This is a genomic window from bacterium (assembly GCA_030019025.1).
Classification (GTDB): domain Bacteria; phylum Hydrothermota; class Hydrothermia; order UBA1063; family UBA1063; genus UBA1063.
Genome location: JASEFR010000012.1, coordinates 1 through 51536 on the forward strand (window position 1 = coordinate 1; position 51536 = coordinate 51536).

Annotated in this window: 52 protein-coding genes and 2 tRNA genes; 19 read left to right on the top strand and 35 right to left on the bottom strand. The window is 40.2% G+C overall.

What is annotated here, in order from left to right; all coding sequences use genetic code 11:
- On the top strand, positions 1 to 1148 hold a 1148-nt coding region (locus tag QMD82_04255; protein ID MDI6851132.1), incomplete at its 5' end, for a glycosyltransferase.
- 65 nt (positions 1149 to 1213) lie between these two features.
- Here QMD82_04255 and QMD82_04260 read toward each other — a convergent pair.
- The 7 genes from QMD82_04260 to QMD82_04290 all read right to left on the bottom strand — a co-directional run bounded on the left by QMD82_04260 (position 1214) and on the right by QMD82_04290 (position 7884).
- Positions 1214 to 1987: a WecB/TagA/CpsF family glycosyltransferase gene (locus tag QMD82_04260; protein MDI6851133.1), complete on the bottom strand. Its 774-nt coding sequence runs from the start codon at positions 1985 to 1987 to the stop codon at positions 1214 to 1216.
- On the bottom strand, positions 1932 to 3209 hold the full coding sequence (locus tag QMD82_04265; GenBank protein MDI6851134.1) for an O-antigen ligase family protein: 1278 nt from the start codon (positions 3207 to 3209) through the stop codon (positions 1932 to 1934). Before QMD82_04265 ends, QMD82_04260 begins: the two co-directional genes overlap by 56 nt.
- A complete protein-coding gene (locus tag QMD82_04270; protein MDI6851135.1) occupies positions 3206 to 4444 on the bottom strand; it encodes a glycosyltransferase family 4 protein in 1239 nt (412 codons plus the stop codon). The genes QMD82_04265 and QMD82_04270 overlap by 4 nt, the downstream gene beginning before the upstream one ends.
- A gap of 3 nt (positions 4445 to 4447) precedes the next feature.
- A complete protein-coding gene (locus QMD82_04275) occupies positions 4448 to 5341 on the bottom strand; it encodes a glycosyltransferase family 2 protein (protein ID MDI6851136.1) in 894 nt (297 codons plus the stop codon).
- A complete protein-coding gene (locus QMD82_04280) occupies positions 5329 to 5625 on the bottom strand; it encodes a hypothetical protein (GenBank protein ID MDI6851137.1) in 297 nt (98 codons plus the stop codon). Before QMD82_04280 ends, QMD82_04275 begins: the two co-directional genes overlap by 13 nt.
- An 11-nt stretch (positions 5626 to 5636) precedes the next feature.
- Complete coding sequence (locus tag QMD82_04285) at positions 5637 to 6593, bottom strand: NAD-dependent epimerase/dehydratase family protein (protein ID MDI6851138.1); 957 nt, start codon at positions 6591 to 6593, stop codon at positions 5637 to 5639.
- A 247-nt stretch (positions 6594 to 6840) separates the two neighbouring features.
- Positions 6841 to 7884, bottom strand: a complete 1044-nt coding sequence (locus tag QMD82_04290) for a glycosyltransferase (protein ID MDI6851139.1) — start codon at positions 7882 to 7884, stop codon at positions 6841 to 6843.
- A gap of 273 nt (positions 7885 to 8157) precedes the next feature.
- On the opposite strand from QMD82_04290, the gene QMD82_04295 reads away from it, so the two are divergent.
- The 15 genes from QMD82_04295 to QMD82_04365 all read left to right on the top strand — a co-directional run bounded on the left by QMD82_04295 (position 8158) and on the right by QMD82_04365 (position 21515).
- Positions 8158 to 8877, top strand: a complete 720-nt coding sequence (locus tag QMD82_04295) for an ABC transporter ATP-binding protein (protein MDI6851140.1) — start codon at positions 8158 to 8160, stop codon at positions 8875 to 8877.
- Positions 8874 to 10139, top strand: a complete 1266-nt coding sequence (locus tag QMD82_04300) for an ABC transporter permease (GenBank protein ID MDI6851141.1) — start codon at positions 8874 to 8876, stop codon at positions 10137 to 10139. Before QMD82_04295 ends, QMD82_04300 begins: the two co-directional genes overlap by 4 nt.
- Before the next feature lie 121 nt (positions 10140 to 10260).
- Positions 10261 to 11397 carry a hypothetical protein gene (locus tag QMD82_04305; GenBank protein ID MDI6851142.1) on the top strand — a complete coding sequence of 379 codons (1137 nt, stop codon included), beginning with the start codon at positions 10261 to 10263 and terminating at the stop codon, positions 11395 to 11397.
- A gap of 8 nt (positions 11398 to 11405) precedes the next feature.
- On the top strand, positions 11406 to 12677 hold the full coding sequence (locus QMD82_04310) for a TIGR04013 family B12-binding domain/radical SAM domain-containing protein (protein MDI6851143.1): 1272 nt from the start codon (positions 11406 to 11408) through the stop codon (positions 12675 to 12677).
- Positions 12664 to 13386, top strand: a complete 723-nt coding sequence (locus QMD82_04315) for a radical SAM protein (GenBank protein MDI6851144.1) — start codon at positions 12664 to 12666, stop codon at positions 13384 to 13386. Before QMD82_04310 ends, QMD82_04315 begins: the two co-directional genes overlap by 14 nt.
- Before the next feature lie 162 nt (positions 13387 to 13548).
- Positions 13549 to 15021, top strand: coding sequence for a lysine--tRNA ligase (lysS, locus tag QMD82_04320; protein MDI6851145.1), 1473 nt, complete (start codon positions 13549 to 13551; stop codon positions 15019 to 15021).
- Positions 15021 to 16217 carry an ABC transporter permease gene (locus QMD82_04325; GenBank protein ID MDI6851146.1) on the top strand — a complete coding sequence of 399 codons (1197 nt, stop codon included), beginning with the start codon at positions 15021 to 15023 and terminating at the stop codon, positions 16215 to 16217. Before lysS ends, QMD82_04325 begins: the two co-directional genes overlap by 1 nt.
- On the top strand, positions 16210 to 16890 hold the full coding sequence (locus tag QMD82_04330; GenBank protein ID MDI6851147.1) for an ABC transporter ATP-binding protein: 681 nt from the start codon (positions 16210 to 16212) through the stop codon (positions 16888 to 16890). Before QMD82_04325 ends, QMD82_04330 begins: the two co-directional genes overlap by 8 nt.
- Positions 16887 to 17735, top strand: a complete 849-nt coding sequence (locus QMD82_04335) for a GNAT family N-acetyltransferase (protein ID MDI6851148.1) — start codon at positions 16887 to 16889, stop codon at positions 17733 to 17735. The genes QMD82_04330 and QMD82_04335 overlap by 4 nt, the downstream gene beginning before the upstream one ends.
- Entirely contained in the window at positions 17732 to 18892 is a 1161-nt protein-coding gene (locus QMD82_04340; GenBank protein ID MDI6851149.1) for a glycosyltransferase family 4 protein, read from the top strand. Before QMD82_04335 ends, QMD82_04340 begins: the two co-directional genes overlap by 4 nt.
- On the top strand, positions 18879 to 20255 hold the full coding sequence (locus QMD82_04345; GenBank protein ID MDI6851150.1) for a hypothetical protein: 1377 nt from the start codon (positions 18879 to 18881) through the stop codon (positions 20253 to 20255). Before QMD82_04340 ends, QMD82_04345 begins: the two co-directional genes overlap by 14 nt.
- A gap of 88 nt (positions 20256 to 20343) precedes the next feature.
- Positions 20344 to 20514, top strand: a complete 171-nt coding sequence (locus QMD82_04350) for a hypothetical protein (GenBank protein ID MDI6851151.1) — start codon at positions 20344 to 20346, stop codon at positions 20512 to 20514.
- Positions 20515 to 20530: 16 nt separating this feature from the next.
- A tRNA-Ala gene (locus QMD82_04355) sits at positions 20531 to 20603 on the top strand.
- A gap of 42 nt (positions 20604 to 20645) precedes the next feature.
- A tRNA-Leu gene (locus QMD82_04360) sits at positions 20646 to 20727 on the top strand.
- Between the two features lie 11 nt (positions 20728 to 20738).
- Positions 20739 to 21515, top strand: a complete 777-nt coding sequence (locus QMD82_04365) for an ABC transporter substrate-binding protein (GenBank protein ID MDI6851152.1) — start codon at positions 20739 to 20741, stop codon at positions 21513 to 21515.
- Here QMD82_04365 and QMD82_04370 read toward each other — a convergent pair.
- The 8 genes from QMD82_04370 to lepB are packed head-to-tail and all read right to left on the bottom strand — an operon-like array spanning position 21495 to position 28810.
- Positions 21495 to 22130: a DUF3108 domain-containing protein gene (locus QMD82_04370; protein MDI6851153.1), complete on the bottom strand. Its 636-nt coding sequence runs from the start codon at positions 22128 to 22130 to the stop codon at positions 21495 to 21497. The genes QMD82_04365 and QMD82_04370 overlap by 21 nt on opposite strands.
- Positions 22127 to 23440 (bottom strand): acetate kinase, encoded by a 1314-nt coding sequence (locus QMD82_04375; GenBank protein ID MDI6851154.1) that lies wholly within the window; start codon positions 23438 to 23440, stop codon positions 22127 to 22129. The genes QMD82_04370 and QMD82_04375 overlap by 4 nt, the downstream gene beginning before the upstream one ends.
- The gene (locus QMD82_04380) at positions 23437 to 24357 is read right to left on the bottom strand and encodes a bifunctional enoyl-CoA hydratase/phosphate acetyltransferase (protein ID MDI6851155.1); all 921 of its coding nucleotides are present in this window, start codon (positions 24355 to 24357) and stop codon (positions 23437 to 23439) included. Before QMD82_04380 ends, QMD82_04375 begins: the two co-directional genes overlap by 4 nt.
- A gap of 12 nt (positions 24358 to 24369) precedes the next feature.
- Positions 24370 to 25470: a butyrate kinase gene (gene buk / locus QMD82_04385; protein MDI6851156.1), complete on the bottom strand. Its 1101-nt coding sequence runs from the start codon at positions 25468 to 25470 to the stop codon at positions 24370 to 24372.
- 9 nt (positions 25471 to 25479) lie between these two features.
- Positions 25480 to 26535, bottom strand: coding sequence for an L-threonylcarbamoyladenylate synthase (locus QMD82_04390; GenBank protein ID MDI6851157.1), 1056 nt, complete (start codon positions 26533 to 26535; stop codon positions 25480 to 25482).
- 5 nt (positions 26536 to 26540) lie between these two features.
- Entirely contained in the window at positions 26541 to 27173 is a 633-nt protein-coding gene (locus tag QMD82_04395) for a hypothetical protein (GenBank protein ID MDI6851158.1), read from the bottom strand.
- Entirely contained in the window at positions 27174 to 28121 is a 948-nt protein-coding gene (locus tag QMD82_04400; GenBank protein ID MDI6851159.1) for a hypothetical protein, read from the bottom strand. It abuts the gene before it with no gap.
- Positions 28118 to 28810, bottom strand: a complete 693-nt coding sequence (gene lepB, locus QMD82_04405; protein ID MDI6851160.1) for a signal peptidase I — start codon at positions 28808 to 28810, stop codon at positions 28118 to 28120. Before lepB ends, QMD82_04400 begins: the two co-directional genes overlap by 4 nt.
- A 76-nt stretch (positions 28811 to 28886) precedes the next feature.
- On the opposite strand from lepB, the gene QMD82_04410 reads away from it, so the two are divergent.
- A complete protein-coding gene (locus QMD82_04410) occupies positions 28887 to 29702 on the top strand; it encodes an EFR1 family ferrodoxin (GenBank protein MDI6851161.1) in 816 nt (271 codons plus the stop codon).
- 56 nt (positions 29703 to 29758) lie between these two features.
- On the opposite strand, the gene QMD82_04415 is transcribed toward QMD82_04410, so the two are convergent.
- From QMD82_04415 to QMD82_04505, 19 genes are all read right to left on the bottom strand, one after another.
- A complete protein-coding gene (locus tag QMD82_04415; GenBank protein MDI6851162.1) occupies positions 29759 to 30541 on the bottom strand; it encodes a hypothetical protein in 783 nt (260 codons plus the stop codon).
- 11 nt (positions 30542 to 30552) lie between these two features.
- A complete protein-coding gene (locus QMD82_04420; GenBank protein MDI6851163.1) occupies positions 30553 to 30864 on the bottom strand; it encodes a hypothetical protein in 312 nt (103 codons plus the stop codon).
- 197 nt (positions 30865 to 31061) lie between these two features.
- Positions 31062 to 32264 carry a glycosyltransferase family 4 protein gene (locus QMD82_04425; protein ID MDI6851164.1) on the bottom strand — a complete coding sequence of 401 codons (1203 nt, stop codon included), beginning with the start codon at positions 32262 to 32264 and terminating at the stop codon, positions 31062 to 31064.
- 16 nt (positions 32265 to 32280) lie between these two features.
- Positions 32281 to 33462, bottom strand: a complete 1182-nt coding sequence (locus tag QMD82_04430) for a glycosyltransferase (protein ID MDI6851165.1) — start codon at positions 33460 to 33462, stop codon at positions 32281 to 32283.
- On the bottom strand, positions 33443 to 34816 hold the full coding sequence (locus QMD82_04435; protein MDI6851166.1) for an O-antigen ligase family protein: 1374 nt from the start codon (positions 34814 to 34816) through the stop codon (positions 33443 to 33445). The genes QMD82_04430 and QMD82_04435 overlap by 20 nt, the downstream gene beginning before the upstream one ends.
- 43 nt (positions 34817 to 34859) lie before the next feature.
- Positions 34860 to 35813 (bottom strand): glycosyltransferase family 2 protein, encoded by a 954-nt coding sequence (locus tag QMD82_04440; protein MDI6851167.1) that lies wholly within the window; start codon positions 35811 to 35813, stop codon positions 34860 to 34862.
- A 5-nt stretch (positions 35814 to 35818) separates the two neighbouring features.
- Positions 35819 to 36946 carry a Wzz/FepE/Etk N-terminal domain-containing protein gene (locus QMD82_04445; GenBank protein ID MDI6851168.1) on the bottom strand — a complete coding sequence of 376 codons (1128 nt, stop codon included), beginning with the start codon at positions 36944 to 36946 and terminating at the stop codon, positions 35819 to 35821.
- A gap of 67 nt (positions 36947 to 37013) precedes the next feature.
- Entirely contained in the window at positions 37014 to 38357 is a 1344-nt protein-coding gene (locus tag QMD82_04450) for an exopolysaccharide biosynthesis polyprenyl glycosylphosphotransferase (protein ID MDI6851169.1), read from the bottom strand.
- 18 nt (positions 38358 to 38375) lie between these two features.
- The gene (gene hutU / locus QMD82_04455) at positions 38376 to 40031 is read right to left on the bottom strand and encodes a urocanate hydratase (GenBank protein MDI6851170.1); all 1656 of its coding nucleotides are present in this window, start codon (positions 40029 to 40031) and stop codon (positions 38376 to 38378) included.
- A 21-nt stretch (positions 40032 to 40052) separates the two neighbouring features.
- Entirely contained in the window at positions 40053 to 41015 is a 963-nt protein-coding gene (locus QMD82_04460) for a hypothetical protein (GenBank protein ID MDI6851171.1), read from the bottom strand.
- Entirely contained in the window at positions 41012 to 41485 is a 474-nt protein-coding gene (gene lspA, locus QMD82_04465; GenBank protein MDI6851172.1) for a signal peptidase II, read from the bottom strand. Before lspA ends, QMD82_04460 begins: the two co-directional genes overlap by 4 nt.
- Entirely contained in the window at positions 41485 to 42129 is a 645-nt protein-coding gene (locus QMD82_04470) for a hypothetical protein (GenBank protein MDI6851173.1), read from the bottom strand. The genes lspA and QMD82_04470 overlap by 1 nt, the downstream gene beginning before the upstream one ends.
- Complete coding sequence (locus QMD82_04475; GenBank protein ID MDI6851174.1) at positions 42126 to 42950, bottom strand: hypothetical protein; 825 nt, start codon at positions 42948 to 42950, stop codon at positions 42126 to 42128. Before QMD82_04475 ends, QMD82_04470 begins: the two co-directional genes overlap by 4 nt.
- 11 nt (positions 42951 to 42961) lie before the next feature.
- Positions 42962 to 43756, bottom strand: a complete 795-nt coding sequence (locus QMD82_04480; GenBank protein MDI6851175.1) for a hypothetical protein — start codon at positions 43754 to 43756, stop codon at positions 42962 to 42964.
- A 9-nt stretch (positions 43757 to 43765) separates the two neighbouring features.
- On the bottom strand, positions 43766 to 44866 hold the full coding sequence (locus QMD82_04485; GenBank protein ID MDI6851176.1) for a hypothetical protein: 1101 nt from the start codon (positions 44864 to 44866) through the stop codon (positions 43766 to 43768).
- A gap of 9 nt (positions 44867 to 44875) precedes the next feature.
- Entirely contained in the window at positions 44876 to 46129 is a 1254-nt protein-coding gene (gene ahcY / locus QMD82_04490) for an adenosylhomocysteinase (GenBank protein MDI6851177.1), read from the bottom strand.
- The gene (gene metK / locus QMD82_04495; GenBank protein ID MDI6851178.1) at positions 46122 to 47264 is read right to left on the bottom strand and encodes a methionine adenosyltransferase; all 1143 of its coding nucleotides are present in this window, start codon (positions 47262 to 47264) and stop codon (positions 46122 to 46124) included. The genes ahcY and metK overlap by 8 nt, the downstream gene beginning before the upstream one ends.
- A 10-nt stretch (positions 47265 to 47274) precedes the next feature.
- Positions 47275 to 48018 (bottom strand): hypothetical protein, encoded by a 744-nt coding sequence (locus tag QMD82_04500; GenBank protein MDI6851179.1) that lies wholly within the window; start codon positions 48016 to 48018, stop codon positions 47275 to 47277.
- Complete coding sequence (locus QMD82_04505) at positions 48015 to 49013, bottom strand: AIR synthase-related protein (GenBank protein MDI6851180.1); 999 nt, start codon at positions 49011 to 49013, stop codon at positions 48015 to 48017. Before QMD82_04505 ends, QMD82_04500 begins: the two co-directional genes overlap by 4 nt.
- 59 nt (positions 49014 to 49072) lie before the next feature.
- Between QMD82_04505 and QMD82_04510 the strand changes: the two genes are divergently transcribed.
- Positions 49073 to 50845, top strand: coding sequence for a DHHA1 domain-containing protein (locus tag QMD82_04510; protein ID MDI6851181.1), 1773 nt, complete (start codon positions 49073 to 49075; stop codon positions 50843 to 50845).
- A gap of 11 nt (positions 50846 to 50856) precedes the next feature.
- Here QMD82_04510 and rpmA read toward each other — a convergent pair whose 3' ends face one another.
- Positions 50857 to 51114 (bottom strand): 50S ribosomal protein L27, encoded by a 258-nt coding sequence (gene rpmA, locus QMD82_04515; GenBank protein ID MDI6851182.1) that lies wholly within the window; start codon positions 51112 to 51114, stop codon positions 50857 to 50859.
- Positions 51115 to 51281: 167 nt separating this feature from the next.
- Between rpmA and rpmF the strand changes: the two genes are divergently transcribed.
- Complete coding sequence (gene rpmF, locus QMD82_04520) at positions 51282 to 51470, top strand: 50S ribosomal protein L32 (GenBank protein ID MDI6851183.1); 189 nt, start codon at positions 51282 to 51284, stop codon at positions 51468 to 51470.
- Positions 51471 to 51536 lie beyond the last annotated feature (66 nt).

Here is a 51536-nt window from a genome sequence, read left to right on the forward strand (position 1 = left end):
TACAAACTCCTTACCCTGGAGATGTTACAACCTGCTTTAAACGAAAACTCGGCGCACAGCCAGAAGCACCAGTTGAAGAACAAGTTCACTTTCTCAAGAAAATATATTACAATGAAAAATTTATTCTTCTTGCGAAATTCATTGAAATAACTAAAAGAGCCTTAGCAGAAGTTTTAGAATATCCCGATGCTCAGCGAAGATGGTATCCTTATGCTGTGGAAGCTGGAAGCAGGCTTTTAAGTACTGAGCCCTTTGATGCAATAATTAGCACTGCAGATCCATTTACATGCCACTTAATCGCTAAAACACTTAAAAGGAATTTCAAAATTCCCTGGATTGCCGACTTTCGAGACCTCTGGACTCAAAATCATTATTATCGCTTCAGTCCAATAAGACGCTTAATCGAAAGAAGTCTCGAGTTAAAGACATTAAGGTTAGCTGACGCACTGGTAACAGTGTCAGAACCATTAGCGCAACAACTCAGAACACTTCATAAGGAAAAGCCTGTATATACAATAACGAACGGATACGACCCTGATGATGTTAAGAAAAAACCATTAACGAAGGAATTCACCATTACTTACACCGGATATCTTTACAAAGGTAAAAGGGATCCTGAATCTCTTTTTAAAGCAATATCTGAACTTTTAAATGAAGGAAAGCTCGATAAGCATCTTGTAAAAATTCGTTTCTATGGAGTTACAGAATATTACTGGATTGAAAACAAAATTAAGAAGTACCATCTTGAAGACGTGGTTTTACTGAACCCGAAAGTTCCAAGAGACACCGCCTTAGATAAGCAAAGGGAATCACAAATCTTACTTCTTTTAATGTGGAACCATCCTGAAGAGGTAGGAGTATACACGGGCAAATTATTTGAATACCTTGCAGCGAGACGGCCCATTTTGGCTGTGGGGGGACCACGAGGCGTTGTTACCGAACTGCTTGAGGAAACTGGAGCTGGTGTACATCCGCCAAACCATGAAGAGTTGAAAAAAGCATTGTTAGAATTTTATAATGATTACAAGACTTACGGATATGTACCATACAAAGGTAATGAAGAGAAAATATCAAAATACTCCCATCTCGAAATGGCAAGACAATTCGCAGAGCTACTAAACGCCGTTACGGAAAAATTAAAAAGTTGAAATGCACCATAATTCCATTTTGCTTAAAAATATCTTTCCCGCATTCTATTTTAATTTTGAGATGCTTATTTTTCCCTAAAATACAGATAAAAGAACTTCGGTCCGGACACAAACACCCTTTTCCACAATCTCCTGGGCTCCAGAACAAGCCTCGGGAGCCACTCAAGGCCAATTGCTCTGAAAATCTTTGGACTCCTCTTTTTAACACCAGCAAACCAGTCAAAGGCAGCACCAATAGCACCTGCAAACTTCACGCTTAATTTTTTAAGATGGTCAAGATTCTGGTAAATCCAGAGCTCCTGCTTAGGTGCGGTAAGTCCAACCCACACTATATCGGGCCTTGCAGATTCAATAGCCTGTAAAATTTTTCTATTTTCCTCTTCTCCAAAATACAGCCCCTTCACAAAGGGAGGTGAATAAGTGCCAGCAATCTTTTGCCGTGGAAATTCTTTACCAAACCTCTCCACAATTTTTTCCAGCGTCTCTTCTGTGCTTCCGAGAAAGAAATGGTTATAAGAAATTCCCGCTCCCTCCAGATATCTGCAAAAATTTTCAAAGAAATCAGGTCCCGGTAATCTTTTTCTAATTTCCCCTCTGCGAAGCCTTGATGCAATTACCACACCAATACCATCGGGCACAATAATTTGAAAACTTCTTAAAGCATTGTAAAATTCAGGTAATTCAGAGGCTGAGACAAGGGCATGAGGATTGGCACAGGCCATAACGATGGGCAAATTTTCAATGCCACTTCCCATAGCATTGACAAGTTCTCTAAAAATCGTATTAAAATCTTCTGTAACCACTTCTATTCCCAGAACTTGCTCCTTTCTGAGACTCATTTTTTTGCTCCTCCATGAAAAGTTTATAGTTCTGAACAATGGCTAAAGCGGGTAAAAAAAGTAGTAAATCAATACCGTAAAAGGCTGAAGTAGACTCCACAAAAGCCCTTGCCATTAAAAAAACAAGAACACCAACAGCCTCAAGGAAGGTATTATCAACCTTTTTAGTACCACGAAACTGCTTTTGATACTTAAGAATAACCCGTCCTATTAAGAGCAAGGTGAGCAGAAAAGAACTTGTAAATAAGAGAAAACCAAAAATACCACTTTGGATAAAGGCATGAAGAAAAGCATTATGCATGTGTTCTCCTTCTAAGAGGAGTCTGTCTGCATGAAAACCGAACCCTGTCAGCGGATTTGACAACGCAACTTCTATAGTCTTACGCCATGTATACTCTCTTCCCGAAAGATCAAAAAGGCCTTCTAACTCACCCCCTGCCCTCCACTTAAAAGCCGAAAGATAGAAAAGATAGAAAACAGGTGGAAGGGTAAAAAGCAGCTTCCACTTTAATCCATAAAAGGCACCGGCAAGAAATCCTACAAAAGCAAGAGCAATTATGCCACCGTAAAGTGCAGAGCGGGATTCAGAATATACCACATTGGTTATGGAAATCAGAAAAATGAAAAGATACAAAATTCCTCTTTTGATCCCTTTTCGCCAGACCCTGGTAAGTGATACGATAGCCGCAACTATTCCAAATCTGCCTACACCATTGGCCGTTTGCGTACCAAGAGAAAAAGGAAGCTCATACAACCTTCTATTGGGAGCTCCCAAAAGGATATCTTTAATTGGTCCAAAGAAAATGACAAGAGAGAAAAATACCATCAGGTAAAAATTTACTTCAAAAATCTTTTTAAGACCGGTGTAAGCATCTTTTGATTCAAATAAAGCGTAAATAACGGAAAATGGTGCTATGTAAACCGAAGCCCAGTAAAGTGCTTCTAATGGTGAGGGCGAGAGGAAGAAAAAAACAAGCCCAAAAAGGCCATACAGAAAAAGAAGCAAAAATGGTCCAGCCCGATTGTACTCGGCTTTGTTATTGCTATAATTGGTATTACTTAGCTTAAAATAATATAAAATACCAAGAAACAAACCAAAAATCGGTAAAAATGCCCGCAAAGCATGTATTCTGTCAAATATTGTATAAATTTCATGCCACTTGTAAAGCCCAGTATATATGCCTCCCCAGATTAACAACCATAAGAAAAGTAAGGTTTTCATACTGATACAATTTCCCGGTAATATCCTTCAATTCTCTCCGCAAGCCTGTCCCAGAGGTAATATTCCTCAACCCTCTTCCTTGCCCTTTCCCCAAGGGAAATCCTCAACTTTTCATCCTTATAAAGTTTTTCCAGAATTTCTGCGGTGTTTTCAATGACTACCGAAGGGGCAGCAGGTTCAATTAAAAAACCCCAATCGGGCTTGATATGAAAACCCGGACCTCCACTTTTCAGGGCCACCACGGGAAGACCCGCACCCATCGCCTCAACTACCACTGCACCACCACCGTCCCTAAAACTCAGAAAAACAAAGACATCCGCCCTTGTATATTCTTCTAAAAGTTTTTCTCTGGGTAACCAGCCCGCAAATTTTACACTCTTTTCTATTCCGAGAGTTTTCGTCAATTTTATGAGATTCTCCTTCTCTTCTCCATCACCAACAATGACGAGTTCACACTGCATTTCGCCAATTTTCTCTAAGAATCGAGCAAAAGCCTTAATAACAATCCCAAATCCTTTGAGTCGGTGCAATCTCCCTGCTGTCATCACCCTAAAGGGTGCACCCGGCTCTTTTCTTCCTTGAGAAAGCACAAGAAACTCCTCCCAGGAAAGTCCATTAACCGGGAAAAAATCTATTTTATGATGTAACTCAGGAGGAAAACATTCCTTCGTCTCCTTATTACAAACAAGGATTTTTCTTGCCCTTTTAGCCGTCAGCTTTCTTGATATTAAAAAGTGGCGTCCAATAAACTGGGCAAAGTCTCTAACAAACTCTTTAAAATTGCCGGCAATAGAATACTCTTTTTTGAGAGGGTGTGGCGTTTTTTGCCCACCCCCGATGGGACCCCACAAAAAGGGTTTTCCAAGGAAAGCACCAATAAAGCTTGGCATCCAGTCGTTGCCAAAGGTTAAGTGGTGTACAACGTCAAAATTATATTTTTTGTTCAACTTTCGCGCAATAAGATAGGCCTTTATTTGCCACAGATAGTAATAGATTCTCCTCATGAAATCAATCCTGTAAAGCACCTCAAAAAGCCCAGGAATTCGCACATATACAACATGCATGTTGGGCGGAATGAATTCGTGCTTTATCCTGTTGTAGGCTTCTGTAAGCACCCAGACTTCATGATTCTTTGCAACCCCTGTAGCGATTTCCCATCCCACCAAATCCTCTCCTGGATGAAGGGATAAATCCCCACCTTTATTGCATGCATAAGCGGATATCAGTACCCTCATGTTTCACCTCGACATCAAAATACCATAGATGTTACCAAGGGTCCTCATAAAATCATATTTTCTTCTATACCTCATAAAATCTAGGAGAGAAATAAAAGTTCTCACAAAAAGACCGAGATACGCACTGTAAACCGACAGCTCTTTGTGTTTTTTTACAAAGTACAACCTGTTAAATATCTCTCTTTTCCCGAACTCAAAACCATTGCCCCTGCCAGATTGACCGGGAAGGTGTTCATACTTGCATTCCGGAAGAACCAGAAGTTTATAACCTTCTTTATATACAGAATAACTAAAATCCAGGTCTTCAAGGTATCCGTACCCCCTGAACCATTCATCAAATTGCACTTTATCAAATATAAAAGATCGCCAGAATGTGCAGCCAGTGGGCAACCACTTTGTGTAAAGAGGCTCCTTTGGTGGTAAAATCATAGTTTGAAAACCCGATGGTGGAACATCACCAGGAAAAGGTGAATAAAGACCAAGCCTGTTAACCACATATCTCCTTTTCCATTTTTCCATAAACATAGAAGGATGATTCACCATTGTAAAAGAAAAGCCTGCGACATCGGGATAGTGTTTTTCAACCATAAAAAAATTTTCAAGGCTGTCATCATACAGGATTATATCGTCATCCATAAATGCAATGAATTCGTATTTTCCCTTTGCTCTCTCAACTCCAAGATTTCTCTGGTAAGTAGAAGAGCTTATTTCTGAATAAATATATTCATAATGAAAATCCGGGGCTTCCTTTTTTAAGATTTCCTCCGCAAATCTCTCACCGCTTTCTACAACGATTAACGTAAAATTTTCATACCTCTGAGCCTTTAAACTTTTCAGAAATCTCTCAAACTCAACGGGCCTGTTCTTAGTTGCCACTACAATTGCTAATCTTTCCATCTTCCAAAATTCTTCTTGATTTTTTTCCTACCCTTGAGATAGGAAAAAGTTGAGGCAAATCTCCGAGGAAATTTCAAACTAATAACTTCCAGATTCTCATAATTTATATCGGTTCTCCAGACTCTATTAAATTCAGATACGGGAAACATTTCGTGAGTTAAAAGAGCAGTTTTAACATTCAGGTCATTTGTGAGGAGTTCAAGCAAAACAGCAAGGCTAAACTCCGAACCACCTACTGCCCCCACCTGGGGGTGAACCACAAGAACAGGTTTATCTTCTCTCATTTAATTACATTTTATTTGCTCTTTACCATCTGTTCAATCCAGCGATAGGTCTTTTCAAGCCCCTCCTCTAAAGAAACCTTTGGTCTCCATCCAAGAACCTTTTCCATAAGAGTGAGGTCCGCATTTCTTCCCCTCACACCCTGCGGTTTTGATGTGTCATATTTTTTGGTGATTTTCTTCCCTGATATTTTGATAATTATGTCCGCAAGCTCGTCTATGGTAACAAGTCTATCAGACCCAATATTTAATGGTTTATCAAAATCTGACTCCATAAGCCTTATTGTTCCTTCCACAGCGTCATCAATATAGCAGAAAGAACGGGTTTGCTTACCGTCACCCCATATCTCTATTTCACCGGGGTCGCTGGCAAGGGCAACCTTCCTGCACAGTGCCGCCGGAGCCTTTTCCCTTCCACCTTCATAGGTACCCTCAGGACCATATATGTTATGATATCTGGAAATTCTCACTTCCAGCCCATAATCCTTGTGATAAGCTTCGCATAACTTCTCAGCATAAAGCTTTTCCCAACCATAGAAGGTATCAGGCTGTGCCGGGATTGCGTCCTCTTCTTTCAGAGGTGTTACCTCTTCATTTAATTGCTTGAATTCGGGGTATACGCAGGCCGAGGATGAGAAGAAGAACCTTTTTACCCCATTCTTAACAGAAGCTTCAAGCATGTTTATATTTATTAGACTGTTATCATGCATAATTTCGGCCCCAACCTGCGTAATAAACCCTATTCCGCCCATGTTGGCAGCAAGATTGAAAACCCAGTCTATGTCCCTGGTCGCTAAAAGACAATTCTCGTAGAATCTGAGGTCTACTGTGAGCTTTTCATCATAGTATTTTTCCTGTATGTAGGGGTCCCATTTAATGTCTGCTACTCTAACGAAATGCCCCCTTCTTTTAAGTTCCCGTGCCAGATGGCTTCCTATGAAGCCCCCTGCTCCTGTAACGAGTATTCTCATGTTCTAAACTCCTTTATTTTGCAAAATTATAAAGCCTTAGCCATTTTTTATAAAGATAAATGCTGAAAAATTGCAAAATTGGCACAGAACCTAAATATAAAATCATCGCTTTCCATACACCTTTAAAATTCTGCATCGCACCAACCGCTCGATTTTTGGGATAAACTTCTATATGCCTCAGGCGAATCGGAAAACGTCTCCCAAATTGTTATAAATAATGCTCTCCCTTTCTCACACAAAACAGTTTTTAAAGAGTTTTTTCACGACTGCCGGAAAAAATAACCCTCTTATTCCTGAACCTCACTATCCTCAGATAACTTATCACATAAACCACAAGGTACACCACGTACAGTCCTATCAGTGCCCTTGTGTTTGACCTTAAGAATAACGCTATGAGGCAGGTGATAAAGGTTCCTGCCCAGAAAAGGGGAGAGGTCTTTGCATTATTTCGTATGTATCTTTTAAATACCAATGAATGCATATGAAGGATGTCCGCATCCATTGCATTTTTTCTCTTTGCAAAGCGCCTTCTATAAATGGAAAAGACCGTCTCCGTAAAGGGGTAAGCAACGGAGAGGAGTGGAAACCAAGGAGAAATGCCATCATTTCTATAAACAAGCAATACTGAAGTGGTTGCAATGAGAAATCCCAGAAAGTATGCCCCGTTGTCCCCAAGCAAAATTTTTCCGGATGGATAGTTTCTGATGAAAAATCCAAGAAGTGCAAAAAGTGTAAGGGCAGAAATCCCAAAAACAAACATATCCCCAACAAGATAAGAGGTTAAAGCATAAAATGCAAAAACCACAATGCCAACACCGCTTGCAAGGCCATGAAGCCCATCAATTATGTTGAAAGAATTGGTAATACCTGCAACAGCAAACATGGTGAACATCAAGCCAAACAGGGGATTGCTTAATATTGCATCAAATAATGGGATATCCACATGTGTTATATAAATGTCGAAAACAATTGAAAAAATTAATGCCGAAAAGAAAGCAATAATCAACCTTATTGAAGGCCTGACTTTCTGGAAAGCATCCTCATATATGGCCACAAAAAAAACAGGTAAAGAAGTCAGAATAAGCAAAATCAAATCCTTGAAGCCTGCAACTAAAGCTGAAAGAATCAATGCCAATATAATGGCCACACCACCCATTCTTGACGCATTCTCGGGGTTGACCTTCTGTGGCCCGCTTCCCGGAAGGTCTTCAACACCTTTAAAAGTCGCAAAATGCTTACTGAACAAGAAGGCAACAATAAAAGAGATTACACAGCCTAAAAAAAACTTCATTCTTAACCTATTTTCTGCCTTTACTGCAAACTAAAACGACTAAAAATGCACCAAACCCAAAACTAAAAAGCACTCTTGAAAAGTACATGGTATAAATTATACATCTTGCTCGTTTTATAGTCAATGAAAAGCTAAACTTATTGAATTTTTAATGTCAGGCTGGCAACAAAAATGAGGATGGCACGCTAATAAAACAAAGACCTTTACACAACGATATTTAGAAATTCCGAAAATGTACCCGATGCTTTAAAATATTTATAAAATGGAGGGGAAATGCCCGTTCTTGAAGTAAATTCACTTCAAAAATTCTATGGGAAGGTGCAGGCTTTAAAAGGGATTTCCTTTTATGCCGAGGAGGGGGAGATTTTTGGGTTAATCGGTCCCAACGGAGCCGGTAAGACTACTACCCTTAGAATTGTTTCTACCCTCCTGACTTTGTCGGGAGGCGAGGTGAAAGTTTTAGGGTATGATGTACAGAAAGACGCCTCCAAGATCAGGAAATTTATAAGTTATTTACCTGAAGAGGCTGGTGCTTACCGAAATCTGAGGGGGATCGATTACCTGAAGCTCATGGCTGAACTTTATGCTGATGAAAGAAAAGAAGCCGACAAAATGGTTCCCCGTGCCTTAGAAATTGCTAATCTTGGCGACAGGATATATTCAAAGGTTTCTACATACAGTAAAGGGATGACAAGGAAACTCCTACTGGCTCGAGCCCTTATGCATGAACCAAAGCTTGCTATCCTCGATGAACCAACATCGGGCTTAGACGTTCTCAATGCTCACGAAATAAGAAAAATTATAAAAGAGTTTGCGAAGGAAGGGAGAACTGTGCTCCTTTCGTCCCACAACATGCTGGAAGTTGAATACCTCTGCGATAGAGTCGCCTTTATTCATGAAGGTAAAATCGTAGAACAAGGAGAACCGGAAGAACTTAAAAAGAAATATGGCGTCAAGAACCTGGAAGAAGTCTTTGTGGAGACGGTGAAATGAGAAAGTTTGCAGTACTCCTTATCAAAGAATTGAGGGAACTGATCAATAAACAACTTATCGTATCCTTTATCACAATCATCGTTCTGTTTCAGCTCATAGGAAAAATTGGAGAATCTGAAAGTAAAAAAATGGAAGAAAAAAGAGAGATTGGCCTTGTAATGCTGGATAACGGCAGATACAGTAAGACCATTGAGACAACCCTGCGGAGTATTTTCAATGTCTTTTCCATTGAAGGCAATTACCCTGAAGAATGGATGAAAAACGCCTATGAATCTGATATCAGAAACATCGTTGTTGTTCCCGAAGGATTTTCAAAGGAAATTGAAGCAGGGAAAAAAGCAAAAATTGAGGTCTATTCAATCACAAAATCCCTCGGAGTGAGGGAAAGAATTCAAAAAACTATACTTTCCAGCATCATTAAAAGTCTTAATGAATCCATATCCCGCGAACTTCTTATTGAAAAAGCAAAGGGACAGGATCCCGAGTTCCTGACAAAACCCGTCTCAACCGAAGAATACGTATATATTAGGGGAAGAATAATAAAGGCTTCAGCGGATGCCATCTTCGCTCACATGATTCAGCAATCCATTTTCATACCAGTCATTCTATTTCTCTTATTGATTCTTACATCCCAGATGATTGCCACGGCCATGGGACAGGAAAAGGAAAACAAAACCCTTGAAACCCTTTTAACAACCCCCGTTTCCCGGGCATCGATCATCTTTGCCAAGATGATCTCTGCCATTATCATCTCCTGCATTTTTGCAGGCGCATACATGTACGGATTGAAGGGTTATATGTTTACGGGAACGGGGGGAGCATTGAGCGAACTTGCAAAAATTGCAAAAAATTACGACCTTACCCTACCTGTTCAGGGCGTAGTTCTCTTTGGTATCTGTATATTTTTATCTCTTCTCACAGGACTTCTGATGACTACCATTATTTCCCTCTTTGTTGAAGATACTCGCTCTGCCCAATTGGCCATTACACCTGTTATGATCTTACTTTTTATTCCTTACTTTCTGAGTTTCACCGTTGACATCATGGAGCTAAGCCCCACAGCAAAAACCCTCTTATATCTCATACCCTTTACCCACCCATTTTACTTTTACCGATTCTACATGCTTGGGTATATGAAGGAGGTCTTTCTTGGAATTGGCTACCTCACTTTGCTAAACATCCTTCTTATTTTCATCATCATTAAACTTTTCTCCACAGACCTTCTCCTTACTGCAACAATTAGCCTAAGGAGAAGGAGATAGAACCGCACGCAAACTTAGGAGAGTATTTTTTTCGTCCCTTCCCAACTTCTAAAACTTAAATCTTTATTGCACAAATTCAAGTGTATAATTAAAGTGTATAATTAAAGCATAAGGAGGAATAATGAATTTCACAAAAATAAGATACGTGATGTTCGTAGCAGTGCCTGCTCTGATTCTCATCCTCAGCTGCGCAAAAGAAAATGACAACAATATAATTCCCGAAAATGCGACCTTGAAATTTACCATTACAGGATATAAGCTACTGGACATGGCAAAGGATGGGTCGTGGTTTGCAGGTTATGACGAAACCAACTACAAAGTAGCCGGCTTCAGTGGAACAAACGGAAGCAAAATCTGGGAATATACTATACCAAAAGTTTGGATAGATACCTATGAGGGTCCTGAGGAGGTGCAGGACTGGATAAGTTGTGGAGCAAAAATCACCGATGATGGAAACTACATCCTTTTGGCATGTGAATATACCACAAAAATACTGAACAAAACGGGGGAAGTGATCTTTAACGGCGAGAGTTTCACCTACAATAATTCAACCTACACATTCGGGGGACCTGCGGATATATCAGGAGACGGCTTTTACTTTGTACTCGGTAACCCTCTTTCCCTGTTCACCCGAGAAGGACAATTGGTATGGTGTAAAGCAGGTGACCAATACGGAAGTTCATCAAATTACGTTACTATCAGCAAAAACGGGAGTTACGTTGCAAGGGATATGGGAGACGTCTATCTTTACGACCTTTCAGGGAATCTTTTACTACAAGTACCTGATAATGATATCGCTGCGGATTTTATTAAATTTTCTCCCACCGACAACCTGCTTTTCTGGGGTGGGCTGGGGGGAGGCAAAGTGATAGATTTAACCGGAAACACACTTCATCTGGAAACGACAAACGATTACTACGGAGTTATGGATATGGCGATACCCGAGAACGATTCTCTTTTGTTTCTTGCCCTTGTGGGAAAGGTCAAACTCTATACGCTTTTGCCAACGTCCGATCTACTTTGGGAAAACGATTCTGTATCAGGCAGGGTTTTTTCTGTTGATGTTAGTGGTGATGGAAGTTTGCTCGGTGCCATGGGCGACTGGGGTAATGTCTACATATTCAGTAGAGATGGCCAAATTCTTTTTACCGCCGATCAGGACGGTAGCGCAAACGGAGTAATAAGACTTTCCGCCAATGGAAAATATTTTTGTGCTCAGGGAGACGGAGGCAAAATTTACTACTACGAGATGAAATAAATCAGTTAATGCAGGATAGTAAAAAGCTTGCTCTTGTCTTTTATTACTCCAGAAAACATAGATACAGTATAAACGCCCTTCTTGGTGCCATAGAACAGGACGAAGAACTCAAAACCATCAATACATTTCTCTTCGATAATACTCGGGATCTTTTGAGCGGCCTAAACGAAATTCAAGACGCTTACAAAAAAGTAATCCTTGGCATTTCCTTTTTTACTACAGAACTCTGGGACATAATAGAACTTGTAAAATCAATAAAAAGAACTGCTAAAAACACCTTCCTAATTGCAGGTGGTCCCCATCCCTCCGGCGACCCGGAGGGTACACTCAAGATAGGGTTTGATGTCGTAGTAAAGGGAGAGGGAGAAGAAACCTTCAAAGAAATCCTCAAAAAGTTTTTAAAAGAAAAAGACTTTAAAGAAGTAAAGGGGATTTACTATCTTGAAAACGGCAAACCACACTTTACAGGGGCAAGAACCACTATCAACCTCGATTTATACTTTCCTTTCTCGCTAAAACATGCCAAATTCGGACCCATTGAAATTACCCGGGGATGTATGTATGGTTGCTACTACTGTCAAACGCCAAGAATATTTGGGGCAAAACTCCGGCACAGAAGTAAAGAACTGGTCTGGGAATATGTTAAACTGATGAAAAGCAGGGGGATGAAGGACGTCCGATTTATCACACCGAGTTTCTTTAACTACGGAGCTTCAAACGGCGATTCACCCAATCTTGAAATAATTGAAGAACTCCTATCGGGCATAAGGGGGATATTGAAAGATGAAGGAAAAATTTTTGCGGGGACTTTCCCTTCAGAAGTGAGGCCCGAGCATGTAACACCAAGAAGTTTATCAATACTTAAAAAATACACGAACAATAACAACATAATAATTGGAATGCAGAGCGGAAGCGACAGGATTCTAAACCTCATTCACCGAAAGCACACGGTGGAGGATGGGATAAGGGCAGTCAGATACACCATAGAAATGGGGCTTACACCAAAGGTTGATTTTCTCTTTGGACTCCCCTTTGAAGAAGAGGAAGACCAGTTTAAGTCAATGGAAGTTATGAAAAAGCTTATAGAGATGGGGGCTGTGATCCATGCCCACACCTTCCTGCCCCTCACCGGAACGCCCTTCAGCAAGTACAAACCCTCAAAACTCTCACCCAAGTTAAAAGATTTTCTGAATTACTATTCTTCAAAAGGGCGGGTCTTTGGTGACTGGCGAGAGCAGGAGAAACTCGGCCTTAAAATTTCAGAATATGGTAATTCGTGAAATAAGGGCAAAGAACATACTAACCAAGTCAAAGGTATACGACTGGGTGCTCAACCCTTACATCGGTTGTGAACACGCTTGCACCTACTGCTATGCCCGATTTATGAAAAAGTTTACCGGGCACAAAGAAAAATGGGGAGAATTTGTGGATGTGAAGATTAATGCCTCCGAACTTTTGGAAAATGAAATAAAAATGAAGAAAAAAGGTGAAATCTGGATAAGTGGTGTCTGCGACCCCTACCAGCCATTGGAGAAAAAATACCAGTTAACACGTAGGTGCCTTGAAATCCTCTCAAAATACGACTGGCCTGTGTTTATACAGACAAAATCGCCGCTGGTTTTAAGAGACATTGATATAATAAAGAAATTCAAACACATAGATGTGGGCTTTTCCATCGGAACTGCCGATGAGGAAATGAGGAAAATCTTTGAGCCTCATGCACCTTCCATCTCTTCAAGGCTTAACGCCTTGAAAACCCTCCACGAGAATGGGGTAAGAACCTACGTGATGATAGCGCCGGTCTTGCCGGGAGCCGAAAAACTCCCGGAATTAATAAGAGACATTGTAGATTATATAATAATTGACAAGCTCAATTATCATTACGCGGATTGGGTATTTAAAAAATACAAGTTGTTAAAGATTAAAAATATAGAATTTTTAGTCCAAAGGTTAAAGAAAATCGGCCTGCCGGTGGAGGTAGTAGGGTAATCACAGTTTCCTCTAACCATTCCCACCACCAGCAGGTATTACAATAACGTGGACGTTCCCTGCACTCTGCTTTTCACCTCACAAATTTTCAAAAATTAAGCAATTTCATTTGTTTAAACACCCAAAATGGCTTTAAATTAAGGATTGTCGTAAGGAGGAGATATGTCCGAGGAATTTGAGGTAAGGAAGGAAAAAATTCAGCAGTTGAGAAATTCAGGAATTGAGCCTTATCAATACAAGTTTTTGAAAACCCATGATTCAAAGACTATTAAAGAAAATTTTGAAGAATTTGAAAACAAAGAGGTTCTGATTGCTGGCAGACTTATGACCAAGAGGGTTTTCGGAAAACTCTCCTTTGCCCACATCCGGGATGAAAGTGGTGACATCCAGATTGCGGTTCAGCAGGGCAGTACGAAGATTCCGAGTTCCGACGAAGATGGTGCAAATTTCTTTAAAAAGTTCGTGGACATTGGAGATATAATTGGAATAAAAGGCAAAGTCTTCAAAACGAAAACAGGGGAAATAACTGTTCTGGCTGAAGAACTTACCCTCCTCTCCAAGTGCCTGAGGCCATTGCCCGAGAAGTGGCATGGTCTCAAGGATAAAGAGATTATCTACCGCGAAAGGTATCTCGACCTTATAATGAATCTTGAATCCAGAGAGGTTTTTAAGAAAAGAACAAAAATCATCAAATTTATCCGGAACTTTTTTGATGAGAAAGGGTTCTTAGAGGTAGAAACCCCCGTTCTTCAGCCTGTTTATGGGGGTGCCTTTGCGAAACCCTTTGAAACTTATTCCAATGCTCTTGACACCAAACTCTACCTCCGCATAGCGGATGAACTTTATCTTAAAAGACTCCTCGTTGGCGGTTTTGAAAAGGTTTACGAGATCTCAAAAGACTTCAGAAACGAGGGGATTGATAGGCTACATTATCCCGAATTCACCATGCTGGAAGCATATGCTTCGTACTGGGATTACAACGATATGATGGCACTTACCGAGGAACTTTTTGAGAAGCTCGCCATTGAAATCTATGGCAACACAGAAATAAACTATTTTGACGAAACGATAAGTTTCAAAAGACCTTTTAAGAGATTGAGCTATCTTGACGAACTGTCTTCAAAACTGGGCAAAGATCCACTCTCCATGAGTGAAGAGGAACTCAAAAAGGTTGGTATGGAAATAGGCCTCAAAAACGCCGCTAAACTGCCCGCCACAAGGTTAATTGACAAGATCTTCGATGCCCTCGTTGCTGACCACATCAAGGAGCCCACCTTTGTAATTGACCACCCTGCTCTTATTTCTCCCCTTGCCAAGAAACACAGGAAATTTGATGGGAGGGTAGAAAGGTTTGAGCTGTTCATTCTCGGCGTTGAATTCGCCAACGCCTTTTCGGAACTCAACGACCCCATTGACCAGAGAAAACGCTTCGAAGACCAGATCAGGTACAGAGACGCAGGTGATGAAGAGATACCAAGGGAACTGGATGAAGACTTCCTGAATGCAATGGAGTATGGTATGCCACCTGCAGGTGGAATTGGAATAGGAATTGACAGAGTCGTGATGCTTTTCACCGGCCAATATTCCATTAGAGACGTTATCCTTTTCCCTCAGCTCAAACCAAAATCTGAATAATGAAAATCCATGTTCTTTTTGTTTTAAAAAATTACCTGAAGGCATCACGAAAAGGCCTTCTATCCTTTCTGTCTATTTTCTCCATCGCCGGAGTATTTATAGGTGTTTCTGCCCTCATTCTCGTAATTGGAATAATGACAGGATTCCAGCAGGAGTTGAGAAACAGAATTATAGGGATGACCCCTCACATAATGGCTCACAAATTCTTCTTTGCGCCATTTCCGGAGAATTCAAACCACATTACTTACATAGAAAGAATAAAAGGAGTGAAATCCTGCGAACCATTTTTAGTGACAAAAACGGTACTCGTAAGGGGAGAAAACGCCGAGGGAGTTGTTCTAAAGGGCGTGAAAAGACTGCCTGACGGCGTCAGAATTGTAAGCGGAGACTCTATTTTTAAACAGGATAAAGTATACCTCGGCCTCAACATCGCCGCATCCCTTGGTGCTAATTCCGAAGACACCCTAAAGATTTATTCACCTACAAAAATTAAAAAAACTCCCTTCGGAATGGTGATGAGTTCGGCAGAACTGCCTGTGGGGGGTGTGTTTGACGCAGGACTTTATGACTACAATACCTCTTTTTCCTTCACACACCTCAAAACTTTGCAGGAATTACTGGAGATGGGGGATAGTATCGCTGGATACGAAGTTTATCTGAAAGACCCTTTCATAGCCCCTTCAGTTCAAAAGGAGATCGAAAAAAAATTCGGGTATCCTTTTACAACCACAAACTGGATGGAACTCAACAGAACGGTCTTTCAGGCGCTGAAACTGGAAAAATTGGGAATGTTTCTTGTGCTTGCACTGACTCTAATTGTAGCATCCTTTGGAATAATTTCGGTCTTAATGCTTTTAATCACACAGAAAACAAGGGAAATAGGTGTCCTGAGGGCGATGGGGTTTACAAAGAGAGACATAAGAAATACCTTTGTTGCTCTCGGTCTTACTTTCTCACTGATCGGTACCGCGGGTGGCCTGATAACGGGGGTTGGGTTATCATACCTCTCAAATAAATTCGGAATCTTCAGATTACCTCCCGATGTCTACTTCATTGACAGAGTTCCAATAGTGGTAAGGCCAATGGATGTTTTCTATATTGTCGGATTAACTCTCGTAATTTCCTTCATCGCGTCATTAATCCCCTCAGTAAGAGCCAGCAAAATGGAACCCGTTGAGGCAATAAGATATGAGTGAATTTACTCTCATATTAGAAAACATCTACAAATCCTATAAGACACCCGTTGAAACTATTCGGGTTTTAAAAGGCACAAATCTTAAGGTTGCGAAAGGAGAAAGAGTCATCATCACAGGTCCATCAGGTTCAGGCAAAAGCACCCTTCTCCACATCGCAGGCCTCCTTGACACGCCAGATGAAGGCTTTGTTTATCTTAACGGCAAGAAGATTGATAAAAAAGGTGATGCCGAACTTTCGGAACTTCGCGCGAAACACATCGGGTTTGTTTTTCAATTTCACCATCTACTTCCCGATTTCTCCATCCTTGATAATGTAGCTCTCCCTCTGATTATAAGAGGGGAAAAGCCCCAAAATGCACGAAAAAGGGCCTTAGAGGTCCTTGAAAAATTGAACATAAAGAATATTCACTATAAGCGGCCATCGGAAGTTTCCGGTGGTGAACAGCAAAGAACAGCCATAGCACGAGCAATTATAGGTAATCCCGATCTACTTCTTCTTGACGAGCCTACGGGAAACCTTGACAGACAAAACACCATGGAACTTATGGAAATTTTGAAACAATTAAACGAAGAATTGGGAATAACTATCGTGATGGTAACCCACAACCTGAATTTGATTTACTATTTTGAAAAACATTATGCATTATACGACGGAACTTTAACCCAGGAATGAAGTTAGAAAAGATAAAAGACGCGGAAAACTGGAATCACTTTACAGGTGAGTTTACGAAATCTCTTTTTTACAAATTTGAGTGGTACGATGTTTTTAAGACTCTATGGAAAACAAACCTGCTCGCAAGACTCGAGAATTGCTTTTTGCCTCTTCAATTAAATACAATAACGAGAACAGCCTACAGTGGACCCTGGGGAAGCTATGGGGGGCCTGTAGGGGATAAAAATCTGGCAGAAGCGGTTTTAAAGCAGGCAAAACGTGCACTTTTTTTGAGAAAAATCTTTATATACAGCGAAAAGGAACTAAATATTAGCAATCTAAACTTTTCTCTCGAGAAAAACTATTCCGTTGTTGTAACCCTTGATGACGTTGAATCTATCAAGAAGAGACTGCATGAGAATCGAAAGAGAAATCTGAAAAAAGCCCTTGAAGGCAACCTTTATTTTGAAATAGCAAGAGGGGAAGAGGGGGCAAGAAGATACATTAAACTACTTGGGAGAGTGCTAAAAGAGAGAAAAGGCTACAAATTCCACGAGATTAGCCTCTTTAAGAAACTTGGCAAACTGAAGGAAGCCTTCTTTTGTTTTGCCGGGAAAGAGAAAGACGAATCCGCTGCATTAATAATTGAATCAGATACTGATACAATCCTTTACTGGCACGGTGTAAATTCAAAGGAAGCCCTCCAGCTACATATAGGTGACTTTCTCCACTGGTCTATTATAGAATGGGGGCTTAAAAGGGGATTTAAGTTTTATAACCTCGGTACTTCACCCCACGGGGAACTATTAAATTATAAATTGTCCTGGGGCGGTGAAAGAAAAATCATTTACACATATGTAATATGAGGCTACTTATAATTTCGCCGTGGTGTGATGACATTGATCTGGAAACCTGCAAAGGGACTCCAGAGAATGCTTATCTCTTCAGAGAACTCTTAAAGAGGGAACATGAAATAATCTTCGTGTGTCAAGGCAAAGAAGCTGAAATTCCCGAGAACGTGAAAGGGAAAATACGGTTTTACCCTATAAAACCCTTCCCATATTTGAAACCTTCAAAAGTTAACTACCTGACTTTTCCCCTAATCCACATCTTTTATGAAAAATACCTTGCCAAAACCCTGAAAAAAATACTTCAAAACCCAAAGGTAGATCTCATCTACAACATCGCCGGCTATGGCCATCCTGCCATTCTCAAATTGTGCAAGGAATACAAAACTCCCTATGTGGTGAAAACGATGGGGACCATCCACTATGAGAAATACGTAACAACGATTTTAGGAAAATTCCTTTACTTTAAAGAACATCTAATTTTCAAACACAGTGCCGACCATTACCTCCTCGTGGATGACGGGACAAGAAGTTTTAAAGTCGCAAAATTTTATAAGATTCCTGATGAAAAATTAACCATCCTTCCAAACGCTAAGCCCAGTGTTGTTCCTACAAAATCCCCCTCACTAAAAAACACAATAGGATATTTCTCAAGGTTTGACAGGCTGAAAGGAACGGATTTTTTTATACGAGTTGCCGTTCAGTTAATTAACATAAATCCAAATATAAAATTTCTCATAGCGGGTGACGGACCGATGAAGCCTAAAATTCTTGAGTTTTCACATAAGTTCAGTAGAAATGTTAAGTATCTGGGCTTTCTTACTCATCTTGAAACCCAGAAGGCTTTTCAGGAAATAGATCTACTGATTTCAACTAACCGTTACTCAAACATGACCCTTAATGTTATAGAAGCGCTGACTTATGGAATTCCCGTCGTTACCTTTGATACCCAGGATACTTCAAAGTTAATTAAAGACGGTGTTAACGGGTTCCTTGTCAAGCCCTTTGACACAAACGAAATGGTAAATAAAGTATTGCACATTTTTGAAAAGCCCGAACTCTTTTCACTGCTCCAAAATGGGGCGTTAGAAACCGCAAAAACTATCCCAACTTGGGAAGAAAGGAGCAAACTGGAAGTTAGAAAATTAGAGGAGTTGGTCAATGAAATACATTAAAAACCTTGCGCTTTTTTACCTTGCCTTTGCCCTGAACTTTCTAATGGGCTTTATACTACTCAAAATTTTAGCTATATACGTTCCCCCGGATATTCTCGGAAAATATTTTTTCCTGAGTAATTCCGGTTTATTCGTGGGAGGTCTTCTACTCCTTGGTTTTCCGCTTACCTTTCAAAGATTTATTCCTATATACTTCAGAGACGGGAAAGATGAAAATGCTTACGCCCTCATCCATTTCCCATCTATCTTCCACTTTCTTGTGGGAATTTTAGTCTCCATTCCCATCCTAATTTTAAAAGGTCTGGATGCTTTCCTTATTTTTCTTGCCTTCTACATCGTTAACACAATAACTCTTTACCAGACCGCACTCATTTCCCGCGTGAAAATCCTTGAATACTCTCTCACATCCTTTGCAAGGCTTTTAACCATTATCTGTCTTCTTCTCATTTCCGCCCCCCTTCTAACCCTCAGAACCATAGGTATCATTAACTTAGCAGTTAACTTTGCTTTTTTACTCATTCTCTTTTCCCTGTTTCCTTTCAAGATAAAACCATGGAAAGAAGTATTCAGAGAGACCAGGGAATACTGGATTTACTCCCTCTTGACTCAGATCCTTTCCCCTTTTTTCCACTTCTTTGACTCACTACTAATACCCATCTACCTACCTTATTCTGAGCTCTCCCTCTTCCAGATTGCGAGGAAACTGGACATGGGGGCAAAACAAACCCTTGAAGTTCCGCTCCAGCTCACCGCACCTATTATTAGCTTCAAAAGAACCGATGAGCTTTTGACGAAGGAATTCGCTGAAAAATACAGGGCATTCAGAACGTTCTATTTCTACCTGACTTTATTGTGGTTTTTGATCTTTGAATTCTTCGGAAAAAATCTCATTCTCCTTGTCTCAACGAACCAATACTTAAGAGCACATCCTCATCTTATCGTACTCTCCTTTTCCCTTCTCGTTTCAACGCTTTATGCCACCGATGCAACCTTTGCGCGCTCAACAGGCAACATAAAACTGTTCTTTTATAAAGATTTAGTATGGGTTTTAACTTTCCTTTTAGCCTTTATAACACTCACACCAAAACTTGATCTTTTGGGCGTGACCATCTCTTTCTTGACCGCCACAATCATAACCGCCACCTTCCACCTTTACAACTTTCCTGTCCTTCATCCCCTTGAGTACCTATTTGATGCCTTGAAAATCGTCGTTATAGGAACACAGGCTGTCATTTTTATTACAACGGGAAAAATCTTCTTGCCCCTTCTGCTTCTCATATTAATCATCGGCATTGATTTTAAACAGATTAAGATGACCCTGAGCACTTTAAAAAACTACCTTTCCATTTCTAAAAAGCATTGAAAAAACAAAAACGAATGCCGATTATTTGACAGCACACTTTTAACTATCTATAATTTTAAAACTTACAAACAAAAGGAGGATGTGTAAAATGAAAAAGTTGGCGCTCGTGCTCACACTAGTAGCGATGTTAACTGTTGCCTGCAAGAAGGCACAGCAACCTCAGCAGACAACAACACCTGCAGACACCACACAGGTTCAGCCTGCAGAGTCCACAGAGGTACAAGACACAACACAGCAAGATACAACAGCAACAAAGTAACATAGAAAACCTGCCTGGGGCCGTAGCTCAGCTGGGAGAGCATCAGGCTGGCAGTCTGAAGGTCGTGGGTTCAAATCCCACCGGCTCCAGGATTTAAACTGTCCTATTATATCCTCAGCATTAAACACCACGCGGGGGTGGCGGAACGGCAGACGCGCCAGATTTAGGATCTGGTGGGGGTAGCCCGTGCGGGTTCAAGTCCCGCCTCCCGCAGAAAGAAAAAAATGATTATTTCAGTGCTTTTGAACCTCCTTTTATCCTTTAGGTTTGTATCGCTTGTTCCCAGTGTTACGGAAATATTTTATCTTCTATCAGCCGAGGACAGCCTACTCGCTATCTCTTATTACTGTAACTATCCGGAGGCTACAAAGGAAAAATTTAAAGTTGGCGATCTTTTAAATCCAGATTATGAAAAGATAATTAGTTTAAAACCAGACTTTGTAATAATTTCTTTACCAATGCAAAAACAGGTTGAACAAAATCTGAAAAAGTTGAAAATTAACTACATTGCCTTTAATCCTGAATCGGTTTATGAAATACTAACTGTCATAGATTCAATTGGTAAACTTACCGGCAAGGTTGAAAGGGCGAAATTTGTTGTTGATTCGCTTAAAAATGTCCTAAAGGATCTAAAACCTCTCCCATCTAAACCCAAGGTTTATATTGAACTATCGGAAAACCCCATTTATACGGTCGGAAAAAGCAGCTTTATAAACGAAATAGTAGAACTTGCTGGTGGAATGAACATTTTTTGCGATAAGGAAATCTCTTATTTCTCACCTTCCCAAGAAGAAATTGTAAAAAGGAATGCCGAGATAATTTTACTCTTATATCCTGACGCAAATCCCGTAAAAGTTTCAAAACGTTATGGATGGAAAACAATCAAGGCAGTAAAAGCACACAACATTTTTGCCCTAAACCCGGATCAATTCACCCGTCCGGGTCCCAGAGTATTCGGCGCTACCCTTAAACTCAATAGATTACTTCAATCTTGCTTTTAAAACCCCAAAAGATGTCTTAAACTGTAATTCCAGAGGCCTCCTTTCACCATCAGCCTCAAAAAGATAAATAAGTTCCCCCGGAGTTTTTGAGAGCTTTGGATCTCTTAAATCCAGGTAGATTTTTATCAGCTCCTTCCCTTTAACGAAAATTCTTTTCGGCCTTATGTTGACTTTAAAACTCCTTTTATCCACATGGTAATTCAACACAAGAGTTGAATCCAGGTTCTCCTTTTCTCTCAAAAAGAAAATCAGCGAAATAGGATCAAAAGTACCGCCTGAAATTGCAAATTTTGAACCATCATCGTAATAAACGGTATCACCTGAATAGATGGCCTTCGATCGGTCTCTATACTTGCCTTCGCTTATCTTTTTTTCATAAGAATAGGTGAAAAAGCTATCAGAGTGAAAAATCGAAACAATGGAATCGTAAACGGGGAACAATGAATTTATAATTCCTTCACTTTGTACTACGAGAGTAGCCCGCGAAAGGTTCACCCCATCAATACTCGTAAAGTTCTTTTCGTATCTTAACGTGCCCCTTCCTGCCCGAATACTCCCAAAATAAATATTGTAATTAAGTAACTCACAGCAAATCAGAAGTGGTAAAAAAATCAACCCTTCTTCCTTTTCTCCAATTCCTTCCTGTACTGCTCTTCTCTGAACTCATTGACATAGTCAGGGGACTCAAAGGAGTACTTGAATCTTTCTGGAATATCATAGCGTCCTTCAAGAATTGCCACTGCATCCTCAACAAGAACCAGCTCTTCATCAGTAGGAATTACAAAAACCTTCACTGGTGAGTTGTCAGTGGAGATTATAAATTCGTGATTTCTCGACATGGCTTCTCTATTGCGTTTCTTATCCAGAATTATTCCAAGATTCTCAAGCCCCTCAAGGGACTTTTCTCTAATTAACCAACCCTTTTCACCGACACCAGCTGTAAATACAATGGCATCGACACGTCCGAGGGCAGCCATATAAGCGCCAATGTAAAACCTGATTCTGTAAGCCTCCATTTCTATTGCGAGAATGGCCCTTTCATCTCCATGTTCAGCGGCGATTTCCACATCTCTCCTGTCTGTATATTTACCTGTAATTCCAAGAATTCCACTTTTCTTGTTGAGTATATCCATTACCTCTTTCAAACTCAAACCAGTTTTTTCAATGATGTAAGGAATAATGGCAGGGTCAATGTCTCCCGACCTTGTTCCCATTATAAGACCCTGAAGAGGTGTGAATCCCATGGAATGATCATAGGCTTTCCCATTCTTTATGGCAGTTGCTGATGCACCATTGCCTATGTGGAGTGTGATAAGATTTACTTCGTGGGGATCTTTTTTGAGAAGAGCTGCTGCCCTTCTTGAAACGTAGAGATGAGAAGTGCCATGGAATCCATACTTTCTTACACCATACTTCTCGTACCACTCATAAGGCACAGCGTAAAGATAGGTATGTTTGGGCATAGTTTGAAGAAAAGCGGTATCCATGACCGCAATATGAGGGATATCCGGCATTAAATTCATCGCCGCCTCTATTCCCATGACATTTGCTGGATTGTGAAGTGGCGCAAGAGGGTAAAGTTCTTTGAACGTTTTTATCACTTCTTCGCTAATAATGACTGATTTGGTAAATTTTTCTCCTCCATGAACTACTCTGTGAGAAACTGCGTTAATTTCCTTAACGTTCTGAATTACTCCATACTCTGGGTCAGTTATGGTCTTGATCACGAGTTCAATTGCTACTTTGTGGTCCGGACACTCATGGTCAATTTTTACCGGATCTCTGCCAGGAACTTCGTGCAGAATAAAGGAATTTCCTATGGTAACCCGCTCAACGATGCCCTTACAAAGAGGCCTCCTTTTTTCCCAATCATAGACCTGATACTTTACCGAAGAACTGCCACAATTTAGAGTCAAGATTTTCATTTCCTCACTCCCTTTTTACCTGCCAAAAGGGCTGCTAAGGCAATGGACATAAACTTGGAATCTTCGCTATCCGCTCTGGATGTTAATACACAAGGGGCAGTGGCACCCGCCACAACGGCAGCTATTCTACCATTACCAAGCTGAGTACAGGTTTTGAAGAAAACGTTACCCGTTTCTATATTGGGGAAGATGAGAATGTCTGCCTCTCCTGCGCCTTCACCCTTAAACCCTTTAATTTCTGCGCATTCCTTGGAAACAGCAATATCCAGGGCAACCGGCCCTTCAACCTTCGCCCCCTTAATCTGACCCCTCTCTGCCATTACCTTAATGATGGCCGCATCAACAGTTGAGGGCATCTTAGGATTGACGGTCTCAACAGCACTTATGAGAAAGGCATAAGGATTCTCAATACCAAGGGCATGGGCAACTTCAATGGTGTACTGCAGGATTTTTACCTTTTGCTCAAGATCAGGCAAAATTATCACGGCCACATCGGCAACGACAAGCAGTTTGGGATAAGTGGGGATTTCAACCACCGTAACATGGGATAAAATACCGCCCGGCGGTACAAGTCCATTTTCCTTATCAAGGATCGCTCTCATATAATCTGCAGTATTAACAAGCCCCTTCATCAAAATGTCACCTTCACCGTCCTTCACCATCTTAACCGCCATTTTGAGAGCCTTCTTCTGATCTTTTTCATCTATAATCTGGAATATAGATGGATCTATTCCATGCTCTTGGGCTACACTCTTTATTTTATCTTCATTGCCAACCATTATAACATCTACGAGACCCTCATTCTTCGCCCTTGAAACCGCTTCTATAGTGTGAGGATCCTCCCCACAGGCAACAACAAGTCTCATTGAAGGCATTCCCTTAACCGCTTCAACAATATGATCAAGTTTTGTTATCATCTTCCTACCTCCTTAAAATATATCCCTATCCTCTATGATTTCCTTTTCATAAATTTTTGCCATTTCTTCTCCTCTCAAAACCCTAAGAGCTCCTTCGGCGAGAGCTCTCATTTCATCACCACCCGGGTACACTTTAATCGGCGCTATAAACTTTACCCTTCTTTCAACCCAGGATACAAAATCCTTGTAATAGGCAAGTCCACCGGTCAAGACGATGGCATCAACTTCACCCTCCAAAACTGCTGCCATCATGCCGATCCACTTAGCCACAGTATAGGCCATTGCTTCCATTATAAACCGGGCCTTCTTATCCCCTTTATTCACCATCTCTTCCGCAACACGCATATCATTGGTTCCAAGGTACGCAATGACTCCGCCCTTTCCAGCAAGAAGTTTCTTGATTTCGTCCTTTGTATACTGTCCTGAGAAGCAGAGCTCCACGAGCTGCCAGGCGGGTAAACTACCTGCCCTCTCCGGCGCAATTGGTCCATCACCATTTAAAGCGTTATTCACATCCACAATTTTTCCCTTCTTGTGGGCTCCAATGCTAATCCCACCGCCAAGGTGAACCACAATGAGATTTGCTTCTTCGTACTTTTTTCCGAGGTCTTTTGCCGCTATCCTTGCAATTCTTTTTTGGTTCAAAGCGTGGAGAATGCTTTTTCTTTTAATAAAAGGTAATCCTGTAACTTTTGCAATTGGCTCCATCTCATCAACAACAACAGGGTCAACGATGTAGGCAGGAATACCCAGGGGTCTTGCAATAGCATCGGCAATAAGGGCACCAAGATTGGAGGCATGTTCACCGTTTACCCCCGCTCTTAAATCTTCGAGCATCTTTTCCGTGACAGTATAAGTACCACTTGGAATCGGCCTTAAAAGTCCCCCACGGGCTACCACTGCGGAAAGAGTTTCGGCTTTTTCACCCCTCTTTTCCAGTTCTCTCAGAATAATTTCTTTCCTAAAATCGTATTGGTCAATAATTTTGGGAAATTTTGCCAGTTCCTCGGCCGAATGGCTAATATTTACAGAGAAAATTGGTTCCTCGTTGTTAAACAAAGCAATCTTTGTTGAAGTTGAACCTGGATTGATAACAAGAATCCTATAATTCATACATACCCCCTATTTTTCCAATCTTTCCTCCATGTAATTTTTCCAGTAATTTTCAAGAAAATACAAAATCTTATCCCTGACAAATCGATAGGTGCTGACAGGCGACCCAATTGGGTCTTCCACATCCCCACCTTCCGGATCAATTAATTTCGCTTTGTAGCGGTATTGTTCCGGTAGCCATTCTATATGCTCCTTCGCCATTGCAATGATAAGATCCGCCATCTCCACTTCAAACTCCGTAATAGCCTTTGGCACGTGGGTGTAGTTTTCAACCCCAACTTCCTTAAGAACCAACTGCGCATTCGGGTTTATTTGCCTTTCATTAACCTGTAATGTTCCCCTCGATATTATTTGCAGATTTTCATATTCTTTCATCATTTTAGAAAATAGGGCTTCTGCTATGGGACTTCTACAGGTATTGCCGGTACAGAGAAGCACAAGGGTAAATTTCTCCTTTTTGCTGAATTTTACCTTTCTGCCCGCTACCTCTTCAATTTCGAGGTAACTCAATAGCCCCTTTCTCAAAATTAAGGGCCTTTCCGATGAGACATCTACAACCGTTGAGGGGATATTTCCAGCCTCACCATCTACAATAAAATCCAGTTCCTTACCGAGGACTTCAGAAACAGCCTTTCCCGTTTTTATGGGTGGCTCACCAGAAATATTTGCACTGGTTGAAGCCAGAGGTTCATCAACGGCTTTCAAAAGTTCAAGAAGAAATACTGTGTTGGGAATTCGTATACCTATCTTTCCCTCCTCTGAGATGCAGGCTCGGGGAGCATGTTCCGAGGCCAAGGCAACGAGAGTTAACGGGCCAGGCCAGTACTTTTTCATCATATTCTCCGCATATTCGGGTAAATTCTTAAACAACTTCTTCGCAGTTTCAATATCCTTTACAAAACAGGGTAAAACTTTAACTTTATCCCTCTTTTTAATATCAAAAATTTTATCAACCCCTTTTTCTGAAGACGCCCTTGCAATAAGCCCATAAACTGTCTCCGTTGGGACAGCAACAACACCATCCTTTTTCAAAACATCTACTACTTTCTTCAAAAGGTCTTCCATACCTTTTAAAAGGCAAAATTAAAGCCCCATATGATGGGGGGATACTTGTCGAAGGGAACCACTATTTCCATGTTCATCCCGGAAGGAAACCTTATGGTTTCAAAATTCCTGAAGGAAATGCCCATTGCAATACCAAAAAAGTTGTTAAAACGTTTAACATCAAAATAGTCTGAAATCTTGGCTAAATTCCTGTAATCCGGTGCATGATGGGCAAGAAGACCAAGGTAAAGCGATGAGTAGTATGAAATCTTTGCCGAACCAAGAAGTTCAACATCCCAAGAAAAGCCCTGAGCGAAAAAGTTATACCCAAAGCCACCCGCAAAAGCAAGGCTGAAAGGGGGGAGATGTAAAAATCTAAATTTCATTTGTGGGCCAAGACCTTCAGCAAGATCATATCTCAGCCCAAAATCCATATATTCAGAAGCGCCAAAAATAACCATAGCACCCAGATTTGCCCTTGAATAATAAGTTCCAGATGCCTTTGCATCATCTCTGTAATCCGTCGAATAGTAAAGGGGCAAATTGAAATACAAGCTTTTTTCAACATTGCCAGCGCCAACGGGCTCCGCGCTTCTGAAGGTCCCCAGAAAACACCCATTTAAAAACAAAAACGGGAGTAAAAATAGAATCCTCTTCATTTATACCTCCCCTGTATTTTGGAAAATTATCTCTTTCCCAAACAAATTATAAATTTTGCCCGCAAGATCCTTGAATGCCTTTATCAAAAACTTAGAAATAATAACGTTGTTTTTATCGTCAAGTTCCACAAAACCCTTGTCCTCATGAAAGCGGAGTACAAAGTAATACCTCTGATTTAAGAAGGGTTCAGAGTGAATCACCCTAAAAAGAAATTCCCTTTGCTGATGTTCATATACCTTGTCAATTTTATAAAAAAAATCGCCGTCCTTAAATTCAATTGGAAGTATACCTTCAATCTTCTCCATAATATCAGCGGGCTTTTCTTTTATACTGAAAACCAAATTGGGCACTTCTTCAACTCCTAAATAAGGTACAAATACCCTGTCGTCCTGTTTTTCAATTATAAAGTAACTTATTGGTTTATTTAAACTTATCCACTTTCTTGCATATTTTGTTAAAAAGTCTTCGTAAGGCGATTCGGAGCTCTCTGTATAATTAACATCAATTTCCCGGAGCGATTTTCTTAAATAATCTTTGAGGATATCAGAGTCAGTGGCAATAAAAAGCTTTCCACCCTTTTTCAATCTCGAATAGTAAACCATTAAAGACCTTTTGGAAGTAAGCCTTTTATTTTCCTTTGAAGGTTTTTCCCACGGGTCAGGGAAATTTATGTAAATTGCCTGAACCAAGTTATCAGGAACAAAGAAGTATAATAAGGATCTCCCATCACCCCTGTAAAGGTAAACATCCTTGACATTTTCTCGTTTGAGTTTCCTGTGGGCAAGCAGTACAAACCTGTTTGCGACTTCCGCACCTATAATCAATGCGCGGGGATACTTATTTCTCAAGTACTTCAAAAATTCACCGTTTCCAAATCCGAGTTCAAAAATTAAACCCTTTCCATCAAAAAGTTTCGATAAGGACACAGGCTCTGTCAAAAAATTCATAAAAGAGGGATGAGCTTAAAAAACCTGTTAAATCTTATCTTTTTCCAAAGAGGTGCATCGAGGTCTATGGAAAAATAAATTATAAGTGGTGTTCCTTTAAGGTACTTCAATGGAACAGGCCCAAAAAACCTCGAGTCAAAAGAGTAGTCTCTGTTATCGCCCATGGCAAAGAAATAGCCATCGGGGACAACCACTGGACCAAAATTGTCCCTTACCCTTGGCTCTCGCATAAACTTACCCGATTCCCAGGCTTTCTGATAGTCTCTCTTTAAAATTTCATTAGTTAATTCCACAAATGGAGGAATAACCGTTGGGTCTTTGTGAACGACGTATTTTTCATCCTGCTTTACCCCATTAATGTAAAGCACCTTATTTATTATCTGAATTGTATCACCTGGAAGCCCAATGCACCTTTTCACATAATCCTGCTTTTTGGTAACAGGGTAAAGAAAAATTACTATCTCACCACGCCGAGGCTTTTTAAACTGAAAAAATTTAATACCAGTATAGGGAATTTCAAGTCCGTAGGTAAATTTCAGTGCAAGCAGGAAATCACCAGGAAGGAGTGTGTTCTCCATGGATCCCGAGGGCACAACATACCCCTGAATTACAAAGGATCTGAGCAGAAACACAATGAAAATGGTCCAGATAACGGATTCTACCGTTTTTCGAAATTTTTGATCTTTCACAGTTTAATTATAAATCAACGAATTCGGCATTACAAAAGAACTTTTAAATCCACTTTTTTACCATTAAAATAACCCTGTGCAAAGGTTTAACATCTTGATCCTCTACTATACTGGTGGTGGAAATTCCCTCATAGTTGCTTCTACCTTAAAGGATAGATTGTCAAAGGATGGTTACGAGGTTGAGTTAAAAAGGATAACTAAAAAAATCGGAGAAGTGGACCTATTGCCTTACAACCTTGTCATTCTTATTACACCGGTCTATGCTTACCACGCACCGGGAACGGTTTTAGAATTTGTAAGGTCATTAAAAGAGGGGGACAAACCCTTCTACCTTATTTTAACCAAAGGCCTTATTCTTGGAAACTCAGCTTATGAATTACAACAAATCTTGAGGAGTAAGGGTTATAAAGTCAAAGGATTTCACGACATTATTATGGCTGACACCCTTTTCCTCCTTTCAGCCCCCAAAAACGGCTTATTAGAGCGATTCTATCTCTTGCCTAACCGCATTTTTAATCACCACCTAAAATCCATTTATCGCTCCATCGTTAAAAGCCTTCACTCCGATAAGGAAATAAAATTGCGCAGAAAGGTTTACGGTTTTATTACAGAATTTATTGCGAGAAATTTCTGGAAAAAGGTGAACAAATGGAAATCAATGCTTTATGCGGACGATAAATGTAATCTCTGCGGTGTTTGCGTTAAAGTTTGTCCAAGAAACAATATAAAAATAGAAGAAGGAAAAGTAATCTTTGGAGAAGATTGCGAATTTTGTACTGCCTGCATCCATAGGTGTCCCCAGGAAGCGGTTCAGGTTGGGAAAATGACAGAAGGGAAGGCACGGTACAAAGTGGGAAAGGAAGCGGAATATTTTAGGAGAGTTTTGAAATAATTCAAAAAAAGAGGGGGCCCCGTAGGGGCCCCCTCTTTTTTTCTACACCTCTAATTTTATCTTCCGATCACTTTGAGCCCAGAAATTTTCTGGATCTTGGCTTCAACAATCGTCGTTTGTGCACTTGAAACTCCACCAAGTTTCAGCGTACCATAATGCCAACCATCACTCCTTGTTACTTTAAAGCAATAAACCCCGTTGTCCTGAGCAAAATCTTTTTCAAGAGTGGGATCTTGTACAATTCCATTGGTTGGAGAAACCTTTAATATCTTGTTAACTCTCCACCCTGTTGTGGGTGCAGTAACTCTACCGGGGTCATTAGCTATCTGGTCTGCGGATGCCAGGTAGAGGTACGTGCCAGTATAGCCTGGCGCCCAGTCTGTGTAGTAAAAGTCTATATTTTCCTGTGGGTTTGTACCACTAACCGGGTAGCTGGTGCACTGGAACTCATCATTAAAGCCAAATCCAGCAGGACCATCTGGATTATTAAACTCATAGACCGTTATGTTGGTAGATGTTACCGGGACTATTGAAGCAGTAACAGGATCCGACAGGGTATCTCCTTTATACCCGTAGAGTTTGTAAACATCCACGTATCCATTGGGATTATGTATATAACTGTTGATTGTAGGAGCAATTGTATCAACCACGGTATTCCCAAAATACAAAATGTAACCATCAACTTCATCTACTGGAGATTCCCAGGTTAGCTTAACCTGTGTGCCGTCTCCATAAGCCTGTACTTCAAGATTGCTGGGGGTTATATCCCCAACTGGCTGGATACACGACACAAGCAATAACATCACTGCAATTGGTAATGCATATAGTACCTTTCTCATCTTACCCTCCTTTATTTCCTCTTTAGAACATCTACTGCGGTTCTTAATTCCTGATATTTCTTCTCCAATTCAGCAACATTTCTCTTTAAAGTCTGCACATCGGTTGAAACCTTTGCAAAATTTGCAGCGGAAACGCCCTGAGCGGTTGTCTCTGTCAACTGTTCAATGGTTGCATTGAGAGAATCTATTTCTGCCTGAAGTGCAGTGATCTGTGCCTCCATCTCCCCCACCTTTTTCTGAAGCTCGTTGACCTGAGATGGACTGGCACAGCTCATAAGGAGCACTATTCCCCCGATTATCGCTATGCTTAAAAACTTCTTCATTTACAACCTCCTGTTTGTATGTAAATAATAGTCTTACACTTCCGAAATGTCAATGGGACATTAACAATCACACAAAATTGAGATACAAAATAAAAAATACTAACAGACTTCATTAAAAATCAACTAAAAGACACACTTTCCGCTAAAAATCTCACATAAGACCTATTTTTCTAAATAAACTCATAAACTATTTTAACTCAAATTGGAGACTTCATTGAGAGTAATTTTTCCAGTTCTATAACGAAATCTTCGAGTATATTTTCTCTTACCCTCTCTTTTTCAACAAAATCTCTTGCTCTTTTAGCCATTTCTTCTGCCTCTGTTGGTGAATCTATAACTTTTTTAATGGCAAATGCAAGCGCTTCGGCGTCACCTGGCGGACAAACAACTGCAAGACCTTTTTCTTCAAGAAACTTTGCCAAAGGCCCCTGCCCACAATAAACTACAGGTTTTCCCGCTGCCATATACTCCCAGACCTTTGAAGGTTCCGCAATTTGGCTAATTTCTCCCGGTCTAAGCAAAGAAACACACACTGTGGCTTTTTTGTAGTATTCTAATAGCATCTCGTGATGAACGTAAGGCATGAATTTGACATTACTCAAATTTTTTGACTGCTCCATTAGTCGAGCTCTCTCTGGTCCATCACCTATTAGTAAAAAGTCATATTCTGGAAGTTTTTTTGCCGTATCTATTAATGTTGAAAGGCCCTGCATGTAACCGAAAAGCCCGGCATACAGCACCAGAGGCCTTCCCTCTGAACTGTAAACTGGCAAATCTTTAACCTTCGCAAGAAATTCACTGGAAACCCCATTCGGTACAAGAAAGGTTTTACTATTAATCTCCTTAAAATAATTTACAATCCCCTGAACTGGTGCAACAATCATTCCGGCTTTTCGGGCTATTAGCTTCATCATCAACTCAAAGACTTTATCTACTCCAAAAGTTCTCTTCCCCGTATACCGTGGATAAAGCCAGGTCAGATCCCTTACATCCCATGCAAAAGTCATTTTTTTCAATTTTGACAATAAATAGCCGGCAGGGGCAAGGAGCATATAAGGGGTCGTCACCAGTAAGACGCGCGCCTTTTTCAGTTTGAGAGCAACAAAGAGCACTCTTAAAGAAAAAATAAATTCGGCAACAATTCTAAGAACGAGGTTCTCTCTCGGTACTAAAACTGGCTTCAAGCGCACTACCCTTACACCATTTTCAAAATTTATGTATGGGGTTTCCTGGTCATATCCTTCGTAGATTTCATTAAAAGGATAATTGGGCAACGCCGTTATCACCGCCACTTTCCAACCTTTCTGTGCGAGAAACTCAGCAAAAGAGGTTGCCCTTTTGGCGCCAGCCCCCGTTTCAGGATAGTAATGACTGCTGATGATCAAAATGGACTTTTCCATAGTTCCACCCTAAAAGCTAACTTAAAAAATCATTTACTATCTTTCTAACTTCGCTAACAAAAATAAATTCTGAGAAAGTTTCTGCTTTGTGCAATACCTTAACCCTTAAATCCTTCTCCAAATCTGGATTTTGCAAAACGTGGGCAATTTTTTTAACAGCATCCTCGACATCATTATAACGAAGTTCCTCAATATCCACAATTTCAATCTGCCCTCCGCTATTATGAACAAAAGGCAAGGCCCCAAGTTTAATCATTTCTGCTATAGCGATACCAAAGTGCTCATTAACCTTGCCATGAATCCCATACCTATGGGAACCGATTAGCTTTATTAGCTGCTCTCTATCCAAATCCGTTTCGACAGATAACCAGTCTGTGTTTACCCTGGAAAGGGCAACCACCTCTTTGAAATACCTTTCATCCCCAGGTTTCCCAACGATGTGAAGGTGTACGTTAATACCACTTTTTCTCACCTTTTTTATAATTTCAACGATCTCTAAATACCTTTTGGTCGGTTCAATCCTACCTACAGCAACAAACCCCATTTCACGATCTTCAACGGGTAAGGAACACTTCTCAACCTCTGAAGCAGGGACGGAGACGGGTGGGTAAAGAACCCGCGGTTTTACTTTATACGCCGATTCAAAAATCTGTGCCGTCCACATAGAATTCACAAGAGTCAAATTCTTCAAAACCTTATCTATATCAAAATTGCTTATTTTATGGCCGATAATTTCATAAATTTTTCTCACAGGATTAGGCCTGTGATACCAGATTTTTGAGTAAGTTTCCTCCTTTAATCTTGAATAATCGTAGCCAACGAAAAAGGGGAAATGAACATACTGAATGCCGCGCTTACCAAAATCCATTTCATTGTAGGTACTGAAAAAGACATCATACTTATCTTTTAATTGTTTACAAATTCTCATCATATAGTGCTGCCTGAGAAGGGCAAAACGCGACATACTCGTTCCCAGAAAACGAGGCGCTTTTAGTCGTAAAATTTCCACTTTCTCAGGGTCTATGCTACTCCCATAGAACTTATTCAGTCTCTCCAGGGTTACCTCTCTGTCGAAAGTCAAAAGTGTTACTTTATACTCTCCCTGTAAAGCCTGCAAAACCCAAGAACACACAGATTCGGTGCCTCCCCAACCAAAAAGTGGGTGAACAACAGCCACCTTAAGGGGTAAGTTCCTCACGTTTATCCCTCCAGAGTTTAGAAATGGAAAAAGAAAGAAAAATCAGCATAAACCTCCAAAGACTCCCGTCATAGAGAAATTGATCTGCAGAGAATAACATAATTACGTATAAAATAAATGCCACTGATACGATCTCTTCTTTTTTTACCTCTGAAGATTTGAGAAATTCAAAAAATTTTTCAAGAATCTTCTTAATCCCGACAATATAAGCCAGAAAAACTACTAAGAATGCTACAACTCCCGATTCTATTAAAAGATTAATGAGAAAATTATGTGCGAAAGGAAGACCCAGTGACCCTTCAAAATAAAAAAAATTACCAGTGCCCACCGGAGAAAATGGATTGGAAATGAAATAACGCAAAGAGTTCCTCCATAGCAAAATCCTTGAGAGTATGGATGTGTCGTATAACAACAATTTAGGGTTCAATCTGAACTGGAACAAAATTCTTCCGAGCCTGTAAAATATGAAAAGGAATACCGTGCCCAGAATTGTAAATAAAATCCACTTATGTTTTTCATCCGATTTAAAGACAAAGATGAGGAAAACAAAAGACGCCACCAAAGAGGAAATTAAACCATTTCGCGAGCCAGTGCAAAAAATGACCAATATAAGGATACAAGCAATTCCCAAAAAGAAAAAATTAAAAGGAACACGTTTTTTAAACCCAAGGTATAGAGAAAAAATTATTCCCATTCCTGCAAGAAAAGCTGGGGGATTTGGTGAGTTGAATCTACCAGCAGACCTTGCAAGCCATTTCCCAGACATAAGCATTCTCAAAGCTCTAAAATCAATCACATCAATAACTGTGAAAAGAATAAGAAGAACAAGCAGGATAATTGTTATATCTTCATATTTTGCATCATCCCAAAATTGGAGAGAAAAGAAGAAAACGGCTAAGGAAAGCCCAAGATGAAGGCTTTGGAAAAATGTCCTCATTGGGTTAATTGCTGTCAAAATGGTAAAGAAATTTGAAATGACAAAAAGTATAAGAAAAAAAAGAGCTCCTCTAAATTTCACGGGCTTTCGCGATGCAACATAGTAAATAATGTTAATTAAGATAAGGAACTCCATAAAACTGTAAATGTACAAACCATCCGGTCTTGCAAGAGAATTGTAGGGAGCGTAAAAATTAGCAGTTTCAACAAAAAATCCAGAGAAATTCCTATAAAAGGGTGTAAATAGTACAACTGCTGAACTGAAAGGTATAGTCAGTAAATATAACAGTAACTGCCATTTGGGATAATCTGATGAGATCAAACCCGCAATAACGAAGAAACAAAGTAAAGAAAGTTTAACACCGAGCTTTACATCACCTAAAAAGACTGTTGCAAGAGAAATGCCCAAAAATAACAAAAAAATGCCCCAAAAGTAAAATAAAGAAAACCTTTTAGTAAACTTATTTACTAAGCTTTCCATAAAGTGGTGAAAAATCTCCCCTTTTAATGTGATTCCACTTATTTATAACGGAAAATACCGCATTAACAGTTTCGATGAAAATGGACCAGTTTCGGTTTTTAATCGCTTGGTGAATGCTTTGCAAAATCAACCCCAAAAGAGCCCATAGTAAGATTATCTTAGTTTTCCTTATATCAAAAAAGTACTTTCTGTAGTTTTTCAAAAGATTGTAGACAAAAATATGGGTAAGAATTGCCCGTTTTAAACGGCCGCCTGGTGAGCGGAAATGTTTGAACTTTAACCTGGGGGTTATTAAAAGCTTAGGCCCGAACTTTCTATATACAGCATAAGAGAAATCCTGATCTTCCCGATGAGAGTATAAAATCATACTTTCATCAAATTTTACGTGATCTATAAGACATCTTTTCATAAGTAATACTTCAGCACCCAAAAATTCGGCTCGGATGTCCGAATCCACTGCATAGGCCATTACCTTAGCCCCTGAAGGTAAGACAAACTGCTTATTTTTCTGATAGTGGTCAAGATAAAAGATTTTTCTAAGCATATTTTGGATTAGTGGAGGTCTTATCTTTCTATCTTCGACTCCCGCAACAATAAGGGCATCTTCCTCGTGCAATATTTTAAATCCTTCCGAAGCAAATTCTGGTGGTATATAAACATCATCATCAATCATCAACACAAGTGGAAAGGAAGCATTATAGAGCCCATTGTTTCTCTGTACTGAAATTCCGCGCTTATTAGAAGTTATAAGTCTAATATTCTCCGTTGGGTATTCTTCCCTTAATTTTTCGAAAGTTTCCTGCGTTTCTTTATCGCCTTCAACTGCTGAAATTATTATTTCAGCCGGTTTAAGAGTCTGATGCAGAAGGTTGTTTACACAACGCCTTAATTCACTACCTCTCTTATAAGTCGGAATCACAGCTGAGTAGTTCATAAAGCCTATTTATTCAAAGAATTAAAAAATCCATCTAAAAGTCCGTTTTCCCTTAATTCACCAATAAAGAAAATGAGAATGTTGACAATTGTACTCATGAAAAAGAAAAACATAACCAAAATTGTGCCTCTAGGATAGCTTTTATAATCAGGAACTTCTGCCCAGTGCATCAACGTAAAGGTTGGGGTGTCCTTCTTTTCTAAAATCTTCGCCTCTTCGTATTTCGTAAACAAAAACTTATAAACTTCCTCGTGCGCCTGAAGTTTAACAAGTAATTCCCCATACACCTTTGCCAGTTCGGGTACTGTTCTTAAAGGAAAATTCAAAATCCTTGGTGTTTTTGATGTCTGCGAGTCGGCTTTAGATTCATTAGCGAAATCCCTTAGCTGTTTTTCGTATACCTCAAGTTCGTTTAGTTTCAAACTTAAAATGGGGCTTCCCGGAGAATAGATTTCACTTAAATAGTCGTATTCTGCCTTACTGATCAAATAACCCTTATAAATGTCAAAGTAAGCAGAAACCCATTCTTTATACTCTTCCTCAGGGAAAACAGTACCATACTTTTTCTGAAATTTTTCAAGTGAATCGCGAAGGCTGCCGATCAATATATCCTCTTCTTTCAACCTTTGTTCAAGAAATTCTCTCAACGCTTTACCTTTTGTCATAACCGTCTGTTTATTAAAGCGATCTAATTCCCTTACAATAAGATTAACAATCTGAGCAGCAAACTTTGGATCTTTATCTTCGTAAGAAATCTCAACTATTCCTTCAGTATAAGACTTTATTTCAATTCCTTTAAGAAGTTTTCGATAAACTTTGATATAGCTTCGGGTTTTAAATTTCTGTTTAAGATTCAATGAGTCGATGACAGGATATAACACGGCTCTGGACTGAATAATTCTGGCATAGATATCCGAGGGAGAAACCATCAATCCAAGAAGAGGATTCAAATTTGCAAGAGAAGAGCCAATTGTCATCATCAATTCAGGCTCTAAATTCGGCATAATTTCGGCGGTTGCTTTATATTTTCTGGGTAATGTAAAAAAAAGGACAATAGCAATAAGGAAACCCAGAATATAGACAATCACGAAAGTAACAAAATACTTAGAAATCACGGAATAAAATTTCTTCATAGGTTAATTATAAACTACCACCAAAACCCGTTCAAAAATAAAAAAGTGGTGGCTCTGATACCTAATTTTAATAAGCCCCCTTTCCACTCAAAACAACTTTTATTGTTTTGACAAATATAACAAAATCTAACCATAAAGACCAGTTTAGAACATACCAGACATCCAGTTTCACGCGCTGTTCATAGTCCAGTTCATTTCTACCAGAGATCTGCCAGAGCCCTGTTATACCCGGGCGGACTTCAAAGTAATAGCGGGAAAATTCTCTATAATACTTCTCCAGCTCTTCTCTAAGAACCGGCCTCGGCCCCACAAAGCTCATTTCTCCTTTGAGAACGTTGAAAATCTGTGGTAGTTCATCAAGGGAAGTTTTTCTCAAAAATTTTCCTATCCTTGTTACTCGCGGATCATTTTTTAATTTGAAATATTTTGTCCACTCTTCACGTGCTTTTTCATCCTTTGCCAAAATCTCTTTAAGTCTTAAATCGGCATCTATGTACATTGTTCTGAACTTAAGACACTTAAAGGGTCTCCCGCCTCTACCTATTCTCTGCTGCGAGTAGAAAATAGGACCCTTCGAATCAAGGATTATTGCCACGCCAATTAGAAAAATCAATGGCAGTAAAACCGGCAGCAAAACCACAGCAAGAACAACTTCAATTATTCGCTTTAAAAGCATCCTCTTGGGGTCAAGTAGCTTGTTTTGTAATTCAAACATCGTTATACCTTTACCAACTGGAAAAACCGGCTTGAATTCTGAAACTAAGAAACGACCTCCATCGTCAAAAATATAAACGTATCGATAAACCTGTTGTAGTTCCCTCAATTTTTGATCGAAATCGTCTCTCGACGTTGAAAGAAATACGTACGATGCCGGTTCACCTAATTCAAAACCTGCATACTTATCTGAAAGAACCGTTTTCTCAAATTTTTCAAGACTTCTCTCACTTCCTATAAACTGACACTTTTCCCTAATCCTCAGCTTGAACAGTAAAACGTTGATAAGATATCTAAATAGGGGAAAAAGGAAAACAAGGAATACAGGAACTAAAGCGAGCACCCCACGCGAAAATCGCGTAATACCATGAGTCAAACTCAGTATCGTAAATAGAAGGAAAAAGTATATAACTAAAGATTTTATGAATGCCCGGAACTCGTCCCAAAAATACCTGCGTTCAGTATAAAGCCCTTCAAAAGCCAGAACAAGAACAAACAAAAAAGGCAATCCCCAGAAAAAGGTATAGAGTTTAAGGCTTTGTTTAAAAGTAGTAAGTAAATTTGCTAACACCTTTCCTAAAAATGCTCGTGTGAGAAAAGCAAGGTATACGGAAAGGTAAAAACTGAAAAGGTCAGCGAAAATAAGTGCTAAAAATCTTACAAGATCTTTTAAAATCTTTTTCTTTGATATGGCCACACCTTTTCGTCCCAAAATTTATTCTTTCAGCATAGGTATTTTGAGGCCGTGTTTCTTTGCAGTCTCTATAGCTATCTTATAACCTGCGTCGGCATGCCTAACAACACCAATTCCCACATCGTTGGTGAGCACCCTTTCAAGTTTCTTGTGGGTTAACTCTGTTCCATCTGCAACAATAACCATACCTGCATGTAAAGAATACCCAATTCCTACTCCACCACCGTGATGGAAGGATACCCAGGTCGCACCAGAAGAGGCATTGAGTAAGGCATTTAAAATAGGCCAATCAGCGATAGCATCAGAACCATCAAGCATCGCCTCCGTTTCTCTGTATGGTGAAGCTACAGAACCCGTATCGTGATGATCTCTACCAATTACTATTGGCGCCTCCAGTTCGCCCTTCTTTACCATTTCGTTAATTGCAAGACCAAATTCCATTCTTTCTCCCTGCCCGAGCCAACATATTCTCGCAGGTAAGCCCTGGAAATGAACTTTTTCTTTCGCCATCTTTATCCACTTTTTCAGATGTTCGTCCTGTGGGAATAGTTCCAGGACCTTTTCGTCAGTTTTGTATATATCTTCAGGATTTCCTGAAAGAGCAACCCATCTGAAAGGTCCTTTCCCCTCTGAGAAAAGATCCCTGATAAATGCTGGAACGTAACCCTGGATATTGAAAGCATCCTTAACTCCATTATCATAAGCAAGCCTTCTCAGGTTATTTCCATACTCAAAGGTAATTGCGCCCTTTTTCTGCATTTCAAGCATCGCCCCAACATGAATAGCCGCCGATTCACCAACCCTCTTTAAATAATCCTCAGGATTCTTTTTCCTCAACTCCGCCGCCTCTTCAACGGTAAACCCCTTGGGTATATAACCATTCAATGGATCGTGAGCAGCAACCTGGTCAGTAAGAAGGTCGGGGACAAATCCACGTTTTACAAGCTCGGGGTGAACTTCCGCTGCATTACCAAGGAGCCCTATTGAAAGAGATTTACCCTGTTTCTTTGCTTCATCAATCATTGAAAGGGCCTTATCTAAATTGTCAGTCCAGGTATCAAGGTAGCCCATCTTTAGTCTTCTCTCTATAGCCCAGGGATTAACCTCTACTGCGAGCATAATCCCATCGTTCATCGTCGCTGCGAGAGGCTGGGCACCCCCCATTTCGCCAAGCCCAGCAGTAAGAATTACTTTCCCCTTAAGTGAACCACCAAAATGTTTCTTAGCCGCCGCATAAAAAGTCTCGTAGGTACCCTGGAGAATTCCTTGAGTCCCAATGTAGATCCAGCTTCCCGCCGTCATCTGACCATACATTATAAGACCACGTTCTTCCAATTCTCTGAAGTATTCCCATGTGGCCCATTTGGGGACGAGATTCGAATTTGCAATTAAAACCCTTGGGGCCCATTCGTGGGTTTTAAAAACTGCCACAGGTTTGCCTGATTGTACGAGAAGTGTCTCATCATTTTCAAGATTCTTTAGTGTCTCAACGATGGCATCAAAACATTCCCAGTTTCTAGCTGCCTTTCCTGTCCCACCATAAACGATCAAATTAGCCGGGTCTTTTGCAACCTCGGGATCGAGGTTGTTCATTAACATTCTCATTGCTGCTTCCGTAAGCCAGCTTTTACAAGTTAACTGAGTCCCTCTCGGGGCTCTAACTACTCTTCCTGACATACTTTTCACCCCCCAAAAAGTTTAGTCTGCTATTTTGATATCAAAACGAATTTTTAAAGGATTTTCCTCAATAAGTTCACTACCCTGTGAATAACTGATAAAGGTCTTACATACGCTCAATTCAAAATAAAAGGGACTCATCTTATATCCGAGGGCAAAGTCAATTCCTGGAATATAAGTGTCATCGACAAAACTCTTTTCTAACAAACCGCCAACTTTCAAAAAAGCCATGTCACGAAACGCATGGGATATTTCCAAAGATCCCACCCAGTAATCTTTAAGTGCTGCGTTAATCTTCGAAAATCGTTTGTAAAGAAGGTCAAAATGAATTTTAGCCCCTGATTTAACAGCGGGGTTGTAATATCCAGAGAAGACCAATTGATTAGGCAGTGAATAAAAGTTTTCATCAGGGAATTTCACCTTTGTTAAAAGTTGAACTAAAACACCGAAAGACTTAGAAGAATATCCGGCCGCACCCAATGCTCTTACAGATCTCTGAATCAAAGTAGGAGAATTTTTGTTTATCAAGCCAATCCCTGTCGCCACATTAAAGCCCGCAATATTGAGAGATACTGCAAAGCCACCCTCAAAGATGTCACCTTTCCTCTCTTCCCTTATAGTATCCTCGACCAAGTAGCTTGAATTATATTGAATTTTTTCATAAAGGTAGTTTAAATCTGCTACCCCCCTTAAATAAAGGTAGGTTTTTACCCCCAAAAAAGCGTACCCTAAAGACAAACTTGGCTTAAGAAGGTAATAATTGTTTCTCTCGTATGTAATCTGCCTTCCAACGGTGTTGTTGTAGGAATCATAAAGGTACTGATACCTATATTCATTTACTAAGGCACTATTAAATGTAAAGGATACATAATATTTTCCAAAAGAATCGAGGAATGGCAAACCTCTTAAGTCCAGCTGATCACCGTACGGAACACCCGTATAAAGGTTTGTTAATGATGTTACAATTAAGAGCAACAACCTCATTTTTGACTCCTTTTGGTAAAATACTCTTTTAATACCATTATAAAGTAAATGGCAAGTCCTATCGAAATACAAGAGTCTGCAACATTAAAAACAGGCCACCTTAAGGTGGGCGAAAGGCCAATGTCAATAAAATCTATCACTTCTTTAAAATGGACCCTGTCTACAATATTGCCAGCAACCCCTGCCAGGATTACCGCGAAAAGGTTAGCATTAAAAACGTTCTTTGACTTAATAGAATCTAAAATCAAAGCAGTGAGAAAAACCACAGCAATTAAACCAAGAATCACGTAGGGAAAATTCCGCCCGAGGGAAATACTCCATAGTGAATGTGGGTTTCGGACATGGGTAATTTTCACAAACTCTCCAATTACATTTACTTCCGCGCCATAAGGAAGAAGTTTTACGACAAGGTATTTGGTGATTCTGTCAATCGAAAAAAGTAAAGCAAAGAGAAAAATTACCGTCCTCATTAAACCAGCTTTAACCAGTTATGAAGTAAGAAGTATATTCTACCAATTAAAAGAGAAATACGAGCCATTATCGTGTAACCAAAGGATGCGCCAAAGGTTATCATTAAGATTGTTATGCCTACTTTCGAAGAAACACCCAATATTCCTTTGTGCTCCCGTGAAAAGTAGAAATATAGAATGGTGAATATTGTGCCCAAAACAATAATCCAATTGTTAAAAGTGTAGAGAATAGTCTCTCCCGCTGTTGAGCCCTTTACAAAGAGTGGGAGTATTGAAGCCTGAACCTGTGGTACTAAAAATCCCTGTGTCAAGCCTGTAATACCAAGACCTGCAGCCATACCCACGGTAAAAGCAATCGGCCAGCGGGAAAGCCAGGACAAAGGCTTTATAAATCTCAAAAGAATAAAGAGAGAAAGAATCAAAGGAATTATTAAGAGGTATCTCTGAACGCCCACTTTCTCAGTAAAACCAATAACCAGCTTTGGGTAGGCATCAAAAACCCAGACATACAAAACCATGAAGGCTGCCGAACTCCCAACATAAACATGTTCGGCAAACTTATAAAAAGGATTGTCCTTATAAAGAAAGGACAAAATAGCTAAGGTGAAAAAGGCAGCTATCCACGTCCAGATAATGTTGCTCATTTCTTTGTCCTCCTTAAAACAAGAAAACCAATATTACCAATTATTATAAAAGCAATAATTACCAGGTGTATTACTGACTGTGGAAGCATTCCAATAGATGCCTGTCCTTTTATTCCCACAAGGGTCTCATAATCCGCCGCCCCTCTCAATCCTCCAATGACCGATATGACCTGGTTTGCCTGCAAGTAGGGATAGTAATCAGGGGTCATAACTGCAGTGGTCCCGAGGATTATAGGTAATCCATACCTTGCATATCCATACTGGATCCAGGAATCACCTACTGCACCCGCCTCAAGACCAAAAAGAAGCTTAATATCTTTATAATTCTTTACTCTTCTCATAAGCGGAAGAGAATCTATTGGCGTATATTTGTAGTCAGTTGAAAACACATTCCGTATCTCCTTGCCCATATTTATAATAACAGCAGCTACACCGGGACGATATCCAAGAAAAACATAGTCTACACCGTAAACTTTGTTGTATTTCTTTGCCAAATCTTCCAACGCCTGTTGACCGAGAGGAAGACCTAAAGGCCAGTGACCAAGCATTATGACCTTTAGATTCTTGCGGAATGCATGGTGCAAGAAAGTTTCCAACATGGGTTGAAGTTCAGGCATACTTGCAGCGTCGTAATCAATAGAAACCATCACTATTGTGCTTTCGGGCAAACTCTCGATATAGTTATAAGCCTTCACTACCTCAGGAAGAGGCTCAATTTTCATTGTTATCTTTGTCAAAATAGGAATTGCTGTGGCGAGGAAAACGGTAAGATAAATTATTCTCCTATCAATCCTTGAAAGTTTCTCAAAAAATTCTCTCATCTTCTATCCCCCTATTTCATATAAGTTCTCTCTATGCCGAGAATTATTCTTATAGACATAGCTATACCACCCAGAGCAATTCCAATCATGATGCCTCTCTTTCCAGCCATCTGGGGCACGTTCATCAACCAATCGGAAAAGGAAGGTATGTGCTGTCTCAGATAAACCCATCCGATAGGGTATATCAAAACGACAAAGAGAATAGCAACCAAAATGTAAATAAGCTTTATTCTTGTCTCCGTGATTCCTACAGCTTCTGAGTAAAAATACCATGCAAATATCAGGAAAATGATAGTAATTACGTAAGGAGCAGCACCCTGACCAAGAGGAATCCTGCCTAACATCACTATTACCGCCGAAACCAGAAGCAGTGCCGAATTAAATTCTTTTGCTCTGAATGCCCGGTAAGCTGCACTGGCTATGAAAAAAGATAAAATTGCAAACATCGTAGACTGAAGTGGTACAAAAATCGAATTGTAAAAATATCTGGAAAAGGTTGATGAAGGCGAAAATGGATTGTGTTCAGGAGTTCTAATAATCTCAATTACTCCCCAGAGCAGGGTTAGAAAGAAACTCAAAATTAAAATGAGAGCGTAAGGAGCATCCTTTTCTTTGCGCCTTATTTTGCCAAAATTATATCCTAAAAGGCTATCAATTCCAAGTAGCATAGTGAAACCGGAGACTATTATGTACCAGTCGTTGAATATCTCTTCAAGATTTCCAAAGGGCTTGTGGGGTATGAACAAGGCAAGGACGAGTAAAAACCCTGAAATAAAGGTTATTGCAAGTGGGATCTCTTTTTTCATTATCCCCTCCTAAAAAATGTTGAAAAAGTTCACCAGCATATGGTTTCCAATCCCAAAGGTCTCCATCAGAGAGCCGATAAAGATAATTATAACAAGAACCATCTTGATGTAGTCCTCACCCTTTATCGTACCAAGCGAAAGGGCATCTCGGGAAAGATAGGCGCTAGCAGCATACATCTCTTCCCCAATAAGGGTGTAATCCGTTGAGGCTATGAAGAAAGGAAGCTGAGTAACCGCGGTAGTTCCAGAAATTTGAATGGCTCCGATTGAATGGCCCGTTTCTGCAAGGATCAAAGATTCTGCGTAGAAATATCCTTGAAGAAAAACCGCACCAGGTCTCTGCCTCATCATAATACCGTCCACACCAGCGGCATAACCAAACTGATCAGATGTAAGGTAATAGATATTAGATTCCTTGTAAAGGTCAGGTCTTCCCGCTTCTATATAACCTTCTTTTACCGTTTCCTGTGCTGCAACCATTACGATGGGATCGTAGCAAGGGACAATAACATCTGCTTCGTATTCCGCGGCCTTGTAAGCTACCCTTTTCAATATAGCAAGAGAAGCTACCGTCGGAATATCACTTATAAAACCAAGACCCATAACGTAGAGAATAGGTCGGCCCATTTCCGTAGAACGCCCCACAGCCTCGTCTATGGCTTCAAGCCCCGCGATTTTCCTTATGAAGAGATTTTTATCCACTCTCGCCCTCATAATGAAGTAGATAAGGAAGGCAGTATAAAATATGAGGATAATTAAAACAGAAAGTCTTCTTGAATTAAACCACTGCGCTGTGCTTATTGCAGGCTGAGTAGTTTTACCCTCCGCTATCAACGAGTCTCCCTGATAGATTTGTACCCTGTAATAATAAGGAGTTTTATCGACAACTCCTAAGTCTTGAAACTGAGTTTCCACTTTAAAAAGGGTCTCAATTAATGTATCGGGAACGTTGGGGTCCTGGGTTCTGTAGATTTCTATCTTGCTTACCGCCCAGGTAGTGTCCAATCCCCAGGTTACTGTAATGCTTCCCCCAGCATCGTTAGGTGTATCATAGGCCCTAACATTTACTGGGGATGCTTGCCACAAAAGTAAGAGAATAGCAAGCTTCATAAGTACCTCCTATGTCCCTTCCCCCCAAGATTTTAAATATTTCTTCTGTTCATCTGTTAAATTGTCTATTGAAACTCCAAGGGTTTTCAATTTATATTCAGCAACTTTACGATCAAGGTCATCCGGTAGTGTGAAAACTCCAGATTTTAATTTCCCCGAATTTTCTAAAAGGTAAAGAACCGCGAGAAGTTGATTGGAAAAGGAAAGGTCCATCACATCCGCGGGGTGTCCTTCTGCCGCGGCTAAATTAACCAACCTTCCCTGAGCCAACAAATAAACAACTTTTCCACTTTTTAAAATAACTTTCTCAAGATTCTCCCTTATTTTTTCAATCTTAGCGGCATTTTCGTAAAGATATTTCACATTCACTTCAACATCAAAATGACCTGCATTGGCCAATATACAACCATCTTTCATGACTTCAAAATGCTTTGCGGTTACAACATCCTTACAACCTGTTGCAGTAACTACGACATCAGCAAACTTCACAGCCTCTTCCATAGGCATAACCATAAAGCCATCTTCAAAGGCCTCGAGAGCTTTAATGGGATCGACTTCGGTCACTATTACCCTTGCACCCATACCCCTTGCCCTCATGGCAATTCCTCTTCCACACCAACCATAGCCTGCAACAACCATCGTAGTACTGGAAAGCAATATATTAGTTGCCCTTAATATCCCGTCTATCGTTGATTGACCTGTGCCGTAGCGGTTATCAAAAAGGTGTTTAGTTTGGGATTCATTAACCGCAATAACAGGAAACTTCAGAACTCCATCTTTTTCCATTGCCTTAATACGAATCACTCCCGTCGTGGTCTCTTCTGTTCCTCCCTTTATATTATGATACAATTTCTTTTCATGAACAAGTGTAGTAAGATCTGCGCCATCATCCATTATAATTTCCGGCGACCTTGAAGCCACTATATCAAGATTTTCATAGTAACTTTCTCTACTTTCGCCATGGACCGCAAATACGCTGATACCAAAATCTCTGACCAGTGACGCTGCAACATCATCCTGTGTAGAGAGGGGGTTGGAGGGCGAAAGGTAAACCTCTGCACCAAGTTCTTTCAACGCAATCACAAGATTAGCTGTCTCTGATGTAACATGTAAGCAGGCAGAAATTTGTATTCCGGAAAGAGGGTGTGCATCTTTTAATTCCTCTACAAACTTTCTCAAAACCCTCATCCGTGTTGATGCCCATTCAATCTTTTTAAGTCCGGAATCGGCAAGGCTAATATCTCTAATTTTATAATCAGTCATTTAAAGCCTCTAAAAGATTTTTGGTGGAATCGGCAAATTCCCACGTAAATCCTTCCTCCTCCCTTCCGAAATGACCGTAAACTGCAGTTCTATAGTATATGGGCTTCAAAAGGTCAAGTTTTTCAATTATTCCACGAGGTGTGAGGTCAAAGACTTTCCTTATTGCTTTAACAATCTGCTCCTCAGGGTATTCAGAAGTGCCAAAAGTATCAACGTAAATAGCAACAGGTTCCGCAACACCAATAGCATAAGCCAGCTGGATTTCCACCTTTTTTGCGATACCCGCTTTCACAATATTCTTTGCAATATACCTCGCCATATATGCTGCAGACCTATCCACTTTCGTCGGATCCTTTCCCGAGAAACAACCTCCTCCGTGCCTCGCAAACCCACCATAGGTATCCACCATTATCTTCCTTCCCGTGACACCCGTATCTGCAACGGGACCACCCTGAACAAACCTGCCCGTCGGATTGATGTAGCACTTCATTTCACGGTCCCTCAACTCTTCAGGAATAACATGATTAATAACCAGTTCCCTCAAATCCTCGCGAAGCCTTTCTACTTTCACCTCTTCATCGTGCTGAGCTGAAAGGACCACAGTATTAACCCTAAAAGGCTTACCAGTATTATCATATTCAACGGTGACCTGTGACTTTCCATCGGGCCTCAAATAGGGGAGAATACCATTCTCCCTCACCTCAGTAAGCCTCTTGACCAGTTTGTGAGCGAGAACAATAGGTAAGGGCATTAGCTCCGGTGTTTCATCGGTAGCGTAGCCAAACATTAAACCTTGATCACCCGCGCCGCCAACATCAACACCCATGGCAATGTCGTGGGATTGTTCCTGAATGGAAGTTATTACCGCAACAGATTTATAATCAAACCCGTACTCAGGCCTCACGTATCCAGCCTTTTTAATAACCTCCCTTACCACCTCGGGGATTTCTACGTATGTAGAGGTGGTAAGCTCACCGGCGACCATTACAAGCCCTCTCGTAGTGAGGGCCTCTATGGCAACCCTACCTTTTTTATCATCCTTTAAAACAGCATCAAGAATGGCATCGGAAACCTGGTCACAAATCTTATCTGGATGCCCCTTTGTAACCGACTCAGACGTAAACAGCCTTCCCATCTCTTACCTCCTAAAATTTAACTTTTAACCCGAGGTATATCACACCCTCTGCCTCTCTATAACCTTTTCGGTCTATAGGCCTAAAACCTAAATAAATCATTCCCTCGTTACTAATACCACTCAACAATAACCCACTATTCACTTCAATTTCAGGTGTTAAATTATAGTCCAAAGTCAAGCCACTGTAAAAACTTACATCTAAAAATGGCATAACTGTGTTTGAAACCGGATAGACGTAAAACAGATTAAACAATAAATCGAACTGGTTTGGGTTTCCAACAGTTAACCAAGGGATCTTCTCGTGACGAAGGTATGAACCAATCTCCAGACGGTAATAAAAAAAACGTGGCTCCGTTTTAAGATTTAAGTTGCGATTGCTAAAAACAAACTTAAGTTTATTCCAATAAAGGCTTCTATCTACAAAAGTATCAATCTTGTGATAACAGGTATGATCAAGAAAAATTGCGTACCACTTATCATTGCTTATTGTTTTGAACCCGCCTCCCAGCAAATAGTCGGCCTCCTGAGGATCAAGCTGTATAGGCCCCACATCCCGGCCCATCCAGATGTTTTCAAAACCGTAGATAACAAGTCTGATCCTCCCCCACTGAAAGATGTCGGACTCCATACTTATTTTGCCCATAGCACTTCTTCTCTTAAGCGTGCCTCCAAACTTTCTCAGTTCACCAAATCCCTGAGTAGAAAAGAGAAGTTGGAAGTCAGACAATAAGGAAAGCATCAATAAAATTTTCATCCCAATACCTCCAGTATTTGGTCCCTTTCAAATGGCGCCAATTTTTTCAAAACTTGTTGTTTTTTAATTAAAATATCCGCCTCTTTTTCTCTTACCTCCCCGATTATCTCCGCTGGTATATTTTCTCTTCTAAGGTCATCGCAAATACGCTCCGCTTCCCTTTTTTCTGTAAAGACAATTAGCGAACCCGAAGCTATAAGTCCCAAGGGGTCAATGCGGTAATGTTCTGAGAGTTTTTTCGTTTCACTATAAATGATAATTCTATCTCCGTCAATAAACGCCCCAAGCCCTGAAGCCTGTATAGATTCAAATAGAGCGGTGACGATTCCACCTTCCGTTGGGTCGTGAAGATTGTGAATCTCATAGTTTTCAATCAACTTAATACCAACATCAAAGAGGCAAATCCCAGGATCATACAGAAAGTCTTGACACCTTTTTACAAAGGGTTCTCCAAAAACTTTTACAAGTTCGTCTTGCTTTTCTCGGGAAATTATACTCGTACCCTCAATGGCAACGCCTTTAACTTGAACTATCACGTCCCCCACTCTAATCTTTTCAGGAGAAACCTCCCTAACAACCTGACCCACCATAAATCCTGAAAGAATAGTACTTTTTAGACCGGGCGTTACCTCGGTATGGCCAGTTATTACCGAAACATTAAATTTCTTTGAGTAGGCTCCCAACTCTTCAAAGGTATTTAAAACCTCCTCTTCAGTGGCTCCTTCATAAAAAAGTAAATTCACACTGAGATACAGAGGCCTGGCTCCCATGGAGATGAGGTCGTTAATGTTACAAGCCATAAGATAATAAACGCTATCCTTGGACGTGAAAGTTATGGGGTCAGAAGTCAGGGCAAGATGAGGATTTTTTACCTTAACAATTGCGCCATCAACACCGTATCTCGGCCCTATGAGAATATCTTCAGAACTCACTTCCAACTTCTCCAGGGCCAATTTTAACAAATCAGGTGGTACTTTACCGGGTTTTAATGGCATGTGTATAATTATAGGGCAAAAGATTGATTGAATATAGTTAAAACTTGAAAATTATTAATATGAAATGGCGTTACCGCAAACAGGAGTTTCCACCGGAGTGGTACGACTATCCTAAGATTATTTCTATTATTCTCTCCACACGAAAAATAACGCCCGAGGCTGCAGAAGAATTTCTATATGCACACAAAAGAACCTTCTATGACCCATTTAAATTAAAAAGCGTTACAAGAATTGTAGAAAGACTCGCAGAAGCCCTTGAGAAGAGGGAAAAGGTCCTAATTCATGGTGATTACGATGTGGATGGTATAAGTGGTGCCGCTTTACTCTTTCGCGGACTGGATAGATTGGGGTTTTATGTAGACCATTACATTCCCCACAGGGCTACTGAGGGGTATGGTGTCTCACAAAAAGCAATAGAGAAAGCGGCAAAAGAAGGCTTTAAAGTAATTTTAACGGTAGATACAGGTATTTCGGCCTTTGGTCCTGCATACACTGCTAAATTCAAAGGATTAGACCTTATTATAACTGATCATCACGAACCCAAAAGAGCCAACATCAGCAATCCAAAAATCATTAAAAAGTTTGTTCACAAAAACCTTACCAAATTAGAAGAAGACTACAGGACGCCAAAATACATTTTACCCGAAGCCTACGCTATTTTAAACCCGAAGTTAGAGGTCTACCCCGATCCAAACCTCGCAGGTGTAGGGGTTGCTTTCAAACTTCTTGAAGCACTCTATACCTATTTTGACGAAGATCCAGAGGAGCTATACAATGACCTCGACCTTGTGGCCTTGGGAACGGTTGGTGACATGGTTCCACTCGTCAAAGAAAATAGAATCTTTGTTAAAAAGGGACTCGAAGTCTTAACCAATTCAAATAAAGCCGGAATTAATGCTTTAAAGTTCGTTGCCGGAATTTCTGACGGCGAAATAAATCCTTTTCACATCTCCTTTATCCTGGCCCCACGAATCAATGCAGCAGGTAGGATATCCCATGCCAATGAGTCTTTCGAACTGCTCATTACAGAGGATGACGAAAAAGCCTTTATTCTTGCAGAGAATTTACAAAGACTCAATAATAAAAGAAGGGAAGAGGAAAGAGTAATTTTTGAAGAAGCAATGGAGCAGGCCCTTAAACTTGATTTGAAAGAAAATTACGTCCTTGTTCTGGCCTCAGAAAGATGGAACTATGGAGTTATAGGTATAGCGGCTTCAAAACTTGTGGAAGAATTTAGAAGGCCGGTGATCCTTGTCACCTTTGAACAAGATATCGGAAGGGGTTCCTGTAGAAGCATAGAAGAGTTTGATATGCATGACACTCTTTCAAGATTTAGCGACTATCTTGAGTCTTTTGGTGGACACAAACTGGCCTGTGGTTTAAAAATCCGAAGGGAGAACTTTGAAAAATTTAAAGAAGATTTGAACCTGTACGCCTCAGAACTTCTTAGTGGTTTGGATCTCGAACCCGCTTTGGAAATTGACGGGGAAGTTCAGCTCCGTGATTTAAGGGAGAATATTACTGAATATTATAAATTACTTTCCCCCTTTGGTGTAGGTAATCCCGAACCGGTTTTCGTTCTTAAAGGAGTTTCTGCAGACAGGTCAAGCATCAAAATACACAGAGAAAAGCATGTATCCTTTTTGATAAATGGTCCAGAGGTAAAGTTAAGGGCAATTTACTTCAACGGACAGGAAAAGTTGAAGATATTATCTGAAAGTGAAAAAGTAGACTTGGCTTTCTCTATTAACTTAAGAGAAAATGAAATAGAAAATGAAACCCCGATCTTTGAACTCAAAATTTTAGATCTTAAACCAAGCGGTGATGATTAGATCTAACTCAACTATTCAGCTTGAGGGTAAACGGACACAAAAACTTTATTTTTTCTCCTTTCAAACTTCACGTAACCGTCAATGAGGGAGTAAATAGTATAATCCGCGCCAAGACCGACGTTATAACCAGGGTGAAACTTTGTGCCCCTTTGTCTTACCAGAATGTTTCCAGCTTTAACAAACTGCCCCTCAAAATTCTTAACACCCAGTCTCTTGGAAATAGAATCCCTTCCATTTTTCGATGAACCCATTCCTTTTTTGTGCGCCATGGTTTACCTCCTGAAGTTCTCTTATTTTAAGTTAAGCAGTTCGTATTTTCAACCTGTAAAGGTCCAAAATCACAAAGCAAATTCACTCTAAACAACAATATTAGAAATTGCTTTGATTTTACGCAAAAATCTCATTATAATTTTCAAACTTCCAAAGGAGGATTAAGATGCCGGCACCGAAAAGAAAACATTCAAGGGCACGTTCAAGAAAAAGAAGGACACATTACAAAGTAAAAATGAAAACAGTTGTCACCTGTCCTAACTGTGGAGAACCAATAACTCCACATACCGTTTGTCCGAATTGTGGGTACTACAAAGGCAAACCCGTAATGGTGGTTAAAACTAAAACTGAATAAAAAGTCTTCTCTGCGAAAGAAAAAGGGGGCCCATGCAGGCCCCCTTTTTCTTTCGCAGCCAAATCT

Coding starts and splice junctions, on each gene's coding strand:
- QMD82_04260 (MDI6851133.1), bottom strand. CDS start 1,987: ATGAGTCTCAGAAAGGAGCAAGTTCTGGGAATAGAAGTGGTTACAGAA.
- QMD82_04265 (MDI6851134.1), bottom strand. CDS start 3,209: ATGAAAACCTTACTTTTCTTATGGTTGTTAATCTGGGGAGGCATATAT.
- QMD82_04270 (MDI6851135.1), bottom strand. CDS start 4,444: ATGAGGGTACTGATATCCGCTTATGCATGCAATAAAGGTGGGGATTTA.
- QMD82_04275 (MDI6851136.1), bottom strand. CDS start 5,341: ATGGAAAGATTAGCAATTGTAGTGGCAACTAAGAACAGGCCCGTTGAG.
- QMD82_04280 (MDI6851137.1), bottom strand. CDS start 5,625: ATGAGAGAAGATAAACCTGTTCTTGTGGTTCACCCCCAGGTGGGGGCA.
- QMD82_04285 (MDI6851138.1), bottom strand. CDS start 6,593: ATGAGAATACTCGTTACAGGAGCAGGGGGCTTCATAGGAAGCCATCTG.
- QMD82_04290 (MDI6851139.1), bottom strand. CDS start 7,884: ATGAAGTTTTTTTTAGGCTGTGTAATCTCTTTTATTGTTGCCTTCTTG.
- QMD82_04295 (MDI6851140.1), top strand. CDS start 8,158: ATGCCCGTTCTTGAAGTAAATTCACTTCAAAAATTCTATGGGAAGGTG.
- QMD82_04300 (MDI6851141.1), top strand. CDS start 8,874: ATGAGAAAGTTTGCAGTACTCCTTATCAAAGAATTGAGGGAACTGATC.
- QMD82_04305 (MDI6851142.1), top strand. CDS start 10,261: ATGAATTTCACAAAAATAAGATACGTGATGTTCGTAGCAGTGCCTGCT.
- QMD82_04310 (MDI6851143.1), top strand. CDS start 11,406: ATGCAGGATAGTAAAAAGCTTGCTCTTGTCTTTTATTACTCCAGAAAA.
- QMD82_04315 (MDI6851144.1), top strand. CDS start 12,664: ATGGTAATTCGTGAAATAAGGGCAAAGAACATACTAACCAAGTCAAAG.
- lysS (MDI6851145.1), top strand. CDS start 13,549: ATGTCCGAGGAATTTGAGGTAAGGAAGGAAAAAATTCAGCAGTTGAGA.
- QMD82_04325 (MDI6851146.1), top strand. CDS start 15,021: ATGAAAATCCATGTTCTTTTTGTTTTAAAAAATTACCTGAAGGCATCA.
- QMD82_04330 (MDI6851147.1), top strand. CDS start 16,210: ATGAGTGAATTTACTCTCATATTAGAAAACATCTACAAATCCTATAAG.
- QMD82_04335 (MDI6851148.1), top strand. CDS start 16,887: ATGAAGTTAGAAAAGATAAAAGACGCGGAAAACTGGAATCACTTTACA.
- QMD82_04340 (MDI6851149.1), top strand. CDS start 17,732: ATGAGGCTACTTATAATTTCGCCGTGGTGTGATGACATTGATCTGGAA.
- QMD82_04345 (MDI6851150.1), top strand. CDS start 18,879: ATGAAATACATTAAAAACCTTGCGCTTTTTTACCTTGCCTTTGCCCTG.
- QMD82_04350 (MDI6851151.1), top strand. CDS start 20,344: ATGAAAAAGTTGGCGCTCGTGCTCACACTAGTAGCGATGTTAACTGTT.
- QMD82_04365 (MDI6851152.1), top strand. CDS start 20,739: ATGATTATTTCAGTGCTTTTGAACCTCCTTTTATCCTTTAGGTTTGTA.
- QMD82_04375 (MDI6851154.1), bottom strand. CDS start 23,440: ATGAAAATCTTGACTCTAAATTGTGGCAGTTCTTCGGTAAAGTATCAG.
- QMD82_04380 (MDI6851155.1), bottom strand. CDS start 24,357: ATGATAACAAAACTTGATCATATTGTTGAAGCGGTTAAGGGAATGCCT.
- buk (MDI6851156.1), bottom strand. CDS start 25,470: ATGAATTATAGGATTCTTGTTATCAATCCAGGTTCAACTTCAACAAAG.
- QMD82_04390 (MDI6851157.1), bottom strand. CDS start 26,535: ATGGAAGACCTTTTGAAGAAAGTAGTAGATGTTTTGAAAAAGGATGGT.
- QMD82_04395 (MDI6851158.1), bottom strand. CDS start 27,173: ATGAAGAGGATTCTATTTTTACTCCCGTTTTTGTTTTTAAATGGGTGT.
- QMD82_04400 (MDI6851159.1), bottom strand. CDS start 28,121: ATGAATTTTTTGACAGAGCCTGTGTCCTTATCGAAACTTTTTGATGGA.
- QMD82_04415 (MDI6851162.1), bottom strand. CDS start 30,541: ATGAGAAAGGTACTATATGCATTACCAATTGCAGTGATGTTATTGCTT.
- QMD82_04420 (MDI6851163.1), bottom strand. CDS start 30,864: ATGAAGAAGTTTTTAAGCATAGCGATAATCGGGGGAATAGTGCTCCTT.
- QMD82_04425 (MDI6851164.1), bottom strand. CDS start 32,264: ATGGAAAAGTCCATTTTGATCATCAGCAGTCATTACTATCCTGAAACG.
- QMD82_04440 (MDI6851167.1), bottom strand. CDS start 35,813: ATGAACTACTCAGCTGTGATTCCGACTTATAAGAGAGGTAGTGAATTA.
- QMD82_04445 (MDI6851168.1), bottom strand. CDS start 36,946: ATGAAGAAATTTTATTCCGTGATTTCTAAGTATTTTGTTACTTTCGTG.
- hutU (MDI6851170.1), bottom strand. CDS start 40,031: ATGTCAGGAAGAGTAGTTAGAGCCCCGAGAGGGACTCAGTTAACTTGT.
- QMD82_04460 (MDI6851171.1), bottom strand. CDS start 41,015: ATGAGGTTGTTGCTCTTAATTGTAACATCATTAACAAACCTTTATACG.
- lspA (MDI6851172.1), bottom strand. CDS start 41,485: ATGAGGACGGTAATTTTTCTCTTTGCTTTACTTTTTTCGATTGACAGA.
- QMD82_04470 (MDI6851173.1), bottom strand. CDS start 42,129: ATGAGCAACATTATCTGGACGTGGATAGCTGCCTTTTTCACCTTAGCT.
- QMD82_04475 (MDI6851174.1), bottom strand. CDS start 42,950: ATGAGAGAATTTTTTGAGAAACTTTCAAGGATTGATAGGAGAATAATT.
- QMD82_04480 (MDI6851175.1), bottom strand. CDS start 43,756: ATGAAAAAAGAGATCCCACTTGCAATAACCTTTATTTCAGGGTTTTTA.
- QMD82_04485 (MDI6851176.1), bottom strand. CDS start 44,866: ATGAAGCTTGCTATTCTCTTACTTTTGTGGCAAGCATCCCCAGTAAAT.
- ahcY (MDI6851177.1), bottom strand. CDS start 46,129: ATGACTGATTATAAAATTAGAGATATTAGCCTTGCCGATTCCGGACTT.
- metK (MDI6851178.1), bottom strand. CDS start 47,264: ATGGGAAGGCTGTTTACGTCTGAGTCGGTTACAAAGGGGCATCCAGAT.
- QMD82_04500 (MDI6851179.1), bottom strand. CDS start 48,018: ATGAAAATTTTATTGATGCTTTCCTTATTGTCTGACTTCCAACTTCTC.
- QMD82_04505 (MDI6851180.1), bottom strand. CDS start 49,013: ATGCCATTAAAACCCGGTAAAGTACCACCTGATTTGTTAAAATTGGCC.
- QMD82_04510 (MDI6851181.1), top strand. CDS start 49,073: ATGAAATGGCGTTACCGCAAACAGGAGTTTCCACCGGAGTGGTACGAC.
- rpmA (MDI6851182.1), bottom strand. CDS start 51,114: ATGGCGCACAAAAAAGGAATGGGTTCATCGAAAAATGGAAGGGATTCT.
- rpmF (MDI6851183.1), top strand. CDS start 51,282: ATGCCGGCACCGAAAAGAAAACATTCAAGGGCACGTTCAAGAAAAAGA.